This window comes from Kaistia granuli DSM 23481, from assembly GCF_000380505.1.
In the GTDB taxonomy this organism is placed as follows: domain Bacteria; phylum Pseudomonadota; class Alphaproteobacteria; order Rhizobiales; family Kaistiaceae; genus Kaistia; species Kaistia granuli.
This window is the reverse complement of record NZ_AQYH01000006.1, coordinates 449,303-498,207: the sequence shown is the minus strand read 5'-3', so window position 1 is coordinate 498,207 and position 48,905 is coordinate 449,303. Positions and strand designations below refer to the sequence as shown.

General features: G+C 67.3%; 44 protein-coding genes (1 of these 44 cut by a window edge). 11 read left to right on the top strand and 33 right to left on the bottom strand.

Annotated features, from left to right (window positions below):
* The coding region (locus G342_RS25645; protein ID WP_018181812.1) for a transposase at positions 1–258 on the top strand (258 nt) is incomplete at its 5' end.
* Positions 259–300: 42 nt separating this feature from the next.
* On the opposite strand, the gene G342_RS0109950 is transcribed toward G342_RS25645, so the two are convergent.
* From G342_RS0109950 to G342_RS0109930, 5 genes are all read right to left on the bottom strand, one after another.
* Positions 301–1,242, bottom strand: coding sequence for a threonine ammonia-lyase (locus tag G342_RS0109950; protein WP_018182990.1), 942 nt, complete (start codon positions 1,240–1,242; stop codon positions 301–303).
* A 37-nt stretch (positions 1,243–1,279) separates the two neighbouring features.
* Positions 1,280–2,125, bottom strand: a complete 846-nt coding sequence (locus tag G342_RS0109945; RefSeq protein ID WP_018182989.1) for a carbohydrate ABC transporter permease — start codon at positions 2,123–2,125, stop codon at positions 1,280–1,282.
* 1 nt (position 2,126) lies between these two features.
* Positions 2,127–3,002, bottom strand: a complete 876-nt coding sequence (locus G342_RS0109940; RefSeq protein WP_018182988.1) for a carbohydrate ABC transporter permease — start codon at positions 3,000–3,002, stop codon at positions 2,127–2,129.
* 66 nt (positions 3,003–3,068) lie between these two features.
* Positions 3,069–4,403, bottom strand: coding sequence for an extracellular solute-binding protein (locus G342_RS0109935; RefSeq protein WP_018182987.1), 1,335 nt, complete (start codon positions 4,401–4,403; stop codon positions 3,069–3,071).
* A 286-nt stretch (positions 4,404–4,689) separates the two neighbouring features.
* The gene (locus tag G342_RS0109930; protein WP_018182986.1) at positions 4,690–5,694 is read right to left on the bottom strand and encodes a succinylglutamate desuccinylase/aspartoacylase family protein; all 1,005 of its coding nucleotides are present in this window, start codon (positions 5,692–5,694) and stop codon (positions 4,690–4,692) included.
* A 116-nt stretch (positions 5,695–5,810) separates the two neighbouring features.
* On the opposite strand from G342_RS0109930, the gene G342_RS25240 reads away from it, so the two are divergent.
* Positions 5,811–6,563, top strand: coding sequence for an MBL fold metallo-hydrolase (locus G342_RS25240; protein WP_018182985.1), 753 nt, complete (start codon positions 5,811–5,813; stop codon positions 6,561–6,563).
* Positions 6,564–6,590: 27 nt separating this feature from the next.
* Here G342_RS25240 and G342_RS23775 read toward each other — a convergent pair whose 3' ends face one another.
* Positions 6,591–7,394 (bottom strand): SDR family NAD(P)-dependent oxidoreductase, encoded by an 804-nt coding sequence (locus G342_RS23775; RefSeq protein WP_018182984.1) that lies wholly within the window; start codon positions 7,392–7,394, stop codon positions 6,591–6,593.
* Between the two features lie 243 nt (positions 7,395–7,637).
* On the opposite strand from G342_RS23775, the gene G342_RS0109915 reads away from it, so the two are divergent.
* Positions 7,638–8,138 carry a RidA family protein gene (locus G342_RS0109915; RefSeq protein WP_018182983.1) on the top strand — a complete coding sequence of 167 codons (501 nt, stop codon included), beginning with the start codon at positions 7,638–7,640 and terminating at the stop codon, positions 8,136–8,138.
* A 16-nt stretch (positions 8,139–8,154) separates the two neighbouring features.
* On the opposite strand, the gene G342_RS0109910 is transcribed toward G342_RS0109915, so the two are convergent.
* From G342_RS0109910 to G342_RS23770, 6 genes are all read right to left on the bottom strand, one after another.
* Positions 8,155–8,970: an IclR family transcriptional regulator gene (locus G342_RS0109910; protein WP_018182982.1), complete on the bottom strand. Its 816-nt coding sequence runs from the start codon at positions 8,968–8,970 to the stop codon at positions 8,155–8,157.
* 103 nt (positions 8,971–9,073) lie between these two features.
* Entirely contained in the window at positions 9,074–10,084 is a 1,011-nt protein-coding gene (locus G342_RS0109905) for an ABC transporter ATP-binding protein (RefSeq protein ID WP_018182981.1), read from the bottom strand.
* Positions 10,081–11,115, bottom strand: coding sequence for an ABC transporter ATP-binding protein (locus G342_RS0109900; RefSeq protein ID WP_018182980.1), 1,035 nt, complete (start codon positions 11,113–11,115; stop codon positions 10,081–10,083). Before G342_RS0109900 ends, G342_RS0109905 begins: the two co-directional genes overlap by 4 nt.
* On the bottom strand, positions 11,112–12,137 hold the full coding sequence (locus G342_RS0109895) for an ABC transporter permease (protein ID WP_018182979.1): 1,026 nt from the start codon (positions 12,135–12,137) through the stop codon (positions 11,112–11,114). The genes G342_RS0109900 and G342_RS0109895 overlap by 4 nt, the downstream gene beginning before the upstream one ends.
* A gap of 1 nt (position 12,138) precedes the next feature.
* Positions 12,139–13,008: an ABC transporter permease gene (locus tag G342_RS0109890; protein ID WP_425402211.1), complete on the bottom strand. Its 870-nt coding sequence runs from the start codon at positions 13,006–13,008 to the stop codon at positions 12,139–12,141.
* 150 nt (positions 13,009–13,158) lie between these two features.
* Complete coding sequence (locus G342_RS23770) at positions 13,159–14,748, bottom strand: ABC transporter substrate-binding protein (RefSeq protein WP_018182977.1); 1,590 nt, start codon at positions 14,746–14,748, stop codon at positions 13,159–13,161.
* A 322-nt stretch (positions 14,749–15,070) separates the two neighbouring features.
* Between G342_RS23770 and G342_RS0109880 the strand changes: the two genes are divergently transcribed.
* From G342_RS0109880 to G342_RS0109865, 4 genes are read left to right on the top strand one after another with little or no spacing between them, the layout of a single operon-like run.
* Positions 15,071–17,161 carry a hydantoinase/oxoprolinase family protein gene (locus G342_RS0109880; RefSeq protein WP_018182976.1) on the top strand — a complete coding sequence of 697 codons (2,091 nt, stop codon included), beginning with the start codon at positions 15,071–15,073 and terminating at the stop codon, positions 17,159–17,161.
* A complete protein-coding gene (locus G342_RS25235; protein WP_018182975.1) occupies positions 17,161–18,636 on the top strand; it encodes a hydantoinase B/oxoprolinase family protein in 1,476 nt (491 codons plus the stop codon). Before G342_RS0109880 ends, G342_RS25235 begins: the two co-directional genes overlap by 1 nt.
* Positions 18,629–20,374, top strand: a complete 1,746-nt coding sequence (locus tag G342_RS0109870; RefSeq protein ID WP_018182974.1) for a hydantoinase B/oxoprolinase family protein — start codon at positions 18,629–18,631, stop codon at positions 20,372–20,374. Before G342_RS25235 ends, G342_RS0109870 begins: the two co-directional genes overlap by 8 nt.
* 52 nt (positions 20,375–20,426) lie before the next feature.
* Entirely contained in the window at positions 20,427–21,683 is a 1,257-nt protein-coding gene (locus tag G342_RS0109865; protein WP_018182973.1) for a M24 family metallopeptidase, read from the top strand.
* A 57-nt stretch (positions 21,684–21,740) separates the two neighbouring features.
* Here G342_RS0109865 and G342_RS0109860 read toward each other — a convergent pair whose 3' ends face one another.
* The 10 genes from G342_RS0109860 to uxuA form a co-directional block, all read right to left on the bottom strand.
* Positions 21,741–22,313: an NADPH-dependent FMN reductase gene (locus G342_RS0109860; protein WP_018182972.1), complete on the bottom strand. Its 573-nt coding sequence runs from the start codon at positions 22,311–22,313 to the stop codon at positions 21,741–21,743.
* Positions 22,314–22,431: 118 nt separating this feature from the next.
* Entirely contained in the window at positions 22,432–23,220 is a 789-nt protein-coding gene (locus G342_RS23760; protein WP_018182971.1) for a GntR family transcriptional regulator, read from the bottom strand.
* An 11-nt stretch (positions 23,221–23,231) separates the two neighbouring features.
* Entirely contained in the window at positions 23,232–24,122 is an 891-nt protein-coding gene (locus G342_RS0109850; protein WP_018182970.1) for a carbohydrate ABC transporter permease, read from the bottom strand.
* 10 nt (positions 24,123–24,132) lie between these two features.
* A complete protein-coding gene (locus G342_RS0109845; RefSeq protein WP_018182969.1) occupies positions 24,133–25,080 on the bottom strand; it encodes a carbohydrate ABC transporter permease in 948 nt (315 codons plus the stop codon).
* An 82-nt stretch (positions 25,081–25,162) separates the two neighbouring features.
* Positions 25,163–26,401, bottom strand: a complete 1,239-nt coding sequence (locus G342_RS0109840) for an ABC transporter substrate-binding protein (protein WP_018182968.1) — start codon at positions 26,399–26,401, stop codon at positions 25,163–25,165.
* A 38-nt stretch (positions 26,402–26,439) separates the two neighbouring features.
* A complete protein-coding gene (locus G342_RS0109835; RefSeq protein ID WP_018182967.1) occupies positions 26,440–27,543 on the bottom strand; it encodes an ABC transporter ATP-binding protein in 1,104 nt (367 codons plus the stop codon).
* Positions 27,544–27,546: 3 nt separating this feature from the next.
* Positions 27,547–28,335, bottom strand: a complete 789-nt coding sequence (locus G342_RS0109830; RefSeq protein WP_018182966.1) for an SDR family NAD(P)-dependent oxidoreductase — start codon at positions 28,333–28,335, stop codon at positions 27,547–27,549.
* A 108-nt stretch (positions 28,336–28,443) separates the two neighbouring features.
* Entirely contained in the window at positions 28,444–29,070 is a 627-nt protein-coding gene (gene eda / locus G342_RS0109825) for a bifunctional 4-hydroxy-2-oxoglutarate aldolase/2-dehydro-3-deoxy-phosphogluconate aldolase (protein WP_018182965.1), read from the bottom strand.
* Complete coding sequence (locus G342_RS0109820; RefSeq protein ID WP_018182964.1) at positions 29,070–29,984, bottom strand: PfkB family carbohydrate kinase; 915 nt, start codon at positions 29,982–29,984, stop codon at positions 29,070–29,072. Before G342_RS0109820 ends, eda begins: the two co-directional genes overlap by 1 nt.
* Positions 29,981–31,186, bottom strand: a complete 1,206-nt coding sequence (uxuA, locus tag G342_RS0109815) for a mannonate dehydratase (protein WP_018182963.1) — start codon at positions 31,184–31,186, stop codon at positions 29,981–29,983. Before uxuA ends, G342_RS0109820 begins: the two co-directional genes overlap by 4 nt.
* A gap of 502 nt (positions 31,187–31,688) precedes the next feature.
* Between uxuA and G342_RS0109810 the strand changes: the two genes are divergently transcribed.
* Both G342_RS0109810 and G342_RS0109805 read left to right on the top strand, forming a co-directional pair.
* A complete protein-coding gene (locus G342_RS0109810) occupies positions 31,689–32,951 on the top strand; it encodes a metallophosphoesterase family protein (RefSeq protein ID WP_018182962.1) in 1,263 nt (420 codons plus the stop codon).
* Complete coding sequence (locus tag G342_RS0109805) at positions 32,948–36,415, top strand: ATP-binding protein (RefSeq protein ID WP_018182961.1); 3,468 nt, start codon at positions 32,948–32,950, stop codon at positions 36,413–36,415. The genes G342_RS0109810 and G342_RS0109805 overlap by 4 nt, the downstream gene beginning before the upstream one ends.
* Positions 36,416–36,678: 263 nt before the next feature.
* On the opposite strand, the gene G342_RS0109800 is transcribed toward G342_RS0109805, so the two are convergent.
* The 11 genes from G342_RS0109800 to G342_RS23755 form a co-directional block, all read right to left on the bottom strand.
* A complete protein-coding gene (locus tag G342_RS0109800) occupies positions 36,679–37,959 on the bottom strand; it encodes a cysteine desulfurase-like protein (RefSeq protein WP_018182960.1) in 1,281 nt (426 codons plus the stop codon).
* 42 nt (positions 37,960–38,001) lie between these two features.
* Entirely contained in the window at positions 38,002–38,751 is a 750-nt protein-coding gene (locus G342_RS0109795) for a cyclase family protein (RefSeq protein ID WP_018182959.1), read from the bottom strand.
* A 5-nt stretch (positions 38,752–38,756) separates the two neighbouring features.
* Complete coding sequence (locus tag G342_RS0109790) at positions 38,757–39,932, bottom strand: ABC transporter substrate-binding protein (protein WP_018182958.1); 1,176 nt, start codon at positions 39,930–39,932, stop codon at positions 38,757–38,759.
* Entirely contained in the window at positions 39,929–40,978 is a 1,050-nt protein-coding gene (locus G342_RS0109785; RefSeq protein WP_018182957.1) for a branched-chain amino acid ABC transporter permease, read from the bottom strand. Before G342_RS0109785 ends, G342_RS0109790 begins: the two co-directional genes overlap by 4 nt.
* A complete protein-coding gene (locus tag G342_RS0109780) occupies positions 40,975–41,877 on the bottom strand; it encodes a branched-chain amino acid ABC transporter permease (RefSeq protein WP_018182956.1) in 903 nt (300 codons plus the stop codon). Before G342_RS0109780 ends, G342_RS0109785 begins: the two co-directional genes overlap by 4 nt.
* Entirely contained in the window at positions 41,874–42,605 is a 732-nt protein-coding gene (locus G342_RS0109775; protein WP_018182955.1) for an ABC transporter ATP-binding protein, read from the bottom strand. The genes G342_RS0109780 and G342_RS0109775 overlap by 4 nt, the downstream gene beginning before the upstream one ends.
* Positions 42,592–43,377 (bottom strand): ABC transporter ATP-binding protein, encoded by a 786-nt coding sequence (locus G342_RS0109770; protein WP_018182954.1) that lies wholly within the window; start codon positions 43,375–43,377, stop codon positions 42,592–42,594. The genes G342_RS0109775 and G342_RS0109770 overlap by 14 nt, the downstream gene beginning before the upstream one ends.
* 83 nt (positions 43,378–43,460) lie before the next feature.
* Positions 43,461–44,087, bottom strand: a complete 627-nt coding sequence (locus tag G342_RS0109765) for a cysteine hydrolase family protein (protein WP_018182953.1) — start codon at positions 44,085–44,087, stop codon at positions 43,461–43,463.
* Complete coding sequence (locus G342_RS0109760) at positions 44,084–44,887, bottom strand: N-formylglutamate amidohydrolase (RefSeq protein ID WP_018182952.1); 804 nt, start codon at positions 44,885–44,887, stop codon at positions 44,084–44,086. The genes G342_RS0109765 and G342_RS0109760 overlap by 4 nt, the downstream gene beginning before the upstream one ends.
* A gap of 1 nt (position 44,888) precedes the next feature.
* The gene (locus G342_RS0109755; RefSeq protein WP_018182951.1) at positions 44,889–46,208 is read right to left on the bottom strand and encodes a type I glutamate--ammonia ligase; all 1,320 of its coding nucleotides are present in this window, start codon (positions 46,206–46,208) and stop codon (positions 44,889–44,891) included.
* Between the two features lie 161 nt (positions 46,209–46,369).
* The gene (locus G342_RS23755; protein WP_018182950.1) at positions 46,370–47,278 is read right to left on the bottom strand and encodes a MurR/RpiR family transcriptional regulator; all 909 of its coding nucleotides are present in this window, start codon (positions 47,276–47,278) and stop codon (positions 46,370–46,372) included.
* Between the two features lie 168 nt (positions 47,279–47,446).
* Between G342_RS23755 and G342_RS0109745 the strand changes: the two genes are divergently transcribed.
* The gene (locus tag G342_RS0109745) at positions 47,447–48,121 is read left to right on the top strand and encodes a cysteine hydrolase family protein (protein ID WP_018182949.1); all 675 of its coding nucleotides are present in this window, start codon (positions 47,447–47,449) and stop codon (positions 48,119–48,121) included.
* Positions 48,122–48,185: 64 nt separating this feature from the next.
* Positions 48,186–48,905: the 5' portion of an aspartate aminotransferase family protein gene (locus G342_RS0109740; protein ID WP_018182948.1), read on the top strand. The gene runs 672 nt beyond the window's last position; 720 of the gene's 1,392 nt are visible here — the first part of the coding sequence; its start codon is at positions 48,186–48,188; the stop codon falls past the right edge of the window.

Below are 48,905 nucleotides of genomic sequence, written 5' to 3'. Positions count from 1 at the left end.
GCCGGCTTGGCCCCGCATCCGCGCGATTCCGGCAACACCAGCCGGCACCGCACCATGCGCGGCGGACGCACCGAACTCAGGCCTTTGCTGTTCATGGCCGCCCTCAGCGCGGCCAGGGCCAACCCCGGCCTGCGCGACTTCTACCGACGCCTATGCACCGCCGGAAAGCCAAAGCGCCTCGCGCTCGCAGCCGTCGCCAGAAAACTCGTCGTCGTTGCCAACGCCTTGCTCAAACCAGATGCAACAGAACTGACTTGATGACAGCGAGCGTGTTGCCCGGCTGAGCCAGACTGGCGGGCGCTATTTCAGCCCGAGCCCGTCATTGCCGCTGCCGCACAGCACGACGACCGTCTTCTCGCCCGGCGCGACCTTGACGTGCCCGTTGAGGACAGCGGCGGCCGCCGTGGCGGCGCCGAGCTCGACGGCGAGGCCGGTGTTCTTCCACATCCATTCCGCCGCGCCGACCGGCTCGTCCTCCGGCACCAGCACGATCTCGTCGACGCAGCGCTCGATGATCTCGAAATTGATCGGCTCGGTGGAGCGGGCCGCGAGGATCGGCACGTTGGTGACGACGTTTTCGAGCATCACCGGATGGCCGGCCTTGCGGGCCTCGTAGAGCGTCGGGCAGCCGACGGTCTCGACGCCGACGACGCGCACGCCCGGCTTTCGCTGCTTGATCGCCTCGGCGATGCCGGCGATCAATCCGCCGCCGCCGATCGAGACGACGACGGTGTCGACGTCAGGCATGTCGTCGAGGATCTCGAGCCCGATCGTGCCCTGGCCGGCGATTGTCGCCTCGTCGGCGAAGGGGTGGAGCAGGGCGCCACCTCGTTCTTCCGCGAGCTTGCGGCCGGCCTCCCAGGACAGATCCCAGAACTGGCCGACGACATGCAGCTCGGCGCCATAGGACGCGATGCGCTTGCGGGCGAGTTCGGTGGAGGTCGTCATCACGCAGATGCTGGCCGGCACGCCGAGCTGCTCGGCCGCATAGGCGATCGCCGCGCCGAAATTGCCGCCGGACGCGGTGACGACGCCGCGCGCCCGCACGGCCTCCGGCAGCGACAATACGCCGTTGAAGGCGCCGCGCGCCTTGAACGAGCCGGACACCTGCAGGCATTCCGGCTTGAACCAGAGTTCGGCCTTGTCGGTCGGGCGCGGGGAGGGCGCCGCCGGCACCAGCGGCGTGCGGCGGACATGGCCATGGATGCGGCGGGCGGCGTCGGTATAGGCGGTCGGTTGCATGGATTTCACCGTTGAGACGAGCGACGGGTGCGGGCGATCAGCCCTTGACCGCGCCGGCAAGCATCGACTTGCCGATATAGGGATAGGCGAACAGGCCGAGGATCAGCGGCGGCAGGATGCCGATCGTCATGGCGGCGGCCGTCGGACCCCATTCGATGCCGCGCGAGGTGACGAAGAAGGTGGCGCCGACTGTCACCGGCACGGCGCTCTTGGTCGTCAGGATCAGGCCGAACAGGAACTCGTTCCAGCTGTAGATGAAGGAGAGCAGGAAGACGGCGAGCATGACGGGGCGGCTCAGCGGCAGCACGACGTGCCAGAGCGTCTTCCACATCGAGGCGCCGTCGATCTTGGCCGCGTCGTCGAGCTCGCGCGGCACGTCCTGCACGAAGCCGACGAACAGCACCAGCGCGATCGGGATGTTGATGACGCAGGCAATCAGCGCCAGGCCGAGCCGGGTGTCGAGCAGGCCGACCTGCTTGTACATGAAGTAGAACGGGATCGCGAAGATGATCAGCGGCAGGGCGCGCAGGTTGGTGATCAGCGGCAGCAGCCAGCTGCTGCCGACGCGCTGGCGCGCCATGGCATAGGCGGCCGGCAGTGTCAGAACGATGGCGAAAATGGTGCCCACCGTCGCGATGACGATCGAGTTCATGATGTAGTGCGAATAGTCGATGTTCGGCGAGGCGAGCACGGCGCGGTAGTGCTCGAGCGTCGGCTCGAAGATCCACTTCGGCGGATAGGCGTTGATATCCGCATTGGTCTTGAACGAGGTCAGGATGGTCGACAGGACCGGGAAATTGACCAGAAGCGCGACGGCGACGAAGACAACCCAGCGCGAGGCGTGAAGGACGCTGTCGAAGCGGCTGCGGCGGGAGACGATCATCTCAGTTTCTCCGGACGACGAGGCGCATCGCCGCCACGATCAGGGCAAGCGACATCATCAGCAGCAGGATCGAGACGGCGACCGCCTCGCCAAGCGTGTTCTGCACGAAGAACAGCTTGTAGATGTAGATGCTGATCGAGGTGGTCAGGTTGCCGGGACCGCCGCCGGTCAGCACGTAGATGTGGTCGAAGACCCGGAAGCTGTCGATGAAGCGCACGAAGACGACGATCACCAGCGCCGGCTTCATCATCGGCAGCAGGATGTGCAGGGTGGAGCGGAAACCGGTGGCGCCGTCGACGGCGGCGGCTTCCTCCAGCTCATAGGAAATGGTCTGGCGCGCCGTCAAAAGGATCAGGAACGCGAAGGGCGTCCACTGCAACACCTCGATGGCGACGACGGTCTTGTAGATGTTGCCACGGCCGAGGAAATTGACGCCGTAGCCCATCATCTCGAGATAAACGGGGATGGGGCCGGTGAACTCGTTCAGGATCAGCCGGTACATGACGCCCATCAGCGCTGGCGACACCATCATCGGCAGCATCAGAATGGCGGTCATCCACGGGCGCTTCGCCAGGAGCGGATGCAGGATGAAGACGAGGACCAGGGCGGCCACGACCTGGAGCGTGGTGCAGATGACGGCGAATTTCAGCGAGAAGCCGAGCGCCTGCCACATCTTTGGATTGCTGAGCGCGGCGGCGTAGTTGTCCAGACCGACAAAGCTGCCGATCATGTTCTGGAACGAGACGTCGCTGAACGAATACCAGAGATTGATCAGGGTCGGGAAACCCAGCAGCGCCGCCATGAACAGGCAGAGGGGGACGAGCAGGACGCGGGCCGCGGCGCGCTCCTTCATCTCGAAACTGGTCGCGTTGGACATTCTCGCTCCGGGGCGGGGAACTGCCGCGGGAGGCCCGCGGCAGTTCGTGGATCGCAGGCGTGGGGCTTAGGGAGTGAAAGCCTTTTTCATGTCGGCGACGACATTGGCGATCGCCTCGTCCTGCTCGATCTCGCCCGTCCAGTAGCCGGTGAAGTTCTCGGCCATGTTGGTGTAGATGCTCAGCGCCTTGGCGCTGGTGCTGCCATTCATGACGAAGCCGTATTTGGCGGCATGCTCGCCCATCAGCACCATTTCCGGCCGGTCGCCGGCGATTTCCGCCATCGGGCCCGCGGCCAGCGGCGGCGAGCCGCCTTCCTTGGCGTAGAGCTTCATCGGCTCGGCCGTCGCCAGCCAGGCCAGGAAGGCCTTCGCCTCGTCCTGCTTCTCGGAGTTCTTGTTGAGGCCGAGGCCGAGGCTGTGGAAATGGGTCTTCGGGCCTTCCGAGCCGGCCGGCTCGTGGGAAAGGCCGAGCTTGCCGGCGACGATCGGATATTTCGTGGCGTTGCTGAACTCCGGCACGGCGGCGTTCCACTGCAGCATGAACGCGACCTGGCCGGCGCCGAAGACGCTGTTGGCCTCGCCATATTCATAGGTCGAGCTGTCGCCCGGGGTCGCCTCGTTGTCGGTGATGATCTTGTAGATCTCGAGGCCGCGCTTGTAGGCGGGGGAGTCGACGGTGATGTTGCCGTCCTTGTCGCGCCAGTCGCCGCCATTGGAGGCGACGGTGCCCTGCCACAGCATGATGTTGTAGAGCAGGTTCTTCATCTGCAGCACGGTGCCGTAGCGGACCGGGCTGTCGGGATTGATCGACTTGGTGAAGAACAGCGCCGAGGCGATGAAATCGTCCCAGTCCCACTGGTCAGCCGGCTTCGGCGACAGCTTCTTGCCGAGGATCTTCTCCGAGATCTCCTCGTATTTCGCCTTCCAGGCCGGATCGGTGTTGAGCTGGTCGATCAGGTCCTTGCGATAGTACAGGAAGTGCAGGCTCAGGTCGGTCGGGATGCCGTATGTCTTGCCTTCGTACTTCTGCGTCTCGATCGCGTTCTTCGAGATGACGTCATAGACCTTGTCGGTGATCAGGTCGTCGATCGGCGTCATGAAGGGCGCGTACAGTCCGACATCGTAGGTCGAGGTCAGCATGACGTCGAATTCCTTCGAGCCCGCGGCGACGTCGGCCAGCATCTTCTCCTTGAAGCCCTGCTGGCTGAAATAGATCACCGAGGCCTTCGAATTGTTCTTGGTGCCCTCGGTCGAGTTGTAGAGGTCGAGTACCTTGCGGAAGGCCGATTCCGAAGGCTCGCCCGGCCATGCCAGGATGGTGATGTCGGCGAAGGCGGCCGAACTGGACAGCGCCGTGGCGAGAAGGGCGGCCGCCGCCGACTTGAATTTGGATCTCAACATGTCGTTCCCCGGTTGTTGATCTGGAAGCTGCTCTGTCGCGCCGGTCGGTCGGTTTGGCTTCGGGGCATCGCCCCTGCCGCGCCTTGAAGTCCGCCGTTGCACGACGATGAAGATCTAGTTATTCCATAATTGTATAATTGAATTCATTACAACGGAAGCCTAGCATGGTGACCTTGCGGGTCAAGACCCCGTTGTCGAACCGATGATCGTCACCGCAGAGTGCGCCGCGATGAACCTCCCTTGTTCGAACCGTCCCCTGGGGCGGTCCGCTTTGCCCCGCCGCGGGTCAGTCGAACCGCGCGAGGTTCATCAGGCAGTCTCCCGACTGGCTGTGCGTGTGCAGGCGGCGCGACAGCACGATGCCGCCTTCCGCGAAGCGCAGCACTTCGGGTTCTTCGAGCGGCCGCTCGAGATCGTGCAGCCAGCCGGCGATGGCGCCTGCCTCGACCGTGTCGCCGATATCGACGGCCGGCTCGAACCAGCCTTCGCGCTCGGCATAGACGAACAGCGACTGGCCGCCGGTGGAAAGCACTGTTGTCTCGGGGCCACGATCGGCATCGAGGTAGAGGATCGGGCGGCTGGTGATGCCGACCGCCTGCAGCAGATTGTCGACGGCGCGCTGGGTCACGGCCATCGTCGTCTTGGTGGCGGTGGCGCCACCGCCGAACTCGCCGGAAAGCGCGATGCAGCCGGCGCGCAGCGCCGCCGCCATCGACGTCGGCGAATCCGGACCATTGTCGGCGATCATGCCATAGGGCAGGCGCATCGATCGCATCAGTTCGAGGCCTCGCGCGTAGCGCTCGCCGTCGCCGAGCCGTTCGATCAGGCTGCAGATCAGGTGGTCCATGCTGGTGCCGCCCGAATGCAGGTCGAGCACGACGTCATGGCGCGGGAAGATCTCGTGCTCGATGTAGTGGGCCATGCGCTGGGTCGGCCCGCCATAGGGGTTGCCCGGAAACGAGCGGTTCATGTTGCCGCCGTCGAAGGGCGAGCAGCGTTTCGCCGCCATGACGGCCGGCGTGTTCGCCGCCGGCAGGATGGTGAGCGCGCCGCTGATGTCGGACGCCTCGATCAGCCGGATCGCCTTCAGCAGTGTCAGCTCGCCCTCATATTCGTCGCCATGGTTGCCGGCCATCAGCACCAGGCTGGGGCCGTCGCCATTGCGGATCCGGCAGACCGGCATCTTGATCTGGTAGTAGGGCGAGCGATCGATCGAATAGGGGAAGCTGAAGAAGCCGACCTGCTTGCCGTCCTTGTCCCAGTCGATGTCGGAAAAGGCACCCGTATGCATTTGTGAGATCCTTCGCGATGCGGTTTTCGGCTGCGCTTGGCGCAGTCTTGTTGGAGCGTTCAGGGCAATCTCGATCCCAGCATCGCCGTGTGGGGCGTCCGGGTCGAGGAAAGGGAGTGGAGACGGAGATGCGGATCGAGGCGGGGCTCCATCTGGTGATGAGCGGCGGCGGCGGATTCGACCTGACCGACGCGTTCGACTGCAATGTGTTCCTGGTCGCCGCCGAAGACGGCTGGCTGATGTTCGACGCCGGCGCAGGTCGGTATCCGGGACAGGTGTTCGACGTTCTGGCCGAGGACGGCATCGATCCCACCCGGATCCGCCATCTGTTCCTCACCCATGGCCATGCCGATCATTCCGGTGGCGCGGCGGCCCTGCGCGATCGGCTCGGCCTCGCCGTGCATGCCGGCGCCGCCACGGCGGCGATGGTGGCGACTGGCGACGAGGAGGGCATCAGCCTTGGCAAGGCGAAGCGGGGCGGCGTCTATCCGATGGACTATGCCTATCACGCCTGTCCGGTCGACCGCGTCTGGCAGCCGGACGAGGAAATTCGCTTTGGCGATGTCTCGGTGCGGATGATCCCGACGCCCGGCCATAGCCGCGACCATGTCTCCTATCTGGTGACGACGCCGCGGCGGCGCATGCTGGTCGGCGGCGACGCGCTGTTCCATGGCGGCAAGGTGGCGATCCAGAACATCGTCGATTGCGATATCGCCGCCATCTGCGAGAGCGTCCGGACGCTGGCGGCACTGGAGTTCGACACGCTGCTTCCCGGTCATCTCGCCTTCACCCTGAAGGACGGGCACCGTCACGCCGAACTGGCGCTGGCCTGCGTCAACCGTCTGCAATGCCCGCCCTCCATCATCTGAGCGCCGACCGGAAGTGGGTCGCCGCCTTCAGCTTCCCCGCATGCCGCCGAAGATCATCGCCGACAGGCCGCCATCGATCGTGACGGTCGAGCCGGTCATGAAGCTCGCTGCGTCCTCGGCCAGGAAAACAGCGGCCGTGGCGACCTCCTGCGGTAGGCCGGGGCGCGCCAGCGCCACCTCGTCGCGGACTTCGCCGGCGAGCTTCGGTTCGCTGTAGCCGGTATTGTTGCCCGTCACGTCGACGGGGCCGGGCGCGATCATGTTGACCAGGATGCCATGGCGGGCGAGGTCGACCGCCATGGCGCGGGTCAGCATGGCGACGCCGCCCTTTGCCGCGACATAGGCGGCGGCGTCCGGTTCCGCCATGAAGGAATTGACCGAGCCGATGGTGATGATCCGGCCGCCCTTGCCATTCCGGCCGGCGCCGCCCGCCACCATGGCGCGCGCGGCTGCCCGACAGGACAGGAAGGTCCCGGTCAGGTTGATGTCGACATAGCGATCCCAGTCGCGGTCGGAGAGGTCGAGGAAATTCCCCGTCCCGCCCTTGAGCGCCCCGGATGCTACCAGGATGTCGAGACCGCCGAGCCGCTCGACCGCTTCCTCCGTCGCCGCCTGGATCGCGGCGCGGTCGCCAAGGTCGCAGGCGATCGGAACGGCGCCCGGCAGCGCGAAACGCGTCGCGTCCAGCGGGCGGGCGAGGTCCATCGCCACGACATGGGCGCCCTCGCGCAGGAAGGCCTCGACGGTGGCGCGGCCGATGCCGCCGGCGGCTCCGGTGACGATCGCCGCCTTGCCGGCGAGGCGCCCCGGACGTCCTGAAACGTCGTTCATGAACCTGTTCCCGTCCCCATTCGCCGTCGGCCCTCGGCCGCGTCGCGCCCTTGTCGGCTGTAGCCGGCGCCGGGCTTGACCTCATGGACGAGAATGCTAACGTTCCATCCTAATGAGCGCAATTACATAACTATGGAATTATGCAGTTTTTGTCGGCGGTTCGATCGGTGAACGATCGGTCGGCTCCGGGCGCCAGCCCGATGAACTGAAGGGCTCCATGCGGGGCGGGAAACGGATATCCAGATGAGCGACACTATCACCAACGCCGCCGCCGAGGGTGGTTCGCCGCAGGCGCGGTTGCGGGCGTTGGGAATCGTCTTGCCGCCGCCGCCGCCGCCGGTTGCCAATTTTGTCACCTTCGTGCGCGAGGGCAATCTGCTGTTCCTGTCGGGACAGGGGCCGATGCAGCCGGACGGCTTCGAGCATCACGGCCGCGTCGGCGCCGACGTGACGCTCGATGAGGCCTACCAGCACGCCCGCATCACCGGCATCAACCTGCTCGCCGTCATGCAGGAGGCGCTCGGCTCGCTCGACAAGGTGCGCCGGGTGGTCAAGTTGCTGGGCATGGTCAACGCCGTGCCGGATTTCACCGCCCACCCGCAGGTGATCAATGGCTGTTCGGACCTGTTCCTGGCCGTGTTTGGCGAGGAAAGGGGGCGCCATGCGCGCTCGGCGGTCGGCATGGGGTCGCTGCCGAACCGGATCACGGTCGAGATCGAGGCGGTGATCGCCGTCGAGGATTGATCGACGCCGGCTGGCGTCAGCGCTGGCGCCAGCCGAGCTTGCGCTCGATCGTCTCGGCGGCATTGCGGACGGCATCGCCGTAGAGGGCGGGGTTGGCGACGACCTTGTGTTCCGGCAGCACGATCGAGATCGTCGCGACGCAGGCGCCGGCGGCATCGCAGATCGGCGAGGCGACGCAGGAGACGAGAAAATCCGTCTCACTGATCTGGATCGAAAGCCGTTCCTGGAAGGCGAGGCCGGCGAGCTTCGACAGCGCCGCCGCATCGGTCTCGGCCCGTTCGGTCGGCGAGGCGCGGGCGCTGCGGCGGAAGATCTCGATCCGCTCGGCGTCCGGCAGATTGCCGATCAGCAGGCGCCCGGATGCCGTCCAGTTCAGCGGCACGCGGGTGCCGACCTCGGACATGACGCGGAAATGGCCCGGACCGTCCGCCATCGCCAGAACCACCATGTGATCGCCGTCGCGGCCGCAGATCTGCACGGTCTCGCCGATTTCGCGACCGAGGTCCTGCATGACCTGGCTGGCCTCGCCGAGAAAATCGAGCGAGCGGGCATAGACCAGCCCGTAGTGATAGAGGCGCGGTCCGAGCCAGATCTGGCCATCCGACCGCCGCGACAGCATCTCGCGCTCGATCAGTTCGTCGATGATGACATAGACCGTCGACAGCGGCGCGCCGATCGATTTGGCGATCGCGTAGGCGCCGGCTGGCTCGCCGGTCGTGTAGAGGTGGTCGAGGATCTGAAGCGCGCGATCCATGCCGCTGACCCGCGTCCGGCGCGGCGTCTTGGCGTCTTCGGCCGGAGCCTCGACGGAGCCTCGCTGCGGAGATTTCATCCTGGGTCGCCCATCTCTTCCAATGAAGTCTATTACATATATGTGGAATAGCGACGCGTCCATTGACGGATGGCGACGATTGTCGCCGCCCGGGGCCGGCCTCTCAGGCTGGCGCTAGGCTGAGCTCGCCCGGGAAATGGCAGGCGACGGTGTGGTCCGCCGTGCCATGCGGGCGAAGCGCCGGGCGTTCCTCGGCGCAGATCGCGCGGTCCTTGCCGACCGGGCAGCGGGCGCGGAAGACGCAGCCCTTCGAGGCACCGCTGCCGAGCGGCGACACCTCGCCCTCCAGCACGGTGCGCCGCCCCGTCTTGGCGCCGACGCGCGGCACGGCCGAGAGCAGGCTGAGCGTGTAGGGGTGCTGCGGATCGGCGAAGAGTTCCTTCGCGCTGCCGCTCTCCATCACCTGGCCGAGATAGAGCACGGCGAGCCGGTCGCAGAAGAATTCCGCCACCGTCAGATCGTGCACGATGAAGACGTAGGAGACGCCGAGCTTCTCCTGCAGATCCTTGAGCAGGTTCAGGATCTGCGCCTGCACCGAGACGTCGAGCGCCGAGATCGGCTCGTCGAGCACGACCAGCTCCGGCTCCAGCACGAGTGCGCGGGCAATGCCGATGCGCTGGCGCTGGCCGCCGGAGAACTGGTGCGGGCGACGGTTAGCGAATTCCGCGCGGATGCCAACCAGCTCCAGCATGGCGTCGACCTTGGCGCGGCGCGTCGCGGCGTCGCCGATGCCGTGCACGATCAGCGGCTCCTCGACGAGTTCGCGCACGCTCATGCGCGGGTCGAGCGTGCCGGTGCTGTCCTGGAACACCATCTGCATGCGCCGGCGCAGTTTTCGCATCGGTTCGGCCGCGAGGCTGGCGACGTCGATGCCGTCGAGCGTGACGCGGCCGCCGGTCGGCTCGACGAGGCGGAGGATGGCGCGCGCCGCCGTCGACTTGCCACAGCCGGATTCGCCGACGAGGCCGAAGGTCTCGCCGCGCAGAACCGTGAACGAGATCCCGTCGACGGCGCGCAGTATTTCGCGGCTTGGTTTGAACGGATTGCTGCTGCGCGCGGCAAAACTCTTTTCCAGCCGGTCGACGACGAGGAGCGGTATGTCGCGTCCGGTCATGATGCGGCGACCTCGCTCGCGCGGGCGGCGCGTTCGGTGGCGAAGTGGCACTCGACCTGCGACGGGCCGGACGTGGTCTCGATTTCGACCGGGGCGGGCTGGCGCGTGCGGCAGATTTCGCGGCCATGGCCGAAGAAGCAGCGCGGCTCGAAGGCGCAGCCGGAGGGCATGGCCGAGAGATCCGGCGGCATGCCGGGAATGGCGCGAAGCCGCGTGCCGATCCGGGCGGGATCCGGAATGCTTTCGAGCAGCGCCTGCGTATAGGGATGGGTCGGCCTGGCGAGGATCGCCTCGGTCGGGCCGCGCTCGACGATGCGGCCGGCATACATGACCTGCACCACGTCGCAGAATTCGGCGACGACGCCGAGATTGTGGGTGATCAGCAGCACCGCCACGCCATGGTCGGCGACGACGCGTTCGAGCAGCGCCAGCACCTGCGCCTGCGTCGTCACGTCGAGCGCCGTCGTCGGCTCGTCGGCGATGATCAGGTCCGGCGCATTGGCGAGCGCGATGGCAATCATGACGCGTTGGCGCATGCCGCCGGAATAATGGTGCGGATAGTCGTCGAGCCGCCGCTCGGCCGCCGGCACCTCGACCTCGCGCAGCAGCTCGACCGCCCGGGCGCGCGCCGCCTTGTGGCTGAGGCCGGGTTGATGGCGGCGCAGCGTGTCGATTATCTGCGCGCCGACCGTCTTGATGGGGTCGAGCGCGCCCATCGGATCCTGGAAGATCAGCGACACGGTCTTGCCGCGGATCGTCTTCATCGCGCTTTCGCTGAGGCCCACGAGATCGCGGCCCTCGAGCAGAACCTGACCCGAGGCGATCCGGCCGGGCTTGTCGATCAGGCCGAGGATCGAGAGCGCGAGCGTGGATTTGCCGCAGCCGGATTCGCCGACGATCGCCACCTTCTCGCTGCGTCGGACCGTGAGCGAGACGTCGCGCACGGCGGCGACCGCGCCGGCGCGGGTGGCGAATTCGGTGGTGAGGCCGCGTACCTCGAGCAGGGGCGGCTGGTTGGTCGTCGAGCTCATCTTCCGCCTCCCTGGCTCTGGGCGACGCGCGGATCGAGCATCGCGGCGAGGATGTCGACGACGAGGCTGGTCAGCACATAGATGAAGGCCGAGAGCAGGATGAAGGCCTGCACGACGGAAAAATCCTGCTTGAGCACGCCGTCGGTGACGAGCGCGCCGGCGCCGGGCCAGACGAAGACGCGCTCGACCAGCACGCTGCCGGCGAGGAGCTGGCCGAACAGCAGGCCGGCGGCGGTCAGCGTCGGCAGGAAGGCGTTCGGCAGCGCGTGGCGGACATAGGCAGCCCAGCGGGTGAGGCCGCGGCCGCGCGCCACCGTGATGAAGGGCTCCCGGGTGATCCCTTCGAGATTGGCGCGGAGCAGCCGGTAGAGAAAGCCGAACGGCATCAGCCCGAGCGTCACCGCCGGCAGGATCAGGTGGCGGATCGCGTCCTTGAAGGCGGTCCAGTCGCCGGCGAGGAGGCTGTCCACCGTCAGCAGTCCGGTGACGGTCGGCGGCGGGATGATGCGCAGGCCGAGCCGTCCCTCCGGGCCGGGCAGCCAGCCGAAGCCCTCGAAGAAGACGAGCAGCATCATCAGGCCGAACCAGAAGGGCGGCACGCCCTGGGCGAAGAAGGAAAGCGCTCGTACGCCGCCATCCGAGACCGGCCCACGACGGTAGACCGAGACGAGGGCGCAGGAGACCGCCGCGACGAAGGCGAAGAAAAAGGCGAACAGGCCGAGCTCGACGGTCGCCGGAAAGCGGGCGAGCAGCAGGCCGGCGACCGACTGGCCGGTCGAATAGGAGAAGCCCCAGTCGCCCGACAGGAAGCGGCCCATATAGATCCAGTACTGACTGAGGATCGAGCCGTTGAGGCCGAGCTCGGCGCGCAGCGCCTGCACGGCGTCCTCGCCGGCGAACTGGCCGAGGAAGAGGCGGGCCGGATCGCCGGGGGTGAGGCGCAAGAGCACGAAGGCGATCAGCGACGCGCCGACCAGCGAGATCAGCGAGGTGACGATGCGGCCCGAGATCAGTCTCAGCATGTCAGCGCACCTGGTTGCGCGCCGAGCGCGGATTGAGGCTCTCCTCGAGCCGGTCGGCCAGCAGATTGGCGGCGATCACGGCGAGCAGGACGCCGAGGCCGGGGAACAGCGCCAGCCACCACTGCCCGGTCAGCGCGTACTGCATGCCGTCGGTGATCATCGCGCCCCATTCGGGCTCCGGGATCTGCGCGCCGAGGCCGATGAAGCCGAGGCCGGCCAAGGTCAGGATGGCATAGCCGAAGACCGAGGCGCATTGGACCAGCATGGTCGGCGCCGTGTGCGGCAGCAGATGGCGGGCGATGATGCGGCCGCGCTTGGCGCCCATGGCGACGCTTGCCTCGACGAAGGGCAGGGTGCGGATCCTGAGGATATCGCCGCGCATCAGCCGAGCGAAGAACGGCACCGAGGAAAGCGCGATGCCGATCGCCGCCGTCTTCAGGCCGACGCCGAGCCCGACGGTCACCGCCATGGCGAGGATGAGGGGCGGGAAGGCGGCGAGCGCATCGATCAGGCGCATCAGGATGGTGTCGACGACACGGCCGCCGATCCCGGCGGCGACACCGATCGCGCCGCCGACGACGAGGCCGGCCAGCACGACAATCGCGCCGACCGCGAGCGAGATGCGGGCACCGGTGAGGAAGCGGGCGAACACGTCGCGGCCATTGCTGTCGGTGCCCATCGGATGGGCGAAGGAGGGCGCGGCAAGCGGGGCGCCGAAATCCATGTCGAGCGGGCCGAGCGGCCAGACGAGCGGTCCGAGCAGGGCGCCGACGATCAGCAGCGCGGCGATCAGGACGGCGAGCGCGAACGTCTTGTCGTCGCCGATCCGCCGCAACGCGGTCCCAACCCAAGCTCGTTTCAAAGACGGCACTCCGCACGCAAAGGACGGCGCGCGGCCCCGGGACCGCGCGCTGTTATCGAATGGGTCGACCGGGCGGAGCCCGATCGACCCGCTATAGTATAGTTGGGTCGCGTCTTCTTCACGCGAACCAGTATCCACTTCGCTCGAAAACGCTCCCGGTTAGCGGCCCCAGAGATTGAGGTCGAACGGACCGTCCTGGGCGAAGTGCCAGTCCTTGACGTCGGCCGAGACGACGGCCGTGTAGACGTCGGCATAAACCGGGATGCGCGGGCTGTCGGCCACCCAGATCTTGGCGATCTTGTCCCAGAGTTCCTGCCGCTCGGCATCGCTCTTCAGGTCGTGGCGGGTGTCGAGCAGGGCTTCCGCATCCTTGCTGCAGTAATTGCTGGTGTTGTAGGCGGAAGCGCAGCGCAGGTCGTAGTCGAGCAGCCAGGCCGGATCGTCGACCGACGGGCCGTCGAAGCGGACGATCGCCGAGGTCTTGGTCTTGGCGCCGACCGCTTCCTGATAGCCCGAGGCCGGCAGCTTGCGGATCGTCAGATTGACGCCGATCTGCGACCAGGCGCCCTGGGCGATGGTGGCGATCTGCTCCTGGTCGTTCTGGCCCTCGCGGATGATGATCTCGGCCGTGACCGGGGTCTTCACGCCGGATTCGGCGATGAGGGCCTTTGCCTTCTCGAGATCATAGGGACGCGGCGCGCCGAGCTCGGCCTTGAAGGCGGGGAACTGCGGCGGGTAGGGGCCGTAGAAGGTCTCGCCGAAGCCGTGTGCGACATTCTTCAGGATGGCGTCGTAGGGCAGCGCGTAGGAGAGCGCCTCGCGGAACTTGGCGTTGTCGAACGGCGCCGTCTGGTTCGGCAGACCGATCAGCTGCCAGCGCGCGGTCGGCACCTCGATGACCTTGAGGCCTTCGGCGCCCTTCAGGCTCTCGACCGAGGCCTTCGACAGGCCGAGCGTCACATCGGCCTGCTTGTTGCGAGCCTGCAGCAGCAGCGTCGCATTGTCGGTGATGAAGTTGACGATCACGTCCTTCTCGCGCGGTGCCTCGCCGAAGAAGTCCGGATTGGCCTTGAACACGGCGCGGACGCCGGGCTGGTAGTCGGCGAGCAGGTATGGGCCGGCGCCGGCGGCGTGGCCGGCGAGCCAGGTCTTGCCGCCATTCGCCTCGACCGTCTTCAGATCGATGATGCCGGTATTGGGCTGGGTCAGCGCATGCGGCAGCAGCGGCTCGCCGCGCTTCAGCTTGATCACGACGGTCGTCGCGTCCGGCGCCTCGATCGCCTCGGTGTTGCCGAACTGGGCCGCCTCGAGGAAATAGGTGCCGCAGGTGCCGCTCTTCAGCATGTATTCGAGCGATGCCTTGACGGCCGCCGCGTCGAGCGGATTGCCGCTCGGGAATTTCAGCCCGTCGCGCAGCTTGAAGTTCAGTACCTTGCCGTCATCGGAGACGGTGAAGCTCTCGGCGAGATAGCCGACGATCTTGGTGGTGTCCTCGGCCGTGACGGTGATGCCTTCGGGGGCATTGGCGACCGGCTTCGCCTCGTAGCGCAAAAGCGGCGTGTAGAGCGGCGCCAGGAAGCCATTATCGGCGATGTCGCAGACGATGGCCGGATCGAGGGTCGGCGGCGGCAGCGAATAGTTGATGACGAACGGGCCTTCGGCGGCAATCGCCGCGAAGGGCGATGCGACCGTCGCGGCAATCGCGATGGCCAGGGCCCTTGCCCGGACGTGCGCGGAAATACCAGACATGAGTCAATCCTCGATTGGCTTGCGGATCTCGTTCGCCACGCCGCCGGCGACGGCGCCCGGGAGGAACGGCCACGACGTTTCAGCGTTTGCGATGGACCGGCAGATTAGACCCGAACACCGCCTTTGGCGCGGCGCGATATTTCAACTTGTCGGACAAATCCGGTTTTTTGTACCGGGACGACAATTGCCGTGGGAATGGAATTCCTTATGTCGGCCGTGCCTATCTGCTAAAACCGCGCTCTGTTGCGGTATGAGGGAAATTCTTTGCGTGGCGGAGTGACGCAAGGTAATTTCGAGCCTCGATTTTAATCTGGATGACATCATGTCGAATTGGAATGTTGGTATTGACGTCGGCGGAACCTTTACTGATCTCGTCGCCATCGGTCCCAACGGAGAATTCCGCTCGACGAAGACTCCGTCGACACCAGATCAATCGGACGGTGTTCTGAATGCGCTCGGTCGTCTGGCGACGGAACTCGGGCTTCCTCTGGACGATTTTCTGGGCGAGCTGCCGCTGATCGTGCACGGCACCACCGTCGCCACCAATTCTCTGCTCGAATACAATGGCGCCAAGGTCGGCCTGATCACCACCAAGGGCTTTCGCGACGAGATCGAGTTCCGCCGCTCCTACAAGGAGAGCGTGTTCGACCCGCGCCTGAAGCCGCCGCACGCCATCGTGCCGCGCCGCTCGCGTATCGGCGTTGCCGAGCGCGTCGACCATCAGGGCAATGTGCTGACGCCGCTCGACGAGGCAGGGGTCCGCGCCGCCTGCGAGGAATTCCGCCGCCAGGGCGTCGAGGCGGTGGCGATCTGCTATCTGTTCTCCTTCGTCAATCCGGCACATGAGCGCCGCACCGCCGAGATCGTGCGCGAGGAGCTGCCGGACGCGTTCATCTCGCTCTCCTGCGACGTGCTGCCGGAGATCCGCGAGTTCGAGCGCGTCTCGACGACGACCGTCAACGCCTTCGTCGGCCCGCGCGTCAACGCCTACCTGACCCACCTGGAAGAGCGGCTGCGTAGCCAAGGCTTCAAGGGCGAGCTCTTCATCATCCAGTCGAATGGCGGTGTGCTGTCGGCGCAGGAAGCGGGTCGCTACGCCGTCAACACGCTGCTCTCGGGACCGGCCGGCGGAGTCACGGCGGGATCCTATCTCGGCGAGATGGCGGGCTACGACAATCTGATCACCGTCGACATGGGCGGCACCAGCTACGACATCGCGCTGATCGAGAATCTGCAGCCGGCGGTGACCACCGAAAGCTGGATCGGCCGCTACCGCATCGCGTTGCCGATGCTCGACATCCACACGATCGGCGCCGGCGGCGGCTCGATCGCCTGGGTCGATGCCGGCGGCGCGCTGCAGGTGGGCCCGGCGAGCGCCGGCTCCTATCCGGGCCCGGCCTGCTACAGCCGCGGCGGCACGCGCCCGACCGTCACCGACGCCAATGTCGTGCTCGGCCTGCTCAATCCCGACTTCTTCCTCGGCGGCGAGATGGTGCTCGACCGCGAGAAGGCGGTCGACGCGGTGCGCCGCGAGGTGGCCGAGCCGCTCGGCCTCTCGGTCATCGAGGCGGCCTCGGCGATCATCGAGCTGGTCAATTCCAACATGGCCAACGCCACGCGGCTGGTGACGACCAAGCGCGGCCGCGACCCGCAGCAGTTCGCGCTCGTCGCGGCAGGCGGCGCCGGCGGCATCCATGCCGGCAAGCAGGCCGAGGAGCTCGGCATCCGTACCGTGATCGTGCCGGGGCTGGCGCCGGTGTTCTGCGCGCTCGGCGACAATGTCGCGGATCTGAAGATCAGCGAGAGCCGCACTCATATCGGCCGCGTCGACGAGCTCGATTTCGAGGCGCTGAACACGATGTTCCAGGAGATGGAGCAGCGGGCGCGCGGCCGTCTCGCCGGCCAGGCTGTCGCCGGCAATTTCGAGACCAAGCGCAGCCTCGACATGCACTATGTCGGCGAGGTGCACGAGGTGACGGTGCCGATCCGCTCGCGCACCCGCCGCATCACCAAGCTGAACCTCGACGCCACGCTCGGCGATTTCCACGAGCTGCACGAGCGGCTGTTCGCGCACAAGGATCCGAGCCAGCCGGTCGAGATCCTGACGCTGCGGCTCGACTTGATCGGCGTGCGCGAGCGGCCGCGCATGATCCCTCAGGAATTCGGCGACGAGGACGCCTCGGGCGCGCTGAAGGGCGAGCGGCAGGTGCATTTCGACGTCGAGCCGACCACCGTGCCCGTCTACAATGGCGACTTGCTCAAGGCGGGCGCCTTCATTCCGGGCCCGGCGATCATTGAGCAATGGGGCACCACCATCGCCGTCTATCCGGGCCATGAGTGCCTGATCGACGCCTATGGCAATGTCATCATCGAGATCGGCCAGGCCCGCTCCGCGGCGGAGCGCGCGGCCTGATGATCCGCTCGCAGATCCTCTACAGCCGCATCGCGGCGATCGCCCGGGAGCTGGCCGAGACGGTCGGGCGGACCGCCCGCTCGCCGGGCCTGACCGAGGGCCGGCGCTATGCGGCGGCGCTCCTGACCGGCGAACCGAAGCTCGTGGCGCAGGCGCAGTACGACGCCAGCCATGTCTTCCTGATCCGCGACAGCGTCGCGGCGCTGCTCGACCGCTTCGCCTTCAATCTCGGCGAGGGCGACATCGTCCTCGTCGGCGATCCCTATAGCGGCGGCTCGACGCCGCAGGCGATCACCATCGCCGCGCCGCTGTTCTACGAGGGCGAGCTGGTGCTGTTCCCGGCCGTGCGGGCCGAGATGGCCGATCTCGCCGGCGAGTTCCCGGGATCGCTGCATCCCTTCGCCTCGGAGACCTGGCAGGAGGCGGTGCGCTTCACGCCGCTGAAGCTCTATCGCCACGGCCTGCTGCAGCGCGACGCGCTCCGCTTCATGCTGCGCAACAGCCGCGCCGAGAGCCAGGTCCGCGCCGACATCGAGGCGATCGTTTCGGCGCTCCGCGGCGCGTCCGCCTCGCTCGTCGCACTGATGGACGAGAAGGGCCGCAAGGCGACCGAGACGGCGATCGCCCAGACGATCGCGCACAGCCGCGCGCTGGGTGCCGCCGAGATCACCGAGCGCTTCGGCGCCGTCGACCGGACGGAGCGGGCGAGCCTGCCGGTCTCCGTCGATGCGTCGGTCGATCTCGTCGTTCGCGTCACCACCGCCGACGGCCATCTCGGCCTCGATTTCACAGGCACCGGCGCCAATCGCGCCGGCCCCTACAACATGACGCCCGGCCAGGCCAAGGGCTACGCGCTGGTGGCGGCGCTGGCGGAATCGCTCGATGCGACGACGCTGAACGATGGCCATCTGCAACTGGTCTCGATGACCGCGCCGAAGGGCTCGCTGGTCGATCCGGTGCTGCCGGCCGCGACCGGCCTTTCGGATGCCGTCACCGCGCATCATCTGGTCGGCCTCGTCCGCTCGGCCCTGCATGGCGGCCAAGCGCCGGACGAGACGCGGCTCGACGGCGTGCAGCCGGCCGTCCTCGCCTTCCTGCCGATCGGCGCCGAGGACAATCCGCCGATCAGCCTCGATCCGGGCTTCTCGCTCTCCGCGCAGGGCTGGGGACCGCCGGTACTCGCCGGCCGCCGCCTGATGCCCTCGGCCGAGGTGCTGGAAGCGCGCGAGCACTTCAACCTGGTCAGCCGCGAGATCGGCGCCGACGGGCGGATCCACGCCGTCATCCGCAATGACGGCCCGACGCTCGAGGGCAATTTCTTCGTGCCGCGCGACGCGGGCGGCCCGCGCGGCCGGCTCACCCTCGTCATCGACGGGGCGCGGCAGGTGCTGGAAAGCGCCGTGCTCGTCGTCATCCCGCCCGGCGGGCTGATCGAGTTCATCTACCCGACCTATGCGGAGCGCGCCGATGGATAAGAGAAGTTTCGTTCTGTCGCAGGTCGTCGCCGGCTCGCTGAACACGATCGCCGACGAGATGAGCGCCACCGTGACGCGGACGGCGCGCTCGCCCGTCTTCAACGAGGCGCACGACTTCACCACCGCCATCTTCGAGATGAAGGACATGAAGTCCCGGCTGGTCGCCCAGTCGCCGGGCTGCACGCTGCATCTCTACGCCGTGGCGATGGCGGTCGACCGCGCCATCGACGCGTTCAAATACGACCTGCAGCCGGGCGACGTGATCCTCGCCTCCGATCCCTATAATGGCGGCACGCATATCCCGGATCTCGTCGTCATCACGCCGGTGTTCCACGATCGCAAGCCGATCCTGTTCCCGGCCGTGCGCGCCCATATGGGCGATGTCGGCGGCCCGGTCGCCGGCGGCTACAATCCGCATGCCCGCGACGTCTGGCAGGACGGGCTCGTCATGCCGCCGGTCAAGATCGTCGAGCGCGGCGAGAAGCGCGCCGACATGTTCGATCTGATCGTCGCCAACAACCGCATCGCGCACTGGATCAACGGCGACCTCGATTCGATGATCGGTGCCTGCCAGCTGGCGAGCCGGCGCATCGGCGAACTGTTCGACCGTTACGGCCTCGATACTGTCCGCGACGCCATCCAGGCGAATGTCGACTATTCCGAGCGCCGCGTGCGGGCCGAGATCGAGAGCTGGGCCGACGGCGAATATTACGCCGAGACCTTCGTCGACCACGACTACCAGGGCCAACGCGACGTCAAGATCGCCTGCAAGGCGATCGTTCGGGGATCGGACCTGACACTCGATTTCACCGGCACGGATCCGCAGGTGAAGGGCTTCATCAACAGCCCGATCGCCAACACCATGTCGTTCATCTTCATCGGGCTGACGACCTGCTGCGACGAGGATATCCCGATCAACGAGGGCTGCATGGCGCCGGTGACGGTGATCGCGCCCGAGGGCACGGTGATCAACCCGAGGCGGCCGGCGCCAGTCGGCACCTGCACCTGTTCGGCCGGCGCCGAGGTGACGGAAGCCGTGCTGCTGGCGCTGGCGCAATGCGCGCCGAAGCGCGTCGGCGTCAACGCCCACAAGATGCCGCTCGTCATGTCCTATGGCAGCTATGACGACGAGCGAATGTGGGTGTTCCTGAACTTCATCGGCTTCACCGGCGGCGCGGGCGCTGCCTACGAGACCGATGGCTGGGGCCTCTATCCGCCGCTGATGACGGGCGTCATCCTGCCCTCGATCGAGATGACCGAGATCCAGTATCCGACCCGGATCCTGAAGCACGAATATGTCGCCGACCAGACCGGCGCCGGCCGCTGGCGCGGCACGCCGGGGCTGGAGACGATCACGCAGCACCTGGTCCCGAACCAGACCAGCGTGATGATGGAGGGGGTGCGCCACACCGCCAAGGGCATGGTTGGCGGCGAGCACGGTGCCTCGAACCGCGTCTATCTGGCGACGCCGGAAGGCGCCGAGACCGAGATCCCCGAATACGCCTTCATGCACCCGCTCGAGGCCGGCGGCGCCATCCGCACCATTCGCGGTGGCGGCGGCGGCTGGGGCGAGGCGATGGAGCGGCCGCCGGAGACGGTGCGCGAGGACGTCATCGACGGCTATGTCACGCGAGAGGGCGCGCTCGCCGACTACGGCGTGGTGCTCGGGGAGGACCTCGCCATCGACGTCACCGCGACCGAGGCAGCCCGCGCCGAGCGGCTCGCCCGCGCCGCGTAACGTCTGGAACCGGCCGGGCGACGCGCCGGGCCACGGAGAGAGACTGAGTCCCATGTCCGATCTCGACCGCCGGCGCGCCAAGAGGCTGCTCGACGAACGCGGCCTCGACGCGCTGGTTCTGACCCAGCCGGAGAGCTTCTCCTATGCGACGGGCCTGCCGGCCGGCGTCGCCGCGATGTGGCGACGCGCGGGCGGGGCGACGGCGCTGGTGCCCTCCGACCCGGACGCGCGCATCGGCGCCATCGTCGGCGATTTGAATGCCGACGCGTTGGCGCGCCGCGCCCCGGCGCTCGACATCCGCACCCATCCGCTCTGGATCGATCAGGTTGATATCGGTGGTTTCGATCCGGCCGAGCCGGACACCGCCAAGCTGGTGACGGCGGGCTACCGGCGCGACAATGGCGGCTCCGACCATTTCGCGCCGCGGCCGACGACGTTCCGCATCGAGACGGCCTTCGCTGTGCTCGGCGATTTGCTGCGCGAGCGCGGGCGTGGCCGGGCGCGGATCGGCGTCGACCTCGAATTCATGCCGGCGGCCGATTTTGCCGCGCTGCGGGCGGCGCTGCCGGAGATCGACTGGGTCGACGGCTCGGAAGTGGTCCGGCGGCTGCGGGCGGTGAAATCGCCGCGCGAGCTCGATTGCATCCGTCGCGCCTGCGCGCTCTCGGACGCCGGCTTCCGTGCGCTTGGCGCCGGCATCCGCGCCGGCCACGCGCCCAAGGACATGACGCGGCTCTGGCGCGACGGCGTCGCGGCGGAGGCCGCGCGGCGCGGCGAGACGGCGCTGACGGGCGTCTGGGACTACATGTCGGTCGGGCCCGATCCCTGGAGCGGCGGCGGCGAGGTCGGGCCGGGCGCGATCCTCAAGGCCGATGTCGGTTGCCTGATCGAGGGCTACACCTCGGATACGGCGCGGAGCTTTGTATTTGCTGAGCCGGACCGGCGCGCCAGCGACATCCATGCGGCGCTCGCCGACGCCTTCGAGGCAGGGCTGGCGGTGATCCGGCCGGGCGCCCTGATGGCGGACGTGTTCGAGACGACGGTCGCTGCCATGCGCGCCGCCGGCTATCCCGGCTACCGGCGCGGCCATTTCGGCCATTCGATCGGCGCCAGCGTCGGCTCGGAGGAATGGCCCTTCTTCGCCGCCGACAGCGATGTCGTGCTGGAGCCGGGCATGGCGCTCGCCTTCGAGACGCCGTTCTACGGCAAGGGCATCGGCGCGCTGACGATCGAGGACAGCCTCGTCGTCACCGAGACGGGCATCGAGGTGCTGAACGACCTGCCGCGCGGGCTGGTCCGCCTCGGCTAGAGCAATTTCGAAGCGGATATCGGTTCGCGTGAAGCAAGCGTGAACCGGCAGAACGACTTACGCGTCGCGCGGCAGCACCTGCATCACCCGTGCGATGAAGATGTGGAACGCTTCCATGTAGTTGCGCAGGAACTGCTCGGTCGATTCGGCGCTGACCTCGCCGTCGTCGCTGATCAGGCCGGGCTTGAACTGGATGTAGGCCTCGGGCGCGTTCATCTGCGGCGCGTTGCAGAAGGAGAGCACGCTGCGCAGGCTCTGCTGGGCGACGGCGGTGCCGATCGCGCCCGGCGAGGTGCCGATCACCGCCGACGGCTTGCGGGCGAACGAGTTGGTGCCATAGGGGCGGCTCGCCCAGTCGATGGCATTCTTCAGCCCGCCGGGGATCGAGCGGTTATATTCCGGCGTCACGAAGAGCAGCGCGTCGTTCTCGGCGATCGCCGCCTTGAACGCCTTGGCGACCGGCGGGAAATCGGCGTCGTAATCGTAGCTGTAGAGCGGCAGGTCCTTGAACGAGATCTCGGTGAACTGCAGGTTCGGCGGCGCGAGCTTGATCAGAGCGCCCGAGAGCTTGCGGTTGATGGAGGCCTTGGCGAGGCTTCCGACGAAATAGCCGACCTTGTAGGTTTTCATGATCCGTCCCGGTTGAACGCTGCGCGGAAGCCGGCTCCGGCTTCCTGCTTCTAAAGAGCGCGCCGGCGCCGCGTTTCAAGACGCGGACAGGGGAGGTGGACCGGGAGAGCGGCGCCCGTCAGGTCTCGACGGGCGCGCCGAGCTGCAGATCGCCCTCGAAACGCTGGATCCGCGACGGCTCGGGCAGGGCGGATGTCGAGAAATATTCCGGATAGCGCTCCTGCACCTTGTCGAGCACCGAGAAGATCCGGCGCAGATGGCTCCGCATCGCTTCCTCGGCCGCCTGGCTGTCGCCACGCTCGATCGCCGCCGCGATGGTCCGGTGCTGGTCGAGCACCGCGGCGATGCTGTCCATGCGCGGGAAAGACAGATGACGGAAGCGGTCCATGTGCAGCTTGGCGGCGCTGATATCCGCCCAGATGCCGGGGAAGCCGGCATAGGCGGCGATATGCTGGTGGAACAACTCGTCCGACTTGAAGAAGCGCTGATCGTCGGAGATCGACATCAGCGTATCCTGCAAGGCCAGTTCGTCCTTCAGCTTCTGCACCAGCTCGCCACGCTGCGGGCTCTCGATGGCGCGGGTGATCAGGCCGACCTCCAGCGCCTCGCGCAGGAACTGCGACTTGCGCAGATTGGCGAGGCGGAGCGGCGCGACCACGCTGCCGCGCTGGGCGTAGATGTCGATCAGCCCGAGGCTGGCGAGGCGCGCCAGTGCCTCGCGCACCGGCGTGCGGCTGACGCCGAGCGCCTCCGACATCGCCTTTTCCGAGATCAGCTCGAACGGCTTCAGCCGGAACTCCATGATCTCGTCGAGCAGCGTGTCGAAGGTTCGCTGCGCCACCGAGCCGGCCGGGGTCGCCTCGGGATAGATTGCCGAACTGGTGCGGGTCACGCGATCTCGCGCCATGGTCGGAATTCCTACAGGCTTTGCAGTTTCAGGCCGTTCATGAAGTGCTTGCGGAGCAGCAGGAACAGCGCGACGCTGGGCAGGCTGGCGAGCAAGGTCGCCGTCATCACGACGTTCGGCGTGGTGTTGGCGTAGCTGCCTTGTAGCACCATCAGGCCGTTCATGAGCGAGCGCGCATCCTCGCGGCTGGTCAAAACCATGGAAAAGATCAGGTCGTTCCAGATCCAGGTGAACTGGATCAGGAACAAGGTCGCCATCGGCGCCCAGCAATTCGGCAGGATGATCGAGCGGAAGATGCGGAATTCCGAGCAGCCGTCGATGCGGGCCGCCTCGTCCATCTCGCGCGGCAGGCCGGCCATGTAGTTGCGCAGCACCAGCACCGGGAAGGGAATGCAGACGGCGGTGTAGAACAGCATCATGCCGATGCGCGAATTCGTCATGCCGAGCTTGTTGTAGCCCATGAAGAGCGGGATCAGGTACATCTGCAGCGGGAAGATGGTGCCCGAGAAGATCAGCATGAACCAGAAGCCCTTGCCGGGAAACTCGATCCGGGTCAGCCCATAGGAGGCCAGCGCCGCGATGAAGATCGCCGCCCCGCCGCCGACCAGGCCGTACAGCAGCGAGTTCAGCATGCCGGAGCCCATCTTCGCCTTCGACCAGGCCTCGGCGATGTTCTCGAACACCGGCGTGATCGAGGTCGGCAGGGCGAGCGGATTGCCGAGGCCATATTCGGCGTTCGATTTGAAGATCGAGATCGCCAGGTAATAGAACGGCGTCACCCAGGCGAGCGCCAGGATGGCGGTTATGGCGAACAGCAGGATCCGCTGCGTGCGCGCCTGGTCGTTGCGCCGCGCGATGGCGTCGAAGTCGAGCGTGGCGAGGTCGAAGGTGGTTGCGGACATTTCGTGACCCTCAGCGCTTGTCGAGACGGTGCTGGAGCGCGCCGAGCGACCAGGAGATGCTCATCGCGATGATGCCGAGAACGACGGCGATCGCCGCGCCATAGGCCCAGGAGCCGGCCCGGAACGATTCCCAGTACTGGTTGACCGAGAGCGTCAGCGTCGAGCGGTTGGGGAAGTCGCGGCCCATGACCCAGACGAGATCGAAAGAGGTGAAGCCGGCGAGCACCGAGACGGTGGTGACCATGATCAGCGTCGGCATCAGGAGCGGCAGCACGATGTGGCGGAAGATCTGGCTGCGCGAGGCGCCGTCGACCTTGGCGGCTTCCATCGGCTCGCTCGGCAGCGCGTTGAGCCCGATCAGCAGCAGCACCATCATCAGGCCGACCTGTTGCCAGATATGGGTGACGATCATCGCCGGCGTCGCCAGATGGCTCTCATAGAGCCAGCGGCTGGCGAGGTCGCCGAGGCCGATGGCGCGCAATCCCGAATTGACGATGCCGTCGCCGGCATAGACGTAATACCAGATGACGCCGACGGCGGTGGCGGAGAACATGCGCGGCAGGAAGAAGATCGACTTGAAGGTCTCCTCGCCCTTGACGCCGCGCAACAGCATGGCGAGCGACAGGCCGATCGTCGCCGGCAGCACGAAGGAGACGGCGACCCAGATCATGGTGTTGAGCGTCGCGTCGAAGAATTTCGGGCTGGAAGCGAGGCGCTGGTAGTTGGCGAGGCCGGCGAACTGGTTCAGGCCGGAGAACTTCGCCCATTGCGTCAGCGACGCGTAGAGATTGAAGACGACTGGCAGCAGCAGGAAGATCGCCACGAAGGCGATCGCCGGCGCCATGAAGGCGAGCCCGGTCCATAGCCGCTTGCGGGCTCGGCGGCGTTCGGCGGCGATCATCTGGTCGATCGAGGGCGCGCCGGGCGGCAGGGCGAAGGCTTGTCGGTGCTGCGTCATGTCTCGTTTCCCGCGCCTCGGTGCATGCAGGTCTGTTGGACCGGCAGGGCCGCGCGTGGCGGCCCTGCCGGGGAGCGTCGGACTACTGGTGGTTCGCCCAGTACTGCGAGGCGATCGCCTCGATATTGGCCATGGCCTTGTCGGCGGCTTCCGGCGACGGATTGGTCATGAAGCGGTTGAACTCCTCGACGGCCGGCAGCACGATCTCGGAAGGCGAGGCTTCCCAGTAGCGCGTGACGGAGTTGTACTTGCCGTCGGCGGCGATCTTGGCGATGTCCGTGATGATCGTGTTCGGGGTCTTCGCCTTGAGGTTACCGGCATAGAGGCCGGGATCGGTGGCCCAGCTGTTCATGGCCTTCTCGCTCATGTACCAGTCGGCGAACTTGACGACGTCGGGGTTCTCAAGGCCAGCCTTGGTGATGACGATCGGCGCGCCTTCGACGATGACGTTGTTCGACAGCGACGGATCGACATTCGGCATGATGAAGGCGCCGAAATCGGTGCCGGCCTTCATGCCGCCCTTTTCGACCAGGCCAATGACCCAGTCGCCGAACAGATACATCGCGCCCTTGCCGCGGGCGAAATCAAGCGGCTCTTCCTGGCTCGCCGGATCGGTGAAGTAGCCCTTGGCGTAGAAGTCGTTCCAGATCTTGAAGACGTTCTTGACCGGCTCGTCGGTGTATTTGAGCTTACCCTGGTTGAGGAGCGCATAGGCTTCCGGATTGGTCCGCAGCAGCAGTTCCTGGAACCAGACGAAGCCGCGCCAGCCGTCCTGGATGCTGGCGTTGAACGGGGTGATGCCGGCGGCCTTCAGCTTGTCGGCGGCGGCGATCAGTTCCTCCCAGGTCGCCGGCGGATTGGCGATGCCTGCCTTCTCGAACAGCGCCTTGTTGTAGAACACGACCCAGCGGTTCAGGCCCGTCGGCATGCCGTAGATGTGGCCGTCGACCGTGAAGGGAGCGGCGCTCGAGGCGTCATATTCGCCCGAGGCGATCTTCTTGGCCCAGAGGTCGTCGAGGGGCGCCAGCTGGCCGCTGTCGACGATTTCCTTGAGCTTGGTGCCGTTCCACCAGGTGAAGGCCTGCGGCGCCTCGCCCGACATCAGGCTTGACTGGATATAGGCCTGGAACTGGTCGGTGGCGTAGGCGCTGAAATTCAGGTCGATGCCGTCTTCCTTGGCCGTCGCCGTCAGCCCGTCCCAGCCGGACTGGTAGAACGGCTTGTCGTGGAAGACGGTGACGGGGTCGGCGGAAGCCGCCGTCGCCGTGAAGGTCATGCCCAGGGCCATAGCGGCCAGGAGCTTGGTCAGTTTCTTCTGCATGGCTCTCTCCTCCAGAGACTTTGCGTTTTCGGATCTTGTTATCTGCGCAACGAGCGGCCGGTATCCGCGTCGAAGAGGTGCACCCGCTCCTGGTTCAGCAGGAAGGCGAGGGTTTCGCCGTCGGCCACCGGACGCGGCCGCTGCATGCGGCTGGTCACGTCGGCGCCGCCGAATTCGGCGAAGATCAGGGTCTCGTTGCCGAGCGATTCCGTCAGGTTCACCCGCGCTTCGAAGCGGTGCGCCCGTTCCGGCGGCATGCCGTGGCCTTCGGGCACGATGTCCTCCGAGCGGATGCCGAGCGACACCGGCCGGCCCTCGCCGGGCAGGTCGAAGGCGGCGCCGTCGACGGCGATCACCGGCCCGTTCAGGATCGCGATCGCGGGCTGGCCCTCGGCGGTGCGGGCGATCCGGCCGGCGAGGATGTTCATGGCGGGCGAGCCGATGAACTGGCCGACGAACTGCGTCGCCGGCCGCTCGAACACGTCGAGGGGTGCGCCGGCCTGCTCGATCAGCCCGTCGCGCATGATGACGATCTTGTCGGCCATGGTCATGGCCTCGATCTGGTCGTGCGTGACATAGATCGCGGTGGTGCCGAGGCGCTGGTGCAACCGCTTGATCTCGACCCGCATGGCGCTGCGCAGCTGGGCGTCGAGATTGGAGAGCGGCTCGTCGAACAGGAAGACCTGCGGTTCGCGGATGATGGCGCGGCCCATGGCGACGCGCTGGCGCTGGCCGCCGGAAAGCGCCGTGGTGCGGCGGTCGAGATAATCGGTCAGGCGCAGGATGTCGGCGGCGTGGCGCACCCGCCGGTCGATTTCTTCACGCGGGACCTTCGCCACTTTGAGCGCGAAGGCCATGTTCTCGTAGACCGTCATATGCGGATAGAGCGCATAGGACTGGAACACCATCGCGATGCCGCGATCGCGCGAGGCGACGTCGTTGACGCGGCGGCCGCCGATGCGGATCTCGCCATGCGAGACGCTCTCCAGCCCGGCGATCATGCGGAGCGTCGTCGACTTGCCGCAGCCGGACGGCCCGACAAAGGCGACGAAGCTGCCGGCCTCGATCTCCAGGTCGATGCCTTTGACGGCGACCTGGCGGCCATAGACCTTGACGAGCTCGCGAAGGGTGACGTTGGACATGGACTAATCCTTGCGCGGCGAACCGCCGATCCTCGACAGCAGGCCGCCGTCGACACGGACGACCTCGCCGGTGACGAAGGAGGCGGCCTGGGATCCGAGGAAGGCGACCACCTCGGCGATTTCTTCCGGCTGCGCGGTGCGGCCGAGCGGATGCATGCCGTCGAGCACGCGCCAGAGCGCGGCGGGGTTCTCGTTGAGCGCCACGGCCTCGCGCAGCATCGGCGTGTTGACGGCGCCCGGCGCCACCGCATTGACCCGCACGCCGAGCGGCGCATAGTCGACGGCCATCGATTTGGTCATGCCGATCAGGCCGTGCTTGGCGACGGAATAGGCGAGCACGCCCTCCTGGCTGGCGAGGCCCTGCGCCGACGACATCAACACGACGGCGCCATGGCTCTCGCGCAGCATCGGCATGCAGGCCTGCGAGATCAGGTAGGCGGCCTTCAAGTTGACGTTCATCACCTCGTCCCAGAGCGCCTCGTCGGTCGTCTCGACGGTGCCGTAGCGCTGGATGCCGGCATTGTGGGAGAGCAGGTCGAGGCCACCAAGTTTTTCGCGGGCCGTAGCAGCCGCCTTTTCGCAGACGGCGCGATCGGCGACCGAGCCGACCACCGTGTGGACGTCGCAGCCCTTGGCGCGCAGATCGGCCGCCAGCGCTTCCAGCGGTTCGGCGGCGAGATCGAGCAGGACCATCGACGCCTTGTCGCGGGCGAGCCTTTCGGCGACCGCGCGGCCGATGCCCATGGCGGCGCCCGTGACCAGCGCGCGTTGTGCCTGTGCTACTGCCGCCATGCGGCTTCTCCCTCTATCGGCTTATCTCATTCGACTACCATGGTAGTCAAATGATCGGTTTTCGGTAGTGCGAGGCCGGCCTGACGTGCCAGGCCGACCCGGAGCAATTCAGCCGCGCGCCGCGCGGATCGCGGCAAGCGATGCGGCCATGCGGTCGCGGATGGTCTCGGCCGAGCCGTCGGCATACATCCACGAGCCGCCGACCGAGGTGATGTTGCGGAGCTTGCCGTAGCCGGCGAGATGGGACTGCTGGATCTTGCCGCTCGGCATGAAGCTGACCGACGTGAAGATGCTGGCGAAATCGGCCAGCACCACCGTGCCGCCGGCCGGCTCGGCCGGGTAGAATTTCTGGAGGCTGAACCCAGCCGCCTGCGCCGCCATCACCTCGCTCGCCGTCTGGACGCCGGGCACCAGCGGGATCGGCCCCTTTTGCGCATGAGCGCAGACGTCGGGCGCGAAGCCGGGGCTGATGCCGAACTGCGCGCCGGCGTTGACGGCAGCGTCATAGTGGGCCGACGTCAGGATCGTGCCGGCGCCGACCAGCAACTCGGGGAAGCGCTGGCGACAGGCCTCGAGTGCTGACAGCGCGGCGTCGCTGCGCATGACGATCTCGATCGCCTCCGCGCCGCCCTCGGCAAGCTGTTCGGCGAGGGAGAGCACGAAATCGACGGAGCGCGGCTGCACGATCGGCACGATCGCGGCCCGGCGCAATCTGGGTTCGAGCGGGTTCGTCATCAGACCGGTTGTCCTTCCAGCATGGCTGTTGTCTCGGTGCGGGTGGGCGCGCCGAGGCGGCCGCCGAACTTCAGGCATTTGAGCGCGGCGGCGGCCGAGGCGAAGCGGATCGTCCGCTCCATGTCCCAGCCCTCGGCCAGGCCGACGGCGAAGCTGCCGTGGAAGACGTCGCCGGCGGCGAGCGTGTCGACTGGGGTGATCTTCGGCGCCGGCGTGTGGCGGATCGCGCCCGTCGCCTCGTCGCGCCAATAGGTTCCGGCGCCGCCCGCGGTGATGGCGACAAAGACGCCGGTGCGGGCGTGCAGCATCGACACCGCTTCCTCGACGGCGACCTCGCCGCAGAGGATCGCCGCCGCCGGCTCCGAGGCGACGATGTGGGTGGCGTGCGGCAGAAGATCCTCCAGGATCGGCCGCGCCGCGACGTCGATGTCGAGGATGGCGGGGATGCCGGCCTTCTTGGCGCCCTGGAGCGCCAGCGCGGCCGCGCCCGGCCAGCGCACGTCGGTCAGCACCGCGTCGAAGCCGGAGAGATCGAAGGGCAGGGCATCCGGCGGCGTCGTGGCGCGTGGATCGTAGAATGGCACGATCATCCGCTCGCCCGCCGCATCGACGAGGATGGTGGCGATCGCCGAGCGGGCGCCGGCGACGCGGCGCACGCCCGAGCAGTCGATGCCCTCGGCGGTGAGTTCGGCGGTCAGCTCCGTGCCCAGCATGTCGTCGCCGACGCTGGCCCAGAGCGAGACCACCGCGCCCTGGCGGCGCGCGGCGGTGGCGGCGCTCGACGCCATGCCGGCAGCGTTCTGCACCGCCTCGGCCGGGATGAACTTGCCCGCTCCGCGCGGCAGCTGCTCCAGGCGGAAGATCGTATCCTGCGTCAGCGCGCCGACGCACAGGATGCGGGGCGCTCGGCTCATTGCAGGGCCAGCTTGTAGCCGCGCTGATGCGCGAGCGTGGTCATGACGCCGCGTAGCTCCGCCAGGCCGCGCAGGCGACCGATCACCGGATAGCCGGGATGGGTCGGGCGCGTCACGTCGTCGATCAGGTCGTGGCCATGGTCGGGCCGGAACGGGAGGAGGGCGTTCGGCAGGCCTTCGGCGCGCCGGCGCTGCTCCTCTTCCATGAGGACGCTTATCACCGCCACCATGTCGACGTCGCCGCCGAGATGGTCGGCTTCCATGAACGAGCCGTCCGGCTCCTTCGTCACGTTGCGCAGATGCGTGAAGAAGATCTTGTCAGCGAAGCGCTTGGCGATGGCCGGAACGTCGTTGTCGGGATTGGCGCCGAGCGCGCCGGAGCAGAGCGTCAATCCGCTGGACGGCGACGGCACGCTCTCCAGGATGAAGGCGATGTCGTCGGCGTTCTTGACGATGCGCGACAGGCCCATGATGTCGCGCGGCGGGTCGTCCGGGTGGATCGACATCACCACGCCCGCTTCTTCGGCCGCCGGCAGGACGGCTTGCAGGAACTGCACGAGATTGGCGCGCAGCCTGGGATGGTTCATCTCGGCCTGCTCGGCGAGAACGCCGCGCAGCTCCTCGACGTCGTAACGTTTGAAGGCGCCGGGGAGGCCGGCCATGATGTTGGCGAGCAGCTGCGTCTTCGCCGCGGCCGGCGTGGTGTCCATCCACTCGCTCGCCCGCTGCAGCACGTCCTGGCTGTAGTCGCGCTCGGCGCCCGGCCGCTGCAGCACGTGGCAATCGAAGGCGGCGACCTCGTGCATGTTGCACTTCAGCGCGCGCGCGCCGCCGGGCAGCGGCACGGCGAGATCGGTGCGCGTCCAGTCGAGCAGGGTCATGAAATTGTAGCAGACGGTGCGGATGCCGGCCTGACCGAGATTGCGCAGCGTCTGGCGGAAATTCTCGTAGAGCCGGTTGAGATCGCCGCGGCCGAGCTTGATGTCGTCATGCATCGGAACGCTTTCGACGACGCTCCAGCGCAGCCCGAGCGACTTGTCCGCCTCGATGATCGCCTTGCGCTCGAGGATCGCCTCCAGCGGCCAGACTTCGCCATAGGGAATGTCATGCAGGGCGGTGACGATGCCGGTCGCCCCCGCTTGGCGAGCATGGGCAAGCGTGGCGGCATCCTTCGGTCCGAACCAGCGCCAGGTCTGTTCCATTCAATCCATCCCGCATCTGCGAATTGCATTCGGCGCCTGCCATCGGCCGTTCGCGCCCCTCCGGCCCGCTCGTCCGCAAGCCGGCTCGCATCTAAGTGTAGGCTACCATGGTAGTCAACTCGAGTTTTTTCGATGCGCGGTTTTCCGCTGGAGCAAGCAAGCGTGCCGGCCGGCGGCGGTAGAAACAGAGCTGGGGGTGGAAGGCAAAGCGAACCGGTGGAGGTATGGGCAGGGGCGAAGTGGCAGCGGGCGTGATCGAGGTCGCATCCAGGCGATGGCCGCTGCTGCGGCACCGGCCGGTGTGTCTCCGTCATGGCTTCGCCGAGAGCGAAGAGCGGCTGCGACCCTGCCGGATGGCGACAGGGGATGGTGGAGACGGTAAGATTGCGCGGCAAGCAAGCCGGTGCGACTGAGTCGTTTTGGTCGGTTGCAGGACAGGCCGATCGGCCGGCGCGGGATGCCCCGCAGCGTCGCGGGGCGGCGGGACAGGCCACGGGGATCCATGTCGTTTCGTTTCATTCATGCCGCCGACATCCATCTCGACAGTCCGCTGCGCGGACTGGCCCGGCGCGGCGAACTGGCCGGCGTGTTTCTCGAAGCCTCGCGGCGCGCGCTGGAAAATCTCGTCACGGCGGCGATCGACGCCAGGGTCGACTTCCTCGTCATCGCCGGCGATGTCTATGACGGCGACTGGAAGGACTATGCGACCGGGCAGTTCTTCATCCGCCAGATGGGCCGGCTGGCGCGCGAGGACATCCGCGTCTTCCTGATCCGCGGCAATCACGACGCCGAGTCGCTGATCAGCAAGACCCTGACCCTGCCGCCCAACGTGTTCAGCTTCTCGGTCCGCTCCGTCCAGACCGAGACGATCGAGCCGCTCCGGGTGGCGCTGCATGGGCGCGGCTTCGCCAATCGCCACGTGCCGGACAATGTCGCGCTGACCTATCCGGCGGCGAAGCCCGGCTATTTCAACATCGGCGTGCTGCACACCTCGCTGACCGGCCGCGACGGTCATGACGTCTATGCCCCCTGTTCGGTCGAGGATCTGCGGGTCGCTGGCTATGACTATTGGGCGCTCGGCCACATCCACAAGCGCGAGATCGTCTCGGACGAGCCGGCGATCGTCTTCCCCGGCAACCTGCAGGGGCGGCACGCGCGCGAGACGGGACCGAAGGGCGCCACGCTCGTCACCGTCACCGACGGGCGGATCACCAGCCTCGAGGCGCTGACGCTGGACGCGGCGCGCTTCGAGGCGGTCGAGATCGACACGGCCGGCATGACCGACCCGACCACCCTTTTCGCCGAGGCGCGGCGCGTCATCGCCGCGACGCGGGACGCGGCGGAGGGGCGGCCGCTGGCGCTGCGCCTGACGCTCACCGGCGAGACGGTGCTGCACGACTATCTCTCGGTGCAGGCCGAGCAGGTGCGCGAAGAGATGCAGGCGCTGGCCTGGGAGGCCGGTTCCGACATCCTGATCGAGAAGGTGCGCGACAAGACGGTTTCACCGCGCGGCGAGGCGCGGCTGTCGGCGCTGCTCGGCTTCGATGCCATCCTCGCCGATGTCGCGGCCGATCCCGCCTTCCGCGCCGATATCGCCCGCACGCTCGGCGAGATGCGGACCCGCACGCCCGGCGACGCGCTGGCGCAGCTGGAGGGACAAGGCGGCGACGCCGAGGCGCTGGCGGAGGCCGCCATCGAGACAGCGACCGAGGCGATCCTGGCTGCGCTCGGCCATGTCGGCAGCGAACCGGAGGGCGCGCGATGAAACTTCGTTCCCTTGGCCTCGAACGCTATGGCCGCTTCACCGACCGCGTGCTCGATTTCGATCCGAAGGCGCGCGTCACCGTCATCGTCGGCGCCAACGAGGCCGGCAAGACGACGGCGCTCGCCGCCGTCGCCGACGCGCTCTACGGCATCGAACGAACTTCACGCTACAATTTCCTGCATGATTACAAGTCGATGCGGCTCGCCGCGACGGTCGAGGCGCCGGATGGTCGCTCGCTCTCCTTCGCCCGCTTGAAGCGCCTGAACGCGGCATTGGTCGACGCGGAGAGCAACACACCGCTCCATGACGATGCGCTGGCGCCTTTCCTCGGCGCGCATGACCGCCAGGCTTTTCTCGACATTTTCGGGCTTAACCAGAGACGCCTGCGCGAGGGCGGCGAAAAGCTGCTCGCCGGCGGCGGCGACCTGGCGGAGACGCTGCTGGCGGCGGCCCCCGGGCTCGGCCATGTCGCCGCGCTGCGCGATCGCTTCCAGGAGAGCGCCGCCAAGATCTTCAATCCGGCGCGCAAGACGTCGAGCCACGCCTTCCATGTCGCCGTCGACAAGCGGGCGCAGGCGCAGCGCGCCATCCGCGACCAGGAATTGCGGGTCGACGAGGTCAAGAAGCTGCGCGACGAGGCCGAGCGGGCGGCCGAGGCGCGGCGCGCGGCGGAAGCGACGGAACGCGCCGCCGACATGGCCTTAGCGCGCGCCCGCGCGCTGGTGCACGGCGCCAAGGAATTGCGCATTCTCGACGCGCAGACGCGGGCTCGCGCCGAGCTGGGCACGCTTCCTGTCGTGCCGGCCGGCTTCGTGGCCCGGGCACGAGGCCTGCTCTCGGCGCTGGAAAAGGCGCAGGCGGCCGCGCAACGGGCCGGTGAGGAAGAGGCCGGAGCGCTCGCCGCGCTGCGGTCGATCGCCGTCGACGACGCGATCCTTGCTTTTGCGGAACGGATCGAAAGCGCGGATGGCGAGCGCGCGGCAGTCGAGAAGGAGCTTCTGAGCCTGCCCAACCGGCGCGCCGAGGCATCGGAAGCGCATGCCGGCCTGGAGCGCATCGCGCTGGCGTTGGGGCTCGCCGATGTCGATAGCCTGCGTGGCCGGTTGCCCGACATGCCGTTGCTGGCGCGGTCCGAGGCGCTCGTCGACCGCATGCGCGCGGCGGCTGTGCGCAGTGAGGCGCTGGCCCGCGACCGCGCCCGGCAGGCCGCCGATCGGCGCGCGGCCGAGGCGGCGCGGGCGCAACTCGGCCATGTCGCCGATCCGCTGCCGCTGCAGCGCCGGCTGGCGCAGCTCGATGGCGCCGAGGAACGCGAGCGGGCGTTGCGATCGCTCGATCACCGGCTGCAGGCGCAGCGCCTGCAATTGGGCGAACGGGTCACCCGTCTTGGACACGGCATCGCTGACGCCGAGGCGCTGGCCGCGCTGCCGCTGCCGGCGCTCGGCGTGGTCGAGGCGGCACTACGGGAGCTGAAGGCGGCGGCCGACTTGCTGGACCGCCAGCGCGAAGCATTCGCCACGCTGGAGGAACAGCGCGGACAGGCGGAGGCGCGGCTGGCCTCGCTGCTGTCGGGGCGCCCGGCGCCGACCGACGACGCCATCGCCGCCGCGCGGCGCGAGCGCGACGCGGCCTGGTCCGCCCTGCGACCGCTGGCGCTCGGCGAACGGCAGCGGGCGGAGGCCGATCCGGCGCTCGCCCAGGCAATCGACTGGGGGCTCCTCGCCGCCGACCAGTTGGCGGACGAGCGGCAGGTCGAGACCCAGCGTCTCGCCGAGCTGGCCCAGACCCGGCGCGATCTCGCCGATCTCGCGGTGCGGATCGAGACCAGCGGCAGGCGCCTCGACGAGGCGCGGGCGCGGCGCGAGGCGCTCGAGGCGGATTGGACGGCGCTCTGGGTTTCCCACGCGCCGGCGCCCAAGCCCGACGAGCGCGCCGTCGCTTTCCTGCGCGAAGCAGATGCCATCCGCCAGGCCCGCGACGCCATCCTGCATGAGGCGGCACAAGGCGCTGCCCAGCGCGAGGCGGTGCAGATCGAGCGGGTCGAGACCGAGCGGCTGCGGCAAGAGCTCGGCCTGCCGCCGCTTGGCGGCGCGCCGCTGCGCATGGCCGATCTTCGCGACGCCATCGCCGCCACCGAGGCCCGTTTCCTCGAGGCACGTGATCACGAGCGCGATCTGAAGCAGATCGAACAGGGCAAGGCCGATCTGGCGCTGCGGGAGCGCGACGGCGCGGCCGAGGCGGAAGCCCTCTCGGCCGAGGCGGGCGAGATCTTTCCGCGCCTCGCCATCCGTTCCGGCGCACTGGCCGAAGAAGCGCGCGCGGCGATCGATCTCTGGCGCGAGGCATCCCGGCTCTCGGGCGAGCTCGGCACGGCGGAACGGCGCGTTGCCGGGATCGAGCGGGATGAGGCGCTGTTCGCCACGCGTGTCGGCGAGCTGCTGGCGGATGCCGGCGACACCGGCTCCGACGGCGATGCCTTCGTCGCGGCCAGACGCTTGCGCGCCCGGCTGGACCAGGCGCGACAGGCGCGTTCGAAGGCCGATGCCGCCGGCGAGGCGCTGGCGCTGCGGCAGGCCGCCATGGCGGCGGCGAAAGAGGGCCTGCTGCGGGCGGAGGCGTCGGTCGCCGACCTTCTGGCTATGGCGCAGTGCGAGGACCCGTCGGCGTTGCCGGCTCTGCTCGATCATCTCGACCAGGCCGCCATCTGCGACGCCCGGCTCGCCGAAGCGCGGGAACGTCTCGACGGCGTGCGCGGGTCACGCGGCGAGGATGAGATCCGCGCGGCGATCGACGGCCGCGACGATGATGCGCTGGCGCTGGCCGCCGCCGAATTCGAGGCCGCGCATACCGATGCGCGAGGCGAGCGCGACGCGGCGATCGAGCAGGATACGCGCGCCAAGGCGGCGCTCGCCGCGCTGGACCGCCGCGACGGCGCTGCTGCCGCCGCCCAGGACGAGCAGGACGCGGTCGCCGAGATCGCCGAGGCGGTCGAGCGCTTCAGCCGCGACCATGTCGCGGCGCGGCTGCTTTCGGCGGCGATCGAGCGCTATCGCTCCGAACACCAGAACCCCATCGTCGAGCGCGCCTCGCGCGCCTTCGCGACGCTGACCGGCGGCCGCTGGAGCGGCATCGGCATCGACTACGACCAGGATCCGCCCCGCCTCGCCGCCCTGCGCGAGGGAAGGCTGTTCAGCCCGGATGCGCTCTCGGAAGGGACGGGCGACCAGCTGTTCCTGGCGCTGCGCATCGCCGCGATCGAGGAGCATGCGCGCCGCGCCTCGCCCTTGCCCTTCATCGCCGACGATCTGTTCATCACCTTCGACGAGGCGCGCACCGAGGCGGGCTTCCGCCTTCTGGCGGAACTCGGCGCGTTCACGCAGGTGATCGTCTTCACCCACCACGCCCATGTCGCCGACCGCGCTGTCGCCGTGCTCGGCGAAGAGGCGGCCGTGATTGAGCTGTAAGGGGAGATCGGCTTTCACCTCTCTTTAGGGAGAGGTGAGGGGAGGTCTTGCTCCGGCCGTTGCTCCACGCTCGCCGTCATCCCGGCGAAGGCCGGGATCCAGACGCGTATGCCTATGGTCGATAGGCTAAGCCAAGCTTTCCTCGCCGGTGTTCATGGGCCCCGGCCTTCGCCGGGGCGACGGTGCCTTGCCTACGGGACGCAGCCTGCATGGGGATCTCGGAGTTCTGCAAAGGCCTCAGGGCGAGGTGAACGCTCAGCGCTTCACCCCGCGACCGTCGTCCACTCGCCGAAGCTGGAGATGAACCGGTCGACCTCTTCCGTTGTGTTGTATTGCGCGAGGCCGACGCGGACGACGCCGCCCTTGTCGATCAGGCCGAGGCGGGTGGTTGGTTCGATGCCGTAGTTGTGGCCGTGCCAGAGCGAGATGTTCCTCGCCGCCATCGCCTTGCAGATCTCGGCCGGGTCGGTCCCTGCATAGGTGAAGGAGACGGTGGGAACGCGCCGCGCCAGCGTCTGCTTCTCTGTCAGGCCCTGGATTTTCAGTTTCGGGAAGGATTGCAGCCCTTCGATCAGCCTCGCCGTCAGGACGCGCTCATGCGCGTCGACGGCGTGCATGCCGGCGACGAAGCGCTGGCGCCGCGTCGACTGATCCGACGCGCCGCCGAAGGTGGTGCCGATCCATTCGAAATGCTCGATTGCGCCGCGCACGCCGGCGAGCGACTCGCGGTTGGTGGTGCCGGTCTCGAACTTGCCAGGCGGCGTGTTGGAGGCGGCGCGGACTTTGTAGGCTTCGAGTCTATCGAGCACCTCGCGCCGGCCCCAGAGCACCCCGTGATGCGGGCCGTAGAACTTGTAGGCCGAGCAGACGAGGAGATCGCAGCCGATCTCCTGCACGTCGATGACGCCGTGCGGGGCGAACTGCACCGCGTCGACATAGACCAGCGCGCCGACCGATTTCGCCGCCCGCGCGATCGTCTTCACGTCGTGGATCGTGCCGGTGACGTTCGAGGCATAGCCGATCGCCGCCACCCTGAGCCGGTCGGTGATCACACTGTCGAGCTGCGTCAGGTCGAACTCGAAGCTTTCGGGATCGAAATCGATCCAGCGCACGACCAGGCCCATGTCCTCGGCGAGCATCAGCCAGGGCGCGACATTGGCGTCGTGGTCCATGCGGGTGAGCAGGATCTCGTCGCCGGGCAAGAGATCGCGGCCGATGGCGCGCGAGATCGCGAAGGTCAGGGTCGTCATGTTCTGGCCGAACACGACCTCGCGCCAGTCGGACGCGTTGAAGAGATCAGCCATCGCCTTGTGCGCTTCCTGGGCGTTGGCGCCGGCGCGGAGCGACGTGTCGAAATAGCCGCCGAGATTGGCGTTGTCGTCGACGAGCGCCTGCATCATGCGGGCGATCACCCGGCGCGGCACCTGCGTTCCCGCCGGATTGTCGAAGAAGACGGGCGCGTCGGCCCGGTCGGCGATCGCCGGAAATTCACGGCGGATCGCCTCGATGTCCAAGCCTTCAGCAGCGGCGGCGCTGTCGCTCATGGCCGCTTCCTCCCGTTGTGATGTTGGTCTCGCTTCGCGTCGTCAGCGATGGATCGCGACGGCGCGGGCCGGGAAACCGGAGCCGCCCCGGACCTTGGGCCAGCTCGCCAGGATCAGCGCGCCGGCCTCCGGCACCTCGTCGAGCCGTGCCAAGAGTTCGATCTGCCAGCGGTCGAGCGACAGCACATAGTGCTCCAGCGCGTAGCTGCCGGCCGAGGTGGCGAGGCCGGGATCGGTGTCGATCTGCTCGTGGCCGATCGCCGTGATGCCGCGTTCGACGAAAAGCTGTTCCAGAACCTCGCGCGTCCAGCCGGGCGTATGGACAACGCCATCGTCCGAACGGTTGTAGAAGCGGTCGGAATCCGGCCAGCGCTTCCACCAGTCCGTGCGCAGCGCCACGAAGGATTTTTGCGGGATGCGGCCGTTGCGCGCCTCCCATTGGACGATGTCGTCCAGCGTCGGCGTGGCGTCGGCATCCGCCGCCACGCGTTCGCTGATGTCGAGAATGACGAGCGGCAGCAGCATCTCCGAGACCGGGAGCTGGTCGAGCGTCCTTCCACCTTCGATGAAGTGGACCGGCGGATCGACATGCGTTCCCCACTGGCCGACGATCCCGTAGCGATGGACCTGAAATCCATGGCCCTTGGAAAAGTCGAACAGCACCTCGCGTTCCTCATCCGGAAACAGGCCGAAGCGCGGCTGGCCCGGATGGAAGGCGTGGCTCAGATCGGTGAAGGTCGCGCCGGCGAGCCCGGTGTTATAGAGCTCCCAGAGGCTGCTGCTGCCGTTCATGGTGTCTACGGCTCCGGCACGTAGGCAGGCGCGGCTTCGCTGGCAAGCATCAGCTTACCGTCCTTGACGCCGATGACGGAGACGGACTTGTCCGGAACGGCGACGCCGGGGCGATAGGTGATGGTGCCGGTGACACCCGGCAGGCCCGACGTGGCGGCGATCGCATCGCGGATCTTGGCGGGTTCGGGCGAGCCGGCGCGCTTGATGGCATCGGCCATCAGCTTGACGGCGTCATAGCCGAGCGCTGCGAAGGAGTTCTCCGGGGCGTTGCCTGTCGCCTTCTTGTAGGCTTCGTTGAAGGCGGCGACCTGCGGGCTGGCTCCTTCGCCCATGAAGGCGTGGGTGGTGAAGTAGGTGTCCTTGGCGGCATCGCCGCCGACTTCAAGCAGCAGTGGCGTGTCGTAGCCGTCGCCACCGACGACGGGCAGGTTGATGCCGGCCTGGCGCAGCTGCTTCAGGATCAGGCCGATCTCCTCGGCGTTGGACGAGGCATAGATGAAGGCGGGTTGTTCCGGCAGCGCCTTGATCTTGGCGATCTGGGCGGTGAAGGTCTTGTCGCCGATCTTGTAGGTATCCTTGCCGAGCAGCTTGCCGCCGCCATGCTCATAGGCATTGACGAAATAGTCGGACAGCAGCGTCGTGTATTCCGTGCCGATGTCGGTGAGCAGATAGCCCGTCTTGGCGCCGAGCTTGTTGAGCGCGAATTCGGCACCGACGGCCGCCTGGACGTTGTCGCCGAAGGCAGCGAGGAAGACCTGGTCGCCGAGCTGGCTCGGCAGTTTGGGCGAGGTGGCGCCCGGCGTGATGAACGGGATCTTGGCCTTGTCGACCTGCGGCCCGATCGAGAGCACGCTATCGGAATCGGCAAAGCCGATGATGCCGACTACCTTGTCGCTGTCGATCAGCTGGCTGGCGACGGTCGAGATGACGGTGGCATCGCTCTTTGAGTCATAGGTCACGAGTTCGAGCGGGCTGCCGAGCACACCGCCGCTAGCGTTGATCTCGGCGATCGCCAGTTTGGCGCCGTTCAGCATCGGCCCGTCGAGCGAGGCCTGGACGCCGGTGACATTGGCCGGAAAACCGATCTTGATCGGATCGGCGGCATAGGCGCCGGTGGTGGAGAAGGCGAAGGCGGCGCCAAGGCCCAAGCCGATGGCCGCCCGTCTGGAGAGCTTCATCATCTGTCTTTTCCCTCTTTATGATTATTTTTCGCCGATCTTCCGGAGAGACCGAACGTCAGTTCGCGGTCTCCCATGATCCCCTTCGGCCGGAAGATCATGATCAGGATAAAGAGGAAGCCGAGCACGATCTGGCTGGCTCCGAACAAGGCCGGGACGGTGAAATCGCCGATGGTGAAGCCGCGCTCCACCGAGCGCAGCACTTCCGACAAGAGCGACACGCAGATGACGCCGATGATCGCGCCCGAGAGCGAGCCCATGCCGCCCAGCACCAGCATGGCGATCAGGTTCATCGTCATCGCGAAATAGAAGGTATTGGGCGAGAACGAGCCGAGATAATGCGCGTAGAGCGAGCCGCCGACGCCGGCGAAGAAAGCGCCGATGACGAAGGCGATCAGCCGGGCGCGCAGGACGCTGATGCCGACGGCGCTCGCGGCGATCGTGTCGTCGCGCACCGCCTTCATCCGTCGCCCGAACGGCGAGTAGACCAGCCGCGACAGCACGATCAGCGTGACGGCCAGCCAGCCGATGACCCAGGGCAGGGTGGTCGCCAGCGGCACACCGGTGGAGGTGCGCGCGCCGCGGGTAAAATCGGAGGCGTTGATCAGCACGACATTGACGATGATCAGGAAGCCCATCGTCGCGACCGAGACGAAATAGCCGGAGAGCCGCATCAGGGGATAGCCGACGATGACGGCAAGCAGCGCCGCGAAAAGCCCCGCCGTCAGCGTCGCCGGCAGGAAGGGCAGGCTGAACCAGTTGAGGAGGTCCGGCAGATGCGGCAGCAACGCCTTCTTCTGCTGCACGGTCAGCGACAGGATGCCGGCGGCATAGGCGCCGGCGCCGATGAAGCCGACATGGCCGAGCGAGAACACGCCGGTGAAGCCGTTCGAGAGCGAGAGCGACAGCACCAGGATGCTGTTCAGCGCCATCAGAAGCAGAATGCGGACGAAATAGTCGCCCATTACATGCGGAGCGCCGACGGCGATGATGCCGGCAAGCACCAGCGCCGCGCCGACGGCGAGCGGGATACGGAAATCGGCCTTCACAGCTTGATCTCCCGGTTCGGCTGCATGAGGCCGCCCGGCCGGAACAGCAGGAAGGCGATCAGGAGGGTGAAGACGATGGCGTCGCGATAGGGGACGACGGGGTCGGGCAGGAAGGCGACGATGAAGATCTCCAGCGCCCCCAGCATGTAGCCGCCGAGCAGCGCCCCCGAGATCGAGCCGAAGCCGCCGATGATCGCCGCGACGAAGGCTTTCAGCAGCGGCGTGAAGCCCATCTGCGGCTGCACGACGCCGGCCTGCGCCGCCCAGAGCACGCCGGCGAGGCCGGCAAAGGCCGAGGCGACGAGGAAGGCGACGATGATCAGCTTGTTGACGTCGAGGCCGACCAGCTGCGCCGCCGACATGTCCTCGGCCGCCGCCCGCATGCCGAGGCCGACCGTCGTGCGCGTGATGAACCAGCCGAGGCCGATCAGCGACACGAAGGTCAGCGCCACGGTCAGCACGTTGATGTTGGTGAAGGTGATGGCGCCCCCGGCGAGCTGCCAGGAGCTGTTCAGCATGTCCGGCAGCGGGAAATTGCGTGGCGACGAGGTGAACAGCAGGATGCCGAGATTTTCCAGGATGTAGGTAACGGCGAGGCTGGTCAGGAGCCGCGTCACGTCGGGCGCGTTGCGGATCGGCCGGTAGGCGATGCGCTCGATCAGGAAGCCGGCCAGGGCCGAGGCGAGGATGCCGGCAATCATCGCCGGGATGAAGGGCACGCCGATGGCGATCAGGAGCACTGTGGTGAAGGCGCCGACCATCATGACGTCGCCATGGGCGAAATTGGTCAGCTTCAGCACGCCGAAGACGATCGACAGCCCGACCGCGACCAGCGCGTAGAGGCTGCCAAGGCTGACGGCGTTGATCACCTGCTGGAGGATGTATTCGAACTGGCTCATTCGGCCGCCCCCAGATAGGCCTGCGCCACCCGGTCATCGTCGCGAAGCTCGGCGGCGTCGCCGGAAAGCGCCACCTTGCCGGTCCGGAGCACATAGGCGCGGTCGGCGAGATTGAGCGCGAGGGCAATGTTCTGCTCGACCAGCAGCATGGTCATGCCCTGACGCTTCAGTTCGGCCAGCGCCTCGAAGATGTGACGGACCAGGAGCGGCGCGACGCCGAGCGACGGCTCGTCGAGCAGGAGCAGGCGCGGCGCTGCCATCAGCGCGCGGGCGAGCGCCAGCTGCTGCTGCTCGCCGCCCGATAGCGTGCCGGCCAATTGCCGCCAGCGCTCGCGCAGGATCGGGAACAGCACGAACATTGTCTCGGTATCGCGGGCGACGCCGTCCGCATCGGAACGCGTGCAGGCGCCGAGCCGCAAGTTTTCCGCGACCGTGAGGCTGCCGAACAGCCGGCGGCCTTCGGGGCAGTGCGCGACGCCAAGCCGGACGATCTGCGGCGGCGAGCGGCGGTTGATGACGACTCCGTCGAAACGGATCGTGCCCGCCTTGGGGCGAGCCAGCCCGGAAATGCTGCGCAAGGTCGTGCTCTTGCCGGCGCCGTTCGCCCCGACCAGCGCGATCACCTCGCCCTCGCGCACATCGAGCGAGACGCCCTTCAGCGCGCGCACGGCGCCGAAATTCACTTCGAGATCGTCGATCTGCAGCAGGGGGGCGTCAGCTGTGACCAAGATACGCCTCCCGCACGCGAGGATGGTTGCGGACTTCTTCCGGCGTGCCGACGCAGATGACCTCGCCGGTTGCGAGCACCTGGATCCGCTCGCACAGCCCCATGATCAGGTCCATGTCGTGCTCGACGACGACGACCGCGACGCCGAACCGGTCGCGGATGGCGCGGATCAGGCCGGCCAGCACCCTGGTCTCGTTGGAATCAAGGCCGGCGGCGGGCTCGTCCAGAAGCAGAAGTTCTGGCTGCGTCGCCAGCGCGCGGGCGATTTCGAGCCGCCGCTGGTCGCCATAGGGGAGGTCGGCCGCGAGGCGATCGACCTGGCCGGTGAGGCCCATCAGGTCGAGGAGGTCCGACGTCACCGCCTCGGCGGCTTCGACACGCCGGCGATAGAGCGGACCGCGCACGACCGAGGCGATCGGTCCGATCGGCTGGCGGAGTTGCGCCGCCGCCAGCACGTTCTCGCCAACCGTCAGCGTGCCGAACAGGCGCGAGCCCTGGAAGGTGCGAGCGATGCCGAGGCCGACGATGCGCGAGGTGCGCATGCCGACGATGGAGCGGCCCTTGAACTCGATCTGGCCGGAATTCGGCTGCGAGAAACCGGTGATGAGATTGAAGAAGGTGCTCTTGCCGGAGCCATTCGGGCCGATGATGCCGACGATCTCCCGCGCCCGCAACGTGATCGCCTGATCCCGCAGGGCGACGAGCCCCCGGAACGACTTGGTCAGTCCCGTTGTCCTGAGCAGGATCTGCTCGTCCGGTCTGCTATCCCGCAATGCCAAACTCGACCCCTTCTCGAGAATTCGTGTCCCGCAGCGATGTGTTCGGGCGGCCGGGCCATCGGCTCGCCGCGATGGTGTCAGCCTGTTCCGTTCAAGAGTTCGTCGACGAGCGTCGTGGTGTCTTCCTGGCGGCAATAGCCCTTGAAGGCGGCGAGCGCGTTGTCGTGTCGTTCGCGGCTGTCGGTGGTGCAGGCGTCGACCGGGCAGATCATACGGAAGCCGCGATCGGCGCCGTCGCGGACCGTGTGGTCGACGCACTGGTCGGTGAGGAAGCCCGTGACGATGACGGTATCGATGCCGATATTGCGCATCAGATATTCGAACACGGTCGAGTTGAAGAGGCTGGACGAGGTCTTGGGCAGAATGATCTCGTCGTCGCTGGGGCGCAATTCCGCGATCACGCGCGTCTCCGGCGAACCGGGCGCGAAATGGAAGTTGGTCTGCTTGTAGTCGAGGCTGCGGTCGCGGCCATCGCGCGTCAGGCTCTCGATCACAGTGAAGACGATCTCGGCGCCACTCGCCCGGCCGGCGGCGATCAGCCGTGCCATGTTGGGAATGGCCGTATCACGGGCGCTTTCGAAGAAGTAGGGACGCGCCGTCGCCGCGCCGGGATGGAAAATGCCGTCCTGCGTGTCGATGATGAGGATGGCGGTGCGCGCCGGTTCGACAGGCGTCAGCCGCTGCAGGATGGGCGCGCCGCTCATGTCGGATCGCCCGTGAAGGTGCCGTAGGCCTGCGAGAGCACGCGCTCGAGACGTTCCGCCCATTCGGCCTGGCCCTCGGCGCCGGCGATCAAATCCTGCCGGATCTCGAACTCGACATAGGGCAGGCCGCGTTCCTCGCCATGGACGGGAATGGAATAGTCCTTCGCCATGTCGACGCCATAGGGCTCGTTGCGGCCGACGACGACGCCCTCTTCCTCATCGAGCTCCGCCAGCACGGGCAGGGTGAAGCGGGTGTCGGCGCCATAGCAGAGCCCGACATGCCAGGGGCGGTCGAACGGCCGCGCCCGCAGCGACGGCGTGAAGGAGTGCATCGAGACCAGGATGGTCGGAATGCCGGCCTCGGTGCGGGCGTCAAGGATGGCGACGATCTGGCGGTGATAGGGCTCGGCGATCTCGCGCAGGCGCAGCGCGCGCGCTTCGTCCGAAAGGCCGGCATTGCCGGGAATGACGGTGCCGTCCGAGACCAGCGCGATGCTGTCCGGCGAGGTGGTGCGGCGGTTGCATTCGACGACCAGGCGCGAATAACGCTGGAACACCAGCGGCGCGTCGAGGCGGTCGGCGAGGCGCTCGGAGACGCCATGAATGCCAATGTCGATGCCGATATGGCGATCGAGCTCGGCCCGTTCCAATTCGAGCCCGTCCAGCATCGACGGCACGGCGTTGCCGGCATGATCGCAGATCAGCACGAAGGGCGAGGCGCCGCCCGGGTTGCGAAGGCCGACCGGCTCGGGATCGTCGGGGCCGAGCAGCCGATGCGCATCGCGGCGGGGGGCGGTCATGTCAGTAGGCCCGCGCATAGATGCGGCAGAGCTCGTCCATGTCGATGCCGGCGGTCATGTCGAGTTCTCCGCGCTTGTGGATCAGATAGGCGTTGGCAAGTACCGGCCCGAGCCAGCCCATGGCGGCTCTGTCGGCCTGCAGCGCGTCGAGCGCCTCGGCGAGCGTTCGGGGCAGGTCGCCGATGCCGCGCTCATCGCGCTGTTCCTGCGTCAGGGTGCCGGGATCGCCGCTGGAAAGGTACGGCGCCGGCAGCTTCTCACGGATGCCGGCGAGGCCGGCATGCACCAGCATGGCCAGTTGCAGATAGGGGCTGGCGGTCGCGTCGGCGGCGCGGAATTCGAGATTGAAGCGCTTGGCGACGTCGACGCCCTCGACCTCGGGATAGGGGCAGATCCGCAGCAAGGCCTCGCGGTCGCGATCGGCGAGATTGGCGTAATAGGCCGACCAGGAATGCGGCTTCAGCCGCTCGTAGGAAATGGCGCTGGGGGCGGCGATGGCGCAGAGCGCCTTGGCGTGTTTCAGGATCCCGGCGGCGAAGGAGGCACCGACCGGGCTCAATTTGCCGGGGCCGTCGGCGGCATAGGCAACGGGCTTGCCGGCGGCGTCGATCAGGCTGAAATGGATATGGACGCCATTGCCGACGATGCCGCGCGTCACCACGGGCGAGAAGGAGAGATGGTGGCCGTGCCGGCGCGCCACCGAGCGGCCGATTTCGCGCAGCTTGACCGCCTCGTCCGCGGCCTGCAGCGCCAGCGCCGGATCGACGGTGATCTCGTATTGGCGCGGGCCGTATTCCGGCAGGAAGGTATCGGGCGACAGGCCGTTGGCGCGCAGCGCGCCGATGAAATCGCCGATGAAGGGTTCCAACCCGCGCAGCGAACTGGCGGCATAGGAATCGCCGGGTCGTTCCTCGCCGCCGTCGATCCAGAATTCATGCTCGAAGCTGGCCAGCACCCGCAGGCCGGTCTCGGCTTCCAACTGGTCGAGCGCCGATTTCAGGAAACCGCGCAGACAACAGTCCCAGCGTTCGCCAGCCATGGTCAGGATGTCGCCGAGCACCATGCGCTCGACCGGACTGCCATCGCCATAGTCGAGCGTGATGTCGCCGTCGGGGATCGGCACCAGCATCAGATCGCCCTCGGCGCCGAAGGGCGTCGCCGGGATGCGGCCGAGGCAGTTGATCATGATGTTGGTCGGGGTCCAACCGACACCGAAGCGGCGCCGGCTTTCGAGTTCGCGCGCCGGAAAGCCCTTGCCACGAACCTGCCCAGCGATGTCGCTGCAGCAGACTGTGACGATCGTCTCACGCTCGATCGCCATTCTTCCCCCGATGCCCTCTGCGTCATGCCCGCCGTCGCACGGGTTGGACCCGCGTCTGCTTCCGGTGCGTAAGGACGCTAGCATGCGTGACGAAAATTTTACAAGGCGCGCATTTAGGCGATGAAGCTGTAATTTTTCGCAACGTGAATGGGGCGTTCGAACTAGGGCATTAGCTTTGTTCGAACAGCCTCGATGGTCTCGAAGCGGGCGCGGCCGATCGGCCATTGCCGGGCGTCGATCGACAGCGCCAGCGTCTCGACCAGCGCGATCAGGCCGATCAGGCTGTCCCAAGGCGAGGGCAGGTCGACCTGGGCGCGGATGACGATATCGGCGACCTGGGCGACGTCCGACATCCAGCGATCGGTGAACAGGGCGACAACCGCGCCGCGTTCCTTGGCGATCTCGGCCGTGCGGATGGTGTCTTGCTGGTAGCGGCGGATATCGAACAGGATGACGACGTCGCGCTTGCGCAGGTCCGCCAGCTCATCCGCCCGCCGCGACAGCCCGGCCGAGAACAGCCGGACGCGACTGCGCATCTTGCGCAGGTGGAATTCCAGATGCCGCGCCGCCGGATCGGTGAAATCGCCGCCGAGCAGGAAGATCTCGCGCCTTTCGTCGATCAGAAGATCGGTCAGCCGTCCGATGTCCGCCGGGCTCGCCATGGCGAGCGAGTTTTCGACCGTGGTGACGAGGCTGCGGGCGAAATCGGCGAAAGGTGCGGATTTGCCGTCGGCATGCGGGCGGGTCAGCGGGTATTCCGCCTGCGCCTCCATTTCCTCGCGCAGCGCGCGGCGGAAATCGGCATAGCCGGCGAAACCGAGCTTGGCGACGAAGCGCAGGATGGTCGGCGCGCTGACCTTGGCGCGCTCGGCGAAAAGTGCCACCGTCTCCATGCCGGTGGTCGGATAGCGGGCGAGCAGGGCGCGGGCGGCGCGCCGTTCCGCTTCGCTGAGCGAGGCCATGCTGGCGGTGACGCGGTCGGCGAGCGTCGGCTTGTCCGTCCGGCCTCCGGCGGATGGGTCGCCCGGAATGTCCGGCTGGATGCTGGCCGTGTCACGCGTTTCTGTCATGCCGTCTCCCCCTGCTCAGCGCAGAATAATCCAATAACATTCAGGCGGCATCTTCCCAGAACCGTAATCCTCATTACAGTACCAGCGCGTCAAGCCAAGCCTCGTATTTGGCCAGAACCGTCTCTTGCCCAGTCCCGTCTCTTGCCTCGTCTCTTGCCGGAGTTGCTGATGACCGTCCTGCCCCCGATCGATGCCCCGAACGGCGCCTATCGCGAACGAAACTTCGTACCGGCGCGGACCGCCCTGCTCAATGTCGACATGCAGAACGGCGAGTTCAACGACGAACTCCTGGCGCGCTCGCGCATCGACGGCACGCCGGAATCAAAGAAGCGGCCCTTCTACGAGCGTATCGCCGACACGCTGATCCCCAACCAGGCGCGCCTGCAGGATGCGGCGCGCGCCGCCGGCATCGAGGTGATCTTCACCGTCATCGAGAGCCTGACGCTGGATGGTCGCGACCGCGGCCTTGACCACAAGATCTCCGGCCTGCACTGGCCGAAGGGTTCGTGGGAAGCGAAGCCGATCGAGGCGGTCGGCCCGCGCGGCGACGAGATCATCATCCCCAAGACGGCGTCGGGCATCTTCAACTGCACCAACATCGAATATGTGCTGCGTAATCTCGGCATCGAATATTTGGTGATCTACGGCGTCGTCACCGACCAGTGTGTCGAATCCGCCATCCGTGACGCTGCCGATCGCGGCTTCCTGGTGACGCAGGTCGAGGATTGCTGCGCCGCCGACGCGCCCGGCAACCATGAAGGCTCGATCGAGGCGATGCGCGGCCATTATTGCCGGACCCGTACGACCGACGAACTGATCGCCGAGATCCAGGGCGGCGCCTGATCGCTGCCACTCATCCAGAAGCCGCGCCGGGGCTTGCGCCCGCGCCTTTCCCCGAAGGATCGACATGTCCGAACAGCCGACGCTCTCGCACAATGAACTGCACGCCTGGGATAGGGATCATTTCTTCCATCCCTCGACCCATATGGCCCAGCATGCACGCGGCGAAACGCCGAACCGCATTATCGCCGGCGGCGAGGGGGTCTACATCACCGATGTCGACGGCAAGCGCAGCCTCGACGCCTTTGCCGGCCTCTATTGCGTCAATGTCGGCTATGGCCGGACCAAGATCAGCGCGGCGATTGCGCAGCAGGCGTTGCAGCTGCCCTATTACCACGCCTATGTCGGCCATGCCTCGGAGCCGTCGATCCGCCTCGCCAAGATGGTGATCGACCGCGCGCCGGCGCATATGAGCCGCGTGTTCTTCGGCCTTTCGGGTTCCGACGCCAACGAGACCAACATCAAGCTCGTCTGGTACATCAACAACGTGCTCGGCCGGCCGGAAAAGAAGAAGATCATCTCGCGCTGGCGCGGCTATCACGGCTCCGGCGTGATGACCGGCAGCCTGACCGGCCTTGCCGCATTCCACAATCTGTTCGATCTGCCGCGCGCGCCGATCCTGCATACCGAGGCGCCGTATTTCTTTCGTCGCGAGGACCGCAGCCTGACGGAAGAGCAGTTCTCGCAATATTGCGCCGACCGGCTGGAAGAGATGATCCTGTCTGAAGGGCCCGAGACCATCGCCGCCTTCATCGGCGAACCGGTGCTGGGCACTGGCGGCATCGTT

What these genes read in the sequence shown, in the direction of transcription:
- G342_RS0109755 (WP_018182951.1), bottom strand. Translation starts at nt 46,208, where the DNA reads ATGGCGATCGAGCGTGAGACGATCGTCACAGTCTGCTGCAGCGACATC.
- G342_RS0109845 (WP_018182969.1), bottom strand. Translation starts at nt 25,080, where the DNA reads ATGACGCAGCACCGACAAGCCTTCGCCCTGCCGCCCGGCGCGCCCTCG.
- G342_RS0109850 (WP_018182970.1), bottom strand. Translation starts at nt 24,122, where the DNA reads ATGTCCGCAACCACCTTCGACCTCGCCACGCTCGACTTCGACGCCATC.
- G342_RS0109780 (WP_018182956.1), bottom strand. Translation starts at nt 41,877, where the DNA reads ATGAGCCAGTTCGAATACATCCTCCAGCAGGTGATCAACGCCGTCAGC.
- G342_RS0109945 (WP_018182989.1), bottom strand. Translation starts at nt 2,125, where the DNA reads ATGATCGTCTCCCGCCGCAGCCGCTTCGACAGCGTCCTTCACGCCTCG.
- G342_RS0109880 (WP_018182976.1), top strand. Translation starts at nt 15,071, where the DNA reads ATGTCGAATTGGAATGTTGGTATTGACGTCGGCGGAACCTTTACTGAT.
- G342_RS0109760 (WP_018182952.1), bottom strand. Translation starts at nt 44,887, where the DNA reads ATGACCGCCCCCCGCCGCGATGCGCATCGGCTGCTCGGCCCCGACGAT.
- G342_RS0109745 (WP_018182949.1), top strand. Translation starts at nt 47,447, where the DNA reads ATGACCGTCCTGCCCCCGATCGATGCCCCGAACGGCGCCTATCGCGAA.
- G342_RS0109900 (WP_018182980.1), bottom strand. Translation starts at nt 11,115, where the DNA reads ATGAGCTCGACGACCAACCAGCCGCCCCTGCTCGAGGTACGCGGCCTC.
- G342_RS25235 (WP_018182975.1), top strand. Translation starts at nt 17,161, where the DNA reads ATGATCCGCTCGCAGATCCTCTACAGCCGCATCGCGGCGATCGCCCGG.
- G342_RS0109810 (WP_018182962.1), top strand. Translation starts at nt 31,689, where the DNA reads ATGTCGTTTCGTTTCATTCATGCCGCCGACATCCATCTCGACAGTCCG.
- G342_RS0109910 (WP_018182982.1), bottom strand. Translation starts at nt 8,970, where the DNA reads ATGAAATCTCCGCAGCGAGGCTCCGTCGAGGCTCCGGCCGAAGACGCC.
- G342_RS23775 (WP_018182984.1), bottom strand. Translation starts at nt 7,394, where the DNA reads ATGAACGACGTTTCAGGACGTCCGGGGCGCCTCGCCGGCAAGGCGGCG.
- G342_RS0109950 (WP_018182990.1), bottom strand. Translation starts at nt 1,242, where the DNA reads ATGCAACCGACCGCCTATACCGACGCCGCCCGCCGCATCCATGGCCAT.
- G342_RS0109790 (WP_018182958.1), bottom strand. Translation starts at nt 39,932, where the DNA reads ATGATGAAGCTCTCCAGACGGGCGGCCATCGGCTTGGGCCTTGGCGCC.
- G342_RS0109865 (WP_018182973.1), top strand. Translation starts at nt 20,427, where the DNA reads ATGTCCGATCTCGACCGCCGGCGCGCCAAGAGGCTGCTCGACGAACGC.
- G342_RS23770 (WP_018182977.1), bottom strand. Translation starts at nt 14,748, where the DNA reads ATGTCTGGTATTTCCGCGCACGTCCGGGCAAGGGCCCTGGCCATCGCG.
- G342_RS0109820 (WP_018182964.1), bottom strand. Translation starts at nt 29,984, where the DNA reads ATGAGCCGAGCGCCCCGCATCCTGTGCGTCGGCGCGCTGACGCAGGAT.
- G342_RS0109805 (WP_018182961.1), top strand. Translation starts at nt 32,948, where the DNA reads ATGAAACTTCGTTCCCTTGGCCTCGAACGCTATGGCCGCTTCACCGAC.
- G342_RS0109835 (WP_018182967.1), bottom strand. Translation starts at nt 27,543, where the DNA reads ATGTCCAACGTCACCCTTCGCGAGCTCGTCAAGGTCTATGGCCGCCAG.
- G342_RS0109915 (WP_018182983.1), top strand. Translation starts at nt 7,638, where the DNA reads ATGAGCGACACTATCACCAACGCCGCCGCCGAGGGTGGTTCGCCGCAG.
- G342_RS0109905 (WP_018182981.1), bottom strand. Translation starts at nt 10,084, where the DNA reads ATGACCGGACGCGACATACCGCTCCTCGTCGTCGACCGGCTGGAAAAG.
- G342_RS0109940 (WP_018182988.1), bottom strand. Translation starts at nt 3,002, where the DNA reads ATGTCCAACGCGACCAGTTTCGAGATGAAGGAGCGCGCCGCGGCCCGC.
- G342_RS0109830 (WP_018182966.1), bottom strand. Translation starts at nt 28,335, where the DNA reads ATGGCGGCAGTAGCACAGGCACAACGCGCGCTGGTCACGGGCGCCGCC.
- G342_RS0109840 (WP_018182968.1), bottom strand. Translation starts at nt 26,401, where the DNA reads ATGCAGAAGAAACTGACCAAGCTCCTGGCCGCTATGGCCCTGGGCATG.
- eda (WP_018182965.1), bottom strand. Translation starts at nt 29,070, where the DNA reads ATGACGAACCCGCTCGAACCCAGATTGCGCCGGGCCGCGATCGTGCCG.
- G342_RS0109870 (WP_018182974.1), top strand. Translation starts at nt 18,629, where the DNA reads ATGGATAAGAGAAGTTTCGTTCTGTCGCAGGTCGTCGCCGGCTCGCTG.
- G342_RS0109935 (WP_018182987.1), bottom strand. Translation starts at nt 4,403, where the DNA reads ATGTTGAGATCCAAATTCAAGTCGGCGGCGGCCGCCCTTCTCGCCACG.
- G342_RS0109930 (WP_018182986.1), bottom strand. Translation starts at nt 5,694, where the DNA reads ATGCATACGGGTGCCTTTTCCGACATCGACTGGGACAAGGACGGCAAG.
- G342_RS0109895 (WP_018182979.1), bottom strand. Translation starts at nt 12,137, where the DNA reads ATGCTGAGACTGATCTCGGGCCGCATCGTCACCTCGCTGATCTCGCTG.
- uxuA (WP_018182963.1), bottom strand. Translation starts at nt 31,186, where the DNA reads ATGGAACAGACCTGGCGCTGGTTCGGACCGAAGGATGCCGCCACGCTT.
- G342_RS0109800 (WP_018182960.1), bottom strand. Translation starts at nt 37,959, where the DNA reads ATGAGCGACAGCGCCGCCGCTGCTGAAGGCTTGGACATCGAGGCGATC.
- G342_RS0109860 (WP_018182972.1), bottom strand. Translation starts at nt 22,313, where the DNA reads ATGAAAACCTACAAGGTCGGCTATTTCGTCGGAAGCCTCGCCAAGGCC.
- G342_RS0109795 (WP_018182959.1), bottom strand. Translation starts at nt 38,751, where the DNA reads ATGAACGGCAGCAGCAGCCTCTGGGAGCTCTATAACACCGGGCTCGCC.
- G342_RS23755 (WP_018182950.1), bottom strand. Translation starts at nt 47,278, where the DNA reads ATGACAGAAACGCGTGACACGGCCAGCATCCAGCCGGACATTCCGGGC.
- G342_RS23760 (WP_018182971.1), bottom strand. Translation starts at nt 23,220, where the DNA reads ATGGCGCGAGATCGCGTGACCCGCACCAGTTCGGCAATCTATCCCGAG.
- G342_RS0109765 (WP_018182953.1), bottom strand. Translation starts at nt 44,087, where the DNA reads ATGAGCGGCGCGCCCATCCTGCAGCGGCTGACGCCTGTCGAACCGGCG.